Source organism: Mesorhizobium sp. LNHC252B00, assembly GCF_000502955.1.
Taxonomy (GTDB): Bacteria; Pseudomonadota; Alphaproteobacteria; order Rhizobiales; family Rhizobiaceae; genus Mesorhizobium.
Map to the genome: position 1 here is coordinate 165749 of NZ_AYWO01000009.1, position 57671 is coordinate 223419.

The 57671-nt window shown below is 62.8% G+C and carries 54 protein-coding genes and 4 pseudogenes (2 of these 58 running past the window's edge); 24 read left to right on the top strand and 34 right to left on the bottom strand.

The window, feature by feature from the left end; translation table 11 throughout:
• The 3 genes from X744_RS155635 to rpsD form a co-directional block, all read right to left on the bottom strand.
• Positions 1-766, bottom strand: the 5' portion of a protein-coding gene (locus X744_RS155635; protein WP_023759536.1) for an inositol monophosphatase family protein. Its footprint begins 62 nt before the window's first position; 766 of the gene's 828 nt are visible here — the first part of the coding sequence; it begins with the start codon at positions 764-766; the stop codon falls past the left edge of the window.
• Positions 756-1643: a tRNA 2-thiocytidine(32) synthetase TtcA gene (ttcA, locus tag X744_RS155630; RefSeq protein WP_023759537.1), complete on the bottom strand. Its 888-nt coding sequence runs from the start codon at positions 1641-1643 to the stop codon at positions 756-758. The genes X744_RS155635 and ttcA overlap by 11 nt, the downstream gene beginning before the upstream one ends.
• 167 nt (positions 1644-1810) lie before the next feature.
• Positions 1811-2428: a 30S ribosomal protein S4 gene (gene rpsD, locus X744_RS155625; protein ID WP_023759539.1), complete on the bottom strand. Its 618-nt coding sequence runs from the start codon at positions 2426-2428 to the stop codon at positions 1811-1813.
• A 376-nt stretch (positions 2429-2804) separates the two neighbouring features.
• Here rpsD and X744_RS155620 point away from each other — a divergent pair, with 376 nt between their 5' ends.
• Entirely contained in the window at positions 2805-3014 is a 210-nt protein-coding gene (locus X744_RS155620) for a hypothetical protein (protein WP_023759540.1), read from the top strand.
• 132 nt (positions 3015-3146) lie between these two features.
• Here X744_RS155620 and X744_RS155615 read toward each other — a convergent pair whose 3' ends face one another.
• From X744_RS155615 to X744_RS155605, 3 genes are read right to left on the bottom strand one after another with little or no spacing between them, the layout of a single operon-like run.
• A complete protein-coding gene (locus tag X744_RS155615) occupies positions 3147-3335 on the bottom strand; it encodes a DUF3008 family protein (protein WP_023759541.1) in 189 nt (62 codons plus the stop codon).
• A gap of 60 nt (positions 3336-3395) precedes the next feature.
• Complete coding sequence (gene murI, locus X744_RS155610; RefSeq protein WP_023759542.1) at positions 3396-4184, bottom strand: glutamate racemase; 789 nt, start codon at positions 4182-4184, stop codon at positions 3396-3398.
• Entirely contained in the window at positions 4177-5091 is a 915-nt protein-coding gene (locus X744_RS155605; protein WP_023759543.1) for an RNA methyltransferase, read from the bottom strand. Before X744_RS155605 ends, murI begins: the two co-directional genes overlap by 8 nt.
• 604 nt (positions 5092-5695) lie before the next feature.
• Here X744_RS155605 and X744_RS155600 point away from each other — a divergent pair.
• From X744_RS155600 to X744_RS155585, 6 genes and pseudogenes are all read left to right on the top strand, one after another.
• Positions 5696-6673, top strand: coding sequence for a right-handed parallel beta-helix repeat-containing protein (locus X744_RS155600; RefSeq protein ID WP_023759545.1), 978 nt, complete (start codon positions 5696-5698; stop codon positions 6671-6673).
• A 215-nt stretch (positions 6674-6888) separates the two neighbouring features.
• Positions 6889-8100: an NADP-dependent isocitrate dehydrogenase gene (locus X744_RS155595; RefSeq protein WP_023759546.1), complete on the top strand. Its 1212-nt coding sequence runs from the start codon at positions 6889-6891 to the stop codon at positions 8098-8100.
• 25 nt (positions 8101-8125) lie between these two features.
• Positions 8126-8732: pseudogene (locus tag X744_RS01000000169680) on the top strand (glutathione S-transferase family protein).
• Positions 8733-9113: 381 nt separating this feature from the next.
• Positions 9114-10178: pseudogene (locus tag X744_RS0136920) on the top strand (transposase); the annotation flags it as partial.
• 283 nt (positions 10179-10461) lie between these two features.
• On the top strand, positions 10462-10680 hold the full coding sequence (locus tag X744_RS1000000175135) for a hypothetical protein (protein ID WP_245266621.1): 219 nt from the start codon (positions 10462-10464) through the stop codon (positions 10678-10680).
• 142 nt (positions 10681-10822) lie between these two features.
• Positions 10823-11971, top strand: coding sequence for an amidohydrolase (locus X744_RS155585; RefSeq protein ID WP_023759549.1), 1149 nt, complete (start codon positions 10823-10825; stop codon positions 11969-11971).
• Between the two features lie 59 nt (positions 11972-12030).
• Here X744_RS155585 and X744_RS1000000173705 read toward each other — a convergent pair whose 3' ends face one another.
• Positions 12031-12180, bottom strand: a complete 150-nt coding sequence (locus tag X744_RS1000000173705; RefSeq protein WP_023759550.1) for a hypothetical protein — start codon at positions 12178-12180, stop codon at positions 12031-12033.
• Positions 12181-12337: 157 nt separating this feature from the next.
• Here X744_RS1000000173705 and X744_RS155580 point away from each other — a divergent pair, with 157 nt between their 5' ends.
• Positions 12338-12820, top strand: coding sequence for a VOC family protein (locus X744_RS155580; protein ID WP_023759551.1), 483 nt, complete (start codon positions 12338-12340; stop codon positions 12818-12820).
• 20 nt (positions 12821-12840) lie between these two features.
• Here the strand turns inward: X744_RS155580 and X744_RS155575 are convergent, their stop codons facing one another.
• From X744_RS155575 to X744_RS155565, 3 genes are all read right to left on the bottom strand, one after another.
• Positions 12841-13842: an NADP-dependent oxidoreductase gene (locus X744_RS155575; protein WP_023759552.1), complete on the bottom strand. Its 1002-nt coding sequence runs from the start codon at positions 13840-13842 to the stop codon at positions 12841-12843.
• 72 nt (positions 13843-13914) lie between these two features.
• The gene (locus X744_RS155570) at positions 13915-14838 is read right to left on the bottom strand and encodes an alpha/beta hydrolase (protein WP_084025433.1); all 924 of its coding nucleotides are present in this window, start codon (positions 14836-14838) and stop codon (positions 13915-13917) included.
• A 29-nt stretch (positions 14839-14867) separates the two neighbouring features.
• Complete coding sequence (locus tag X744_RS155565; protein WP_023759554.1) at positions 14868-15680, bottom strand: oxidoreductase; 813 nt, start codon at positions 15678-15680, stop codon at positions 14868-14870.
• 103 nt (positions 15681-15783) lie between these two features.
• On the opposite strand from X744_RS155565, the gene X744_RS155560 reads away from it, so the two are divergent.
• A complete protein-coding gene (locus tag X744_RS155560; RefSeq protein WP_023759555.1) occupies positions 15784-16359 on the top strand; it encodes a TetR/AcrR family transcriptional regulator in 576 nt (191 codons plus the stop codon).
• Positions 16360-16452: 93 nt separating this feature from the next.
• Here X744_RS155560 and X744_RS155555 read toward each other — a convergent pair whose 3' ends face one another.
• Positions 16453-16650 (bottom strand): hypothetical protein, encoded by a 198-nt coding sequence (locus X744_RS155555; RefSeq protein WP_023759556.1) that lies wholly within the window; start codon positions 16648-16650, stop codon positions 16453-16455.
• 435 nt (positions 16651-17085) lie between these two features.
• On the bottom strand, positions 17086-17361 hold the full coding sequence (locus X744_RS155550; RefSeq protein ID WP_023759557.1) for a hypothetical protein: 276 nt from the start codon (positions 17359-17361) through the stop codon (positions 17086-17088).
• A gap of 144 nt (positions 17362-17505) precedes the next feature.
• On the opposite strand from X744_RS155550, the gene X744_RS155545 reads away from it, so the two are divergent.
• Positions 17506-19524, top strand: coding sequence for an amidase (locus X744_RS155545; protein WP_023759558.1), 2019 nt, complete (start codon positions 17506-17508; stop codon positions 19522-19524).
• Positions 19525-19784: 260 nt separating this feature from the next.
• Here X744_RS155545 and X744_RS1000000175140 read toward each other — a convergent pair whose 3' ends face one another.
• The 9 genes from X744_RS1000000175140 to X744_RS155505 form a co-directional block, all read right to left on the bottom strand.
• Positions 19785-19931 (bottom strand): hypothetical protein, encoded by a 147-nt coding sequence (locus X744_RS1000000175140; protein ID WP_023759559.1) that lies wholly within the window; start codon positions 19929-19931, stop codon positions 19785-19787.
• A gap of 241 nt (positions 19932-20172) precedes the next feature.
• Positions 20173-21606 carry an aldehyde dehydrogenase family protein gene (locus X744_RS155540; RefSeq protein WP_348626163.1) on the bottom strand — a complete coding sequence of 478 codons (1434 nt, stop codon included), beginning with the start codon at positions 21604-21606 and terminating at the stop codon, positions 20173-20175.
• An 84-nt stretch (positions 21607-21690) separates the two neighbouring features.
• A complete protein-coding gene (locus X744_RS155535) occupies positions 21691-22335 on the bottom strand; it encodes a ThuA domain-containing protein (RefSeq protein WP_023759561.1) in 645 nt (214 codons plus the stop codon).
• Positions 22336-22376: 41 nt separating this feature from the next.
• Positions 22377-23399: an LLM class flavin-dependent oxidoreductase gene (locus X744_RS155530; protein ID WP_023759562.1), complete on the bottom strand. Its 1023-nt coding sequence runs from the start codon at positions 23397-23399 to the stop codon at positions 22377-22379.
• A 69-nt stretch (positions 23400-23468) separates the two neighbouring features.
• Positions 23469-24356, bottom strand: a complete 888-nt coding sequence (locus tag X744_RS155525; protein WP_023759563.1) for an ABC transporter permease — start codon at positions 24354-24356, stop codon at positions 23469-23471.
• The gene (locus tag X744_RS155520) at positions 24353-25312 is read right to left on the bottom strand and encodes an ABC transporter permease (protein WP_023759564.1); all 960 of its coding nucleotides are present in this window, start codon (positions 25310-25312) and stop codon (positions 24353-24355) included. Before X744_RS155520 ends, X744_RS155525 begins: the two co-directional genes overlap by 4 nt.
• 7 nt (positions 25313-25319) lie before the next feature.
• Complete coding sequence (locus X744_RS155515; RefSeq protein WP_023759565.1) at positions 25320-26957, bottom strand: ABC transporter substrate-binding protein; 1638 nt, start codon at positions 26955-26957, stop codon at positions 25320-25322.
• A gap of 34 nt (positions 26958-26991) precedes the next feature.
• The gene (locus X744_RS155510) at positions 26992-27768 is read right to left on the bottom strand and encodes a DUF427 domain-containing protein (RefSeq protein WP_023759566.1); all 777 of its coding nucleotides are present in this window, start codon (positions 27766-27768) and stop codon (positions 26992-26994) included.
• Between the two features lie 14 nt (positions 27769-27782).
• Positions 27783-29141: an LLM class flavin-dependent oxidoreductase gene (locus X744_RS155505; RefSeq protein ID WP_023759567.1), complete on the bottom strand. Its 1359-nt coding sequence runs from the start codon at positions 29139-29141 to the stop codon at positions 27783-27785.
• Between the two features lie 190 nt (positions 29142-29331).
• On the opposite strand from X744_RS155505, the gene X744_RS155500 reads away from it, so the two are divergent.
• The 12 genes and pseudogenes from X744_RS155500 to X744_RS155460 all read left to right on the top strand — a co-directional run bounded on the left by X744_RS155500 (position 29332) and on the right by X744_RS155460 (position 41215).
• Positions 29332-31134, top strand: coding sequence for an ABC transporter ATP-binding protein (locus X744_RS155500; RefSeq protein WP_023759568.1), 1803 nt, complete (start codon positions 29332-29334; stop codon positions 31132-31134).
• A gap of 161 nt (positions 31135-31295) precedes the next feature.
• Positions 31296-31661, top strand: coding sequence for a hypothetical protein (locus tag X744_RS155495; protein ID WP_245266623.1), 366 nt, complete (start codon positions 31296-31298; stop codon positions 31659-31661).
• Between the two features lie 147 nt (positions 31662-31808).
• Positions 31809-33231 (top strand): annotated as a pseudogene (locus X744_RS01000000169690) (multicopper oxidase family protein).
• Between the two features lie 42 nt (positions 33232-33273).
• Positions 33274-33714, top strand: a complete 441-nt coding sequence (locus X744_RS155490; protein ID WP_023759570.1) for a DUF411 domain-containing protein — start codon at positions 33274-33276, stop codon at positions 33712-33714.
• Between the two features lie 96 nt (positions 33715-33810).
• Complete coding sequence (locus tag X744_RS155485; RefSeq protein ID WP_023759571.1) at positions 33811-34338, top strand: TlpA disulfide reductase family protein; 528 nt, start codon at positions 33811-33813, stop codon at positions 34336-34338.
• A 13-nt stretch (positions 34339-34351) separates the two neighbouring features.
• Positions 34352-34588: a hypothetical protein gene (locus X744_RS01000000169695; RefSeq protein WP_245266626.1), complete on the top strand. Its 237-nt coding sequence runs from the start codon at positions 34352-34354 to the stop codon at positions 34586-34588.
• Between the two features lie 97 nt (positions 34589-34685).
• Positions 34686-35399: an SCO family protein gene (locus X744_RS155480; RefSeq protein WP_245266628.1), complete on the top strand. Its 714-nt coding sequence runs from the start codon at positions 34686-34688 to the stop codon at positions 35397-35399.
• A gap of 27 nt (positions 35400-35426) precedes the next feature.
• Positions 35427-36179 (top strand): hypothetical protein, encoded by a 753-nt coding sequence (locus X744_RS155475; protein ID WP_245266629.1) that lies wholly within the window; start codon positions 35427-35429, stop codon positions 36177-36179.
• Between the two features lie 193 nt (positions 36180-36372).
• Positions 36373-36756 carry a hypothetical protein gene (locus X744_RS155470; RefSeq protein WP_245266630.1) on the top strand — a complete coding sequence of 128 codons (384 nt, stop codon included), beginning with the start codon at positions 36373-36375 and terminating at the stop codon, positions 36754-36756.
• A gap of 264 nt (positions 36757-37020) precedes the next feature.
• Positions 37021-38783, top strand: a pseudogene (locus X744_RS01000000169700) (ABC transporter ATP-binding protein).
• A complete protein-coding gene (locus X744_RS155465) occupies positions 38783-40675 on the top strand; it encodes an ABC transporter ATP-binding protein (RefSeq protein ID WP_023759578.1) in 1893 nt (630 codons plus the stop codon). Before X744_RS01000000169700 ends, X744_RS155465 begins: the two are co-directional and overlap by 1 nt.
• Positions 40676-40882: 207 nt before the next feature.
• Positions 40883-41215, top strand: a complete 333-nt coding sequence (locus X744_RS155460) for a hypothetical protein (RefSeq protein ID WP_023759579.1) — start codon at positions 40883-40885, stop codon at positions 41213-41215.
• Between the two features lie 47 nt (positions 41216-41262).
• Here X744_RS155460 and X744_RS155455 read toward each other — a convergent pair whose 3' ends face one another.
• From X744_RS155455 to X744_RS155425, 7 genes are all read right to left on the bottom strand, one after another.
• The gene (locus X744_RS155455) at positions 41263-42045 is read right to left on the bottom strand and encodes an ABC transporter ATP-binding protein (RefSeq protein ID WP_023759580.1); all 783 of its coding nucleotides are present in this window, start codon (positions 42043-42045) and stop codon (positions 41263-41265) included.
• A 10-nt stretch (positions 42046-42055) separates the two neighbouring features.
• Positions 42056-42823 carry an ABC transporter permease gene (locus tag X744_RS155450; RefSeq protein WP_031260273.1) on the bottom strand — a complete coding sequence of 256 codons (768 nt, stop codon included), beginning with the start codon at positions 42821-42823 and terminating at the stop codon, positions 42056-42058.
• A 124-nt stretch (positions 42824-42947) separates the two neighbouring features.
• On the bottom strand, positions 42948-43955 hold the full coding sequence (locus X744_RS155445) for an ABC transporter substrate-binding protein (protein WP_031260274.1): 1008 nt from the start codon (positions 43953-43955) through the stop codon (positions 42948-42950).
• A 295-nt stretch (positions 43956-44250) separates the two neighbouring features.
• Positions 44251-44982 (bottom strand): histidine utilization repressor, encoded by a 732-nt coding sequence (gene hutC, locus X744_RS155440; RefSeq protein WP_023759583.1) that lies wholly within the window; start codon positions 44980-44982, stop codon positions 44251-44253.
• Between the two features lie 31 nt (positions 44983-45013).
• A complete protein-coding gene (locus X744_RS155435; RefSeq protein ID WP_023759584.1) occupies positions 45014-46039 on the bottom strand; it encodes a zinc-binding dehydrogenase in 1026 nt (341 codons plus the stop codon).
• A 15-nt stretch (positions 46040-46054) separates the two neighbouring features.
• Positions 46055-47377 carry a histidinol dehydrogenase gene (gene hisD / locus X744_RS155430; protein WP_023759585.1) on the bottom strand — a complete coding sequence of 441 codons (1323 nt, stop codon included), beginning with the start codon at positions 47375-47377 and terminating at the stop codon, positions 46055-46057.
• Between the two features lie 203 nt (positions 47378-47580).
• On the bottom strand, positions 47581-48354 hold the full coding sequence (locus tag X744_RS155425; protein WP_023759586.1) for a 3-oxoacyl-ACP reductase family protein: 774 nt from the start codon (positions 48352-48354) through the stop codon (positions 47581-47583).
• A 109-nt stretch (positions 48355-48463) separates the two neighbouring features.
• Here X744_RS155425 and X744_RS0136945 point away from each other — a divergent pair, with 109 nt between their 5' ends.
• The gene (locus X744_RS0136945) at positions 48464-48859 is read left to right on the top strand and encodes a hypothetical protein (RefSeq protein ID WP_023759587.1); all 396 of its coding nucleotides are present in this window, start codon (positions 48464-48466) and stop codon (positions 48857-48859) included.
• 150 nt (positions 48860-49009) lie between these two features.
• Here X744_RS0136945 and X744_RS155420 read toward each other — a convergent pair whose 3' ends face one another.
• The 5 genes from X744_RS155420 to X744_RS155400 all read right to left on the bottom strand — a co-directional run bounded on the left by X744_RS155420 (position 49010) and on the right by X744_RS155400 (position 56576).
• On the bottom strand, positions 49010-49267 hold the full coding sequence (locus X744_RS155420; protein WP_023759589.1) for a BrnA antitoxin family protein: 258 nt from the start codon (positions 49265-49267) through the stop codon (positions 49010-49012).
• A 145-nt stretch (positions 49268-49412) separates the two neighbouring features.
• The gene (locus X744_RS155415) at positions 49413-52259 is read right to left on the bottom strand and encodes a nitrate reductase (protein ID WP_023759590.1); all 2847 of its coding nucleotides are present in this window, start codon (positions 52257-52259) and stop codon (positions 49413-49415) included.
• A 3-nt stretch (positions 52260-52262) separates the two neighbouring features.
• Entirely contained in the window at positions 52263-52592 is a 330-nt protein-coding gene (nirD, locus tag X744_RS155410; protein WP_023759591.1) for a nitrite reductase small subunit NirD, read from the bottom strand.
• A gap of 211 nt (positions 52593-52803) precedes the next feature.
• Entirely contained in the window at positions 52804-55254 is a 2451-nt protein-coding gene (gene nirB / locus X744_RS155405) for a nitrite reductase large subunit NirB (RefSeq protein WP_023759592.1), read from the bottom strand.
• Between the two features lie 20 nt (positions 55255-55274).
• Positions 55275-56576 (bottom strand): nitrate/nitrite transporter, encoded by a 1302-nt coding sequence (locus tag X744_RS155400; protein WP_023759593.1) that lies wholly within the window; start codon positions 56574-56576, stop codon positions 55275-55277.
• Positions 56577-56740: 164 nt separating this feature from the next.
• Here X744_RS155400 and X744_RS1000000173710 point away from each other — a divergent pair, with 164 nt between their 5' ends.
• Positions 56741-57079, top strand: coding sequence for a hypothetical protein (locus X744_RS1000000173710; RefSeq protein WP_156938549.1), 339 nt, complete (start codon positions 56741-56743; stop codon positions 57077-57079).
• A gap of 135 nt (positions 57080-57214) precedes the next feature.
• Here the strand turns inward: X744_RS1000000173710 and X744_RS155390 are convergent, their stop codons facing one another.
• Positions 57215-57671: the 3' portion of an ABC transporter ATP-binding protein gene (locus X744_RS155390; protein WP_023759595.1), read on the bottom strand. 341 nt of this gene lie beyond the right edge of the window; 457 of the gene's 798 nt are visible here — the last part of the coding sequence; the start codon falls outside the window, past its right edge; the stop codon is at positions 57215-57217.

Below are 57671 nucleotides of genomic sequence, written 5' to 3' on the forward strand. Positions count from 1 at the left end.
GGCCGCCGCCGAGATGCGAGGGCAGATAGGCGCTGCCGTCGAAGCGCGCGGCATGGCCGCCGGCTTCGGCATGGATCAGCACACCGGCCAGATGGTCCCACGGCATCAGCTTGTTGTAGACCACGAAGTGGGCATGGCCGCTGGCCAGCAGGCGGTATTCGTGCGCCGCGCAGCGATAGGCGAATTGCGACAGGATCTTCGTCTGGTTGCGCGCCAGCCGCGACCGCTCGGGCTCGGACATATACTGCCAGGAGACCGAGCCTGTCATTTCCGAGATCGGCGCAGGTGCCGCGACATGCACCTTCTCGATGCTGCCATGCGCATGCCGGATATGGCTGCCGGCGCCCTTGGCACCGATCAGCCAGTCCTTGCCGACCGGATCGTGGATGATGCCGGCAACGGTCTCGCCCTTGACCACGACCGCCAGCATGACGCCGAACAAGGGCACGCCGGAGGCGAAGTTGAAAGTGCCATCCACCGGGTCGATGACGAACGCCAGATCGGCATCAACGAGGCCATCAAGCAGTGCCGGATTGTCGGAACAGGCCTCCTCGCCGACGACCATCGCCGAGGGGTAACGCTCACGCAGCCGCTCGGTGATGAGCCGCTCGGCATCGACGTCGGCTTCCGTCACCAGGTCGGCGGCCGAGGTCTTCTGGCGGATGTCGCCCTCGCCCAGCCGGCGAAAGCGAGGCATGATTTCGGCTTTCGCGGCGTCGGATAGAAGGCCAGCGAGCCAGTCGATCGCAGTATCGTCAAATGTCATCGGCTTGCCTTGTGCCGACGGTCTCATTGAGCGCCGCGAAATCGAACAGCTTTCTGTCGAGCAAATGCGATGGCCTGCTGTTCGACAGCGCGCGCAGCATCGTGTCCTTGCGGCCGGGCATGCGCTTTTCCACGCCCTCCAGCATGGCCTTCATGGCGTTGCGCTGGAGACCCTCCTGGCTGCCGCAGAGATCGCAGGGAATGATCGGGAATCGCATCGCGGTAGCAAATTTCTCGAGGTCGCCCTCGGCGCAATAGCTCAGCGGCCGCAGCACCATGACGTCGCCGTCGTCGTTGAGCAGCTTTGGCGGCATGGCGGCGAGACGGCCGCCGTGGAACAGGTTCATGAGGAAGGTCTCGAGAATGTCCTCGCGATGGTGGCCGAGCACCAGCGCCGAGCACCCCTCCTCACGCGCTATACGGTAGAGATGGCCGCGCCTGAGCCGCGAACAGAGCGAGCAATAGGTGCTGCCCGCAGGCAGCTTGTCGGTGACGACGGAATAAGTGTCCTGATATTCGATGCGATGCGGGATGGCGTATCTGTCGAGATAATCGGGCAGAATGTGCTTGGGGAAATTCGGTTGGCCCTGGTCGAGATTGCAGGCCAGCAATTCGACCGGCAGCAGCCCGCGCCATTTGAGATCAAGCAGCACGGCGAGCAGCCCGTAGGAATCCTTGCCGCCCGACAGCGCGACCAGCCAGCGTTGGCCGGGCTTCACCATCGAAAAATCCTCGATCGCCTGCCGGGTCAGCCGCAACAGCCGCTTGCGCAGTTTGTTGAACTCGACCGAGGACGGCGCATCGGCAAACAATGGATGGAAGCCGCCCGCGGTGTCGGCTGCTGGTTCAAGCGATTCGGCGTCTGGCAACATGTTCATGGCGTCAGTTCCAAAATCCTGGAGCTACGATCGTTCGGCACTTCGTTGCGCCCGGAATTAGCGGACATGGCCGAGAAAGAAAAGGCAGACAAAGAAAAGGCCGCCTCGACGGCGGCCTTTGAATGGTATCGCAAATGCGTTCGCTCAGCGCGAATGGAATTCGTCGCTTAGCGCGAATAGAATTCGACGACCAGGTTCGGTTCCATCTGCACGGCGAATGGAACGTCCGCCAGGCCGGGGATGCGCGAGAAGGTCGCGACCATCTTGTTGTGATCGGCTTCGATGTAGTCCGGCACGTCGCGCTCGGCGAGACCGACCGCTTCCAGGACGATGACCAGCTGCTTCGACTTTTCGCGGACTTCGACGACGTCGCCCGGCTTGCAGCGGTACGAGCCGATGTTGACGCGCTTGCCGTTGACGTTGACGTGGCCGTGGTTGACGAACTGACGAGCGGCGAAAATGGTCGGCACGAACTTGGCGCGGTAGACGACCGCGTCGAGACGCGACTCGAGCAGGCCGATCAGGTTCTCCGAGGTGTCGCCCTTGCGGCGGTCCGCCTCTTCATAGACCTTGCGGAACTGCTTTTCCGAAACGTCGCCATAGTGACCCTTCAGCTTCTGCTTGGCGCGCAGCTGCAGGCCGAAATCGGAAAGCTTGCCCTTGCGGCGCTGGCCATGCTGGCCGGGGCCGTATTCACGCTTGTTGACCGGGGACTTCGGGCGGCCCCAGATATTTTCGCCAAGACGGCGGTCGATCTTGTACTTCGCGGATTCGCGCTTGCTCATCGCATTCCCTTTTCAAAACAACACACCCGGAACCTCATGGTCCGGGTGAAGGAAACGCGCCCTCCTCTGGCCTCCGTTTTCGAGACCTGACAGGGTTTTCCCACGCAACGCGGCGGAAAACCCACGGGACACGTCAGTTCAAACAAGATAGCAGAATTGAGTTTCCACGCATCTTGCGCACATAAAGAAAACCACCGGGCATTGCGGCCCGGTGTTGGCGCGCTGATTAAACGGAGATTTAACCGGTGTCAAGCTCACTGCTGGCCTTGGGTTTGGCGGCGATATAGCGTCTCTGGGTTGAGTGCGGTGCCGGACGTGGCGGGAGGTTGCGCCAACGGCATTAGGAAGGGACTTGAGCAAAGGAGCCACAATTCGCATGAAGAAGTTCTTCCTTACGCTGACGGGAGCCGCGGTGTTGGCGGGATCCATGGCGGTCATAACGCCGGAGCCGGCAATGGCGCGGCACTGGAGTGGCCACCGGCAGCACGAGGTCTGCCGCATCGTGGTCAAGAAGAAGATTGTCTGGCGGCACGGCCACAAGAGGGTCATCCGTTACAAAGTCAAGCGCTGCTGGGCGCGCTGGTAGGCTCCCGGTTCGGTCTCAGGCGGCCGACATATCGTTTCAAAGCCCGCGGTCTTGGCCGCGGGCTTTTTCATTCCGGCTCATGTTCTTATGGACGAGCTTGTTATCGATGGCGAAACGCGGATGCCCTGATCCCTAATGTTTCGATTTCTTCTCCGGCAGGCTTTTGCGCTTCGTCTCGGCGAATTCCTCAAGTTGCTTCTCGCTCATCGATTCGTACATTCCCTTGGAAGCGCCCTTGAGTTCGCCCTTCTTCATCTCGCCGCGCTTGGCCGACAAAGCGGCGCCAGCGGCTTTCTGCTGGGCTTTCGAGGTGGCTGGCATGGCTGATTCTCCCTTCATTGCCTGAGAGAAAACGCGACAAGCCAGCCAATGTTCCGGATATCAGGCGACCGTCAGGCCAAAGCCCTGCATGAGCCGGCTGGTAGCGAAGTCCACCTTGCCGGAGGTGAAGACTGCAATGTCGGGCTCACCCACCGGCAGCGGTCCGTCGACCGGTGCAAGCAGCGACATGGCGCGGCGGGCGATCGCTTCGGCCGGGTCGATCCAGTCGACCGGCCAGGGTGCGGTCTTGCGCATGCGGTTGGCCAGGAACGGATAGTGCGTGCAGCCGAGCACGACGATGTCGGTGCGGGCGCCATCCTTCTCGACAAAGCATGGTGCGATCTCCTGACGCACGATCTCCTCATCGACGAACCCCTCGCGCATGTAAATCTCGGCCAGCGGGGCGAGCCGGTCCGAGCCGACGAGCCGCACATGGCATTTCTGCGCCCATTTGCCGATCAGGTCGCGCGTGTATTGACGCTTGACCGTGCCGGGCGTCGCCAGCACCGAGACCAGCCCGGAGCGCGTGCGCTCCGCCGCCGGCTTGATCGCCGGCACCGTGCCGACAAAGGGATGGCCCGGGAATTTCGCGCGCAGCGCATCGATCACCAGCGTCGACGCGGTGTTGCAGGGGATGACCGAAATCTCGGGCCGAAATTTTTCCAACAGCGCGCCGAACAGGCCAAGGATATGGGCGTTGAGGGCCGGTTCCTCCCAGGCGCCATAGGGAAACGCGGCGTCATCGGCGACATACACGAAGCGGCGATCGGGCATCAGCACGCGCGCTTCGCGCAGCACGGTGAGCCCGCCGATGCCCGAATCGAACATCAGGATCGGCCGCTCAGTCATTGTCGGAGCCCTTTCCGCCGAATGGCGTTATGTCGTCGTCCTTGACGGTGTCGGCAAGGCTATTGCCTTCCGCCTTGCGGGCACGTGCGGCGGCCGCGGGCAACCGCCTTGGATCGTCGCCCGGGGAACCATCGCCGCGCGGCATCGCCGGCGAAAACCGGTCGAGCGACGAGATGATGCCGCGCAGCACCTTGAGCTCCGGTTCGGCAAATCCGGGGCGCGTCAGTACGGCGCGCAGATTGTCGACCATCTTCGGCTTCTTCGGGGCCGGCCGGAAATAGCCGCGCGCTTCCAAGGCACCTTCGAGATAGGCGAACAGCCCGTGCAGTTCTTCCTTGCTTGCCGGCTTCATATCCGGGCCGGAAAAATTGGTCTTGGTCTCGTCCTCGAGGCCGGACTTCATCCATTCGTAGGACATCAGCAGCGCGGCCTGGGCGATGTTGAGCGAGGAGAAATCGGGATCGACCGGAAAGGTGACGATCTCGTCGGCTAGGCCAACCTCGTCATTGTAGAGGCCGAAGCGCTCGCGTCCGAACAGGATGCCGGTGCGCTGCCCCATTGCGTGACGGGCCCGAAGCATCCTGCCCGCTTCCACCGGACCCCGCACGGATTTGAAGCCGTCTCGCTGCCTGGCCGTGGTGGCAAAAACGAAGTTCAAATCGGCGAGCGCCGAGGCCAGATCGTCGAAGACGGTGACTGCGTCTATGACATGATCGGCGCGGCTGGCCGCCGCGCGTGCCTTCTCGCTCGGCCAGCCGTCACGCGGGTTAACTAGGCGCAGCTCGATCAAGCCGAAATTGGCCATGGCGCGAGCGACCATGCCGATGTTCTCGCCGAGCTGCGGCTCGACGAGGATGATCGCCGGGCCGGTGGTCACGAGGCCGCGCTGAAAGTCCGTTCCTGCCATGTGTTCCAGATGATTGCGCTACGAAGTCTCCGCGTCCTGCCATATCGATACGGCTTTTTGAAGAGCGGTCGGTCGCCCGACTGAGAAATTGCTGTAGCGCGTACCTGCCGCTTCCCTTGGTTGCGTTAAGAAATCCGATGGTCGCACTCTTGATGCACTCGACCGTCGGGCTCGCGAAAGTCGCCACACGTGTCTGGGCAAGCCAGTCGTCGCACGGCGTATGAAAAAATGACGAGACTGGCTCCTCGGTGTTTATAACGGAATAAATCCGATCTCATTTACTGCCTTGTCCCACCAACCCGCATCCCAAATCGCCGACAGATGTACCGTCTCATGCTCGCTGCCGGCATCGACGATGTTTTGCATTCTTAGAAATCATCTACGATCAGGGTGCATATTTGTTTACGATGACGCAGCGCGTCACTGGAAAATTAGATTAGAACACTATAATATCCGACCCGCTTGGGGTTCAATGTGTATCGACGAATGGTATTTGGAAGGCGGAGTGCGCCTTGCATACTCCCGTCATTTTATCTGCGCCCCAGCATTTCGACACGGGTTTCAGCGGCCGACGAGGGCGTTGGCCATAATCTAGGAGGGGCAAATGAAATTGGTACGGTTTTTCCTTTCACTCGCTGTGTTGTTTGTGGCGTCAGTTTTCCTGATCGCGCCAGCTTCCGCGCAGGCGACACGGACGTGGGTTTCCGGTGTTGGTGACGACGCCAATCCTTGCAGCAGAACGGCGCCTTGCAAGACCTTTGCCGGTGCTATCTCGAAGACGGCGACGAGCGGCGAGATCAATTGTCTCGACCCGGGCGGCTTCGGCACGGTCACCATCACCAAATCCATCACCATCGACTGCAAGACGACTGAAGGTGGTGTGCTCTCCTCCCTTGTAAACGGCGTCGTCGTCAACACGCCTGCCGGCTCCGTGGTGCATCTTCGCGGCCTTGATATAGACGGCGCAGGCAACGGCTTGGACGGAGTGCGTATGATTGGCCAAGGCCAACTGCATATTGAGGATTCCAACATAGAGAGGGTAACCAGCAACGGCGTCGAATTTCTCGCCAACGGGAACAGCGAACTCTACATAAGCAACACTCGGATAGCCGAGGCAGGCGCTGAAGGTGTTCTCATCAAAACGTCTGGGGCCATTGGAATTAATGCCATCCTTTCGAAGGTGGAAATTACCAACAGCGGCAGCGGCATTCTTGTCGACGGCACCGGCAACACCCTTGCCATGAACATGACGCTGACCAACAGCCTGGTCAGCGGCAACACCGGCAACGGGGTGACGGTCAAATCCGTCGCCGCGGCATCGTCGGTGCGTGCGACGATTGTCGGCACCACAATCAGCGCCAATGCCGGCGTCGGCGTCAACGCGAACGGTGCCGCGGCCAGCGGCAGCGGAAGCGCCATCGCCTTTCTCGGCGGATCGGCGGTGTTCGGCAATGTCACCGGGGTCAGCAACACCGGTAGCGGCGCTGTCCAGTCGTTCAAGAACAACATGATCTCCGGCAACATAACCGACGGCACGCCGATCACGGCATTCCCGGGCCCGGGCGGGACACCGTTGCAATAAGCCCTGTCGTCTCCGCAGCAGCACGAAACAAAGGCGATGCCGGCTGCCTCTCAAGAGGTGGTGCCGGCATCGCTTTTTTTTCCCGCTTGCTACAGCAGCAGCCTGTGTCTTCGGCTGCCCCGTTTGCACCGCTCGGATCGCTTTGCTATAGGCGAGGTCCCTGTCCCGGCGGGGCCGACCGCAATCAATCAACATTCGAACGAGGCATTTTTTCCATGGCGAAGATCAAGGTGGCGAACCCGGTCGTCGAGCTCGACGGCGACGAGATGACCCGCATCATCTGGCAGTTCATCAAGGACAAGCTGATCCACCCTTATCTCGACCTCAACCTCGAATATTATGACCTCGGCGTCGAGCATCGCGACGCGACCAACGACCAGGTGACTATCGATTCGGCCAACGCCATCAAGAAATACGGCGTCGGCGTGAAGTGCGCGACCATCACCCCCGACGAGCAGCGCGTCGAGGAATTCAAGCTGAAGAAGATGTGGAAGTCGCCGAACGGCACCATCCGCAACATCCTCGGCGGCACGATCTTCCGCGAGCCGATCATCATGAAGAACGTGCCGCGCCTGGTCCCCGGCTGGACCAAGCCGATCATCGTCGGCCGCCACGCCTTCGGCGACCAGTACCGCGCCACCGATTTCCGCTTTCCCGGCAAGGGCAAGCTGACGATCAAGTTCGTCGGCGAGGACGGCAACGTGATCGAGCACGATGTCTACGACGCGCCCGGCGCCGGCGTCGCCATGGCGATGTACAATCTCGACGACTCGATCCGCGAATTCGCCCGCGCCTCGCTGAACTACGGCCTGCTGCGCAACTATCCGGTCTTTCTGTCGACCAAGAACACCATCCTCAAGGCCTATGACGGCCGCTTCAAGGACATTTTCCAGGAAGTCTACGAGGCCGAATTCGAAGCCGAGTTCAAGTCGAAGAAGCTGTGGTACGAGCACCGGCTGATCGACGACATGGTGGCTTCCAGCCTGAAATGGTCGGGCGGCTATGTCTGGGCCTGCAAGAACTATGACGGTGACGTCCAGTCCGACACGGTGGCGCAGGGTTTTGGATCGCTTGGCCTGATGACTTCGGTGCTGATGACGCCAGACGGCAAGACGGTGGAAGCCGAAGCCGCGCACGGCACCGTCACCCGCCACTATCGCCAGCACCAGAAGGGCGAGGAAACCTCGACCAATTCGATCGCCTCGATCTTCGCCTGGACGCGCGGGCTCGCCCACCGCGCCAAGCTCGACGACAATGCAGAGCTGAAACGCTTTGCCGAGACGCTGGAAAGGGTCTGCATCCAGACCGTCGAATCCGGCTTCATGACCAAGGACTTGTCGCTGCTGATCGGCCCCGACCAGCCCTGGCTTTCGACCACCGGCTTCCTCGACAAGATCGACGAGAACCTGCAGAAGGCGATGGCCTGACCTCTCGAGGTTCGGGAGGGCCAGCATGGGCAAGCCCATCGTCTACGGGGCGAATTACAGCGTCTATGTGCGCATTGTCCGCCTCGTGCTCACGGAAAAAGGCATCGACTACGAGCTTGTGCCGGTCGATGTCTTTGCCGTCGAGGGTATTCCCGCCTGGTATTTCGAGCACCACCCGTTCGCCCGCATCCCGGCTTTCGAGCATGATGGGTTTCGGCTGTTCGAGACGAGCGCTATTGCCAGATATATCGACGCTTCAGCCGGCGGGACTCCGCGTCCGCGCAACGATGAACCAGATCCTCGGCATGCTCGACGCTTATGCGTACAGATCCATGGTCTGGGAGGTCGCCGTCGAGCGGCTGGAGAAAGTAGCCCCCGACGAGGCGCTGATCGCTAGCGGGATTTCGCAGGCAAGCAAGGCGCTTCAGACGCTTTCCTCGCTGAACGCGCCAGGGCCGTGGCTGCTGGGCGACCAGCTGACCCTGGCCGATCTGCATGCGGCGCCGATCATCGGTTATTTCGTCAAGGTCACCGAAGGGCAAAGCCTGCTCGCTGAATTTCCGACGATCCAAGCTTGGTGGGAGCGGATTTCAGCGCGGGCGAGCTTTGCCAGAACCGAAAAGACCGAGTGATCTGCGGTTTCGCCGTACTTATGTGGCGCTAGTGCCGTCCCTCACTGCCCTGCCGGGCATTTCTCCCCGTAAACGGAGAAAGTGGCTGGCCGCGATCTCTGCGGCTACCCTTCAACACTGGCAATTAGCGAAATCGTGCGCGAAAGCGCCCTTCTCTCCGTTCACGGCAGGGCTATCGCATATGGATTCTTGCGAAGAAGAACCCCACCCTAACCCTCCCCACAAGGGGGAGGGAACGCTGCCGCGTGCCTTTAATTCTGATAGTGTCCTGAAGGTTCTGCAAAAAGTTTTGGAGAGAGAACGGTCGTCGCGCTGAGGCGAAAGCGGCCATGGCACGCTGGTGACGTTACGATCACCGATTCCCGTGGAAGGGGAAGTGCCATGACCAATCGAGAAGTTAGACTGAGCAGAGGCGAGTTGAAAGCGTTGCTGTTGTCGGATGAGGACGGCTTTCGCCAGGCATTGCAGACTGTCGTGCAGGAGGTTCTTGAAGCCGAGATGACGGAGGCGATCGGGGCCGAGAAAGGGGAGCGGACGGCAGAGCGGACGAGTTACCGGTCCGGCTATTACGAGCGCAAGCTGGTGACGCGGGTCGGGGTGCTGGAGCTTCGCGTTCCGCAGGATCGGGCTGGCCGGTTCTCGACGGAGTTGTTTGAGCGCTACCAGCGCTCGGAGAAGGCATTGGTGTCGGCGCTGGTCGAGATGTACGTGCAGGGCGTCTCGACCCGCAAGGTGAAGGCGGTGACGGAGGAATTGTGCGGCCACTCCTTCTCGGCCTCGACGGTGAGCGAGGCGACGATGCGGCTGGATGAGGCGCTCAAGGCGTTCTTCACGCAGCGGCTCGCGGAAAGCTATCCGTATCTCATTTTGGACGCGCGCTACGAGCGGGCTCGCGAGGCGGGCGTGATCGCCAGCCAGGCNAAGAATCGCGGGCTCGCCGGCGTCGAGTTCGTCGTCTCCGACGACCATCCGGGGCTCAGGGCGGCAATCCGCGAAGTGCTGCCCGAAGCGGTCTGGCAGCGCTGCTACGTGCACTTCCTCAGAAACGCGCTCGACTATGTGCCGCGCAAGGTCGACGACGATTGCCTGATGGAACTCAGATGGTTCTACGACCGGCGCGACCTCGCCGAGGTCAAACGCGACCTGGCGCAGTGGATCGCCAAATGGCAGGCCAAATACCCGAAGCTGGTCAACTGGGTGGAAGACAATATCGAGGAGACGCTGAGCTTCTATCGGCTGCCGCTAGCTCACCACAAGCACATGAAGTCGACGAACATGCTGGAGCGGCTGAACCAGGAGATCAAGCGGCGCACCCTGGTCGTTCGCATCTTCCCCAACCCACGGAGCTGCCTGCGGCTGGTTCGGGCGTTGGCGGTGGAGATCCACGAGAACTGGCTCGAGGCGACCCGCTATCTCAACATGGATCATCTGCGTGAGCACAAGAAGGAGANGTCCGCCGCTCCGCTAAACACGGGAGCTGCGCGGCGGACACGCCGACGTCACAGCTACCGCCACGCCATTTTTGCAGAACTTGACGCACACAACTGCCAAAACGCTTTACTACGGCGGCAGGGCGGGCATGGAGGTCACAATCGTCAAGGCATCCGGCATCGGCTCTTCGCATGCCAGGATACTGACCGGGCACACAAGGCGGAATGCAATCGCCTTCTGCCGCGACTATGTTGGCAAGGTGACCGAGGACTGCATTGCCAAGGAGTTGCAAACGCCTTTGCACCTCGAGATCACCGCTAACTGCCGGACCGGCAAATTCACCACCCTCTATGGTGCGAACATGCGGTTCCAGGGCCGCAACCCCGATGCGGACGCGACGACGGACTATTTGATATCGGACACCGACGACAATGTGGTGCTGGATGGCTCGGGTGCCTCGGGATACGACTACACTCTGGACCAGTTCAAAGCCCTGTGCCCCAATCGCGTGCGCTAGGACCATTCGCGAGGCATTGCGGCGTTGCCTGGCCCGCTAAAGCCTGAAGATTGGAGTGTGGCAGGCACAGCCATTTGTCGATACTCGTCATCGCAGTTTGACGCCTCCGGGCGTGTCGTGAATGCAGCGGAGGCCAAAGAGCATGACCCTTACCAACCGGGACATCGTCGAATTGACCGCGTGGCGGCGCCAGTTGCACCAGCATCCGGAAATCTCGAACGAAGAGGAGAAGACGGCAAAAGAGGTCGTCGACTTCCTCGCCGATACCAGACCGGACAAGGTGCTGACCGGCTTGGGCGGCCACGGCGTCGCGGCCATATACGACAGCGGCAGAGCGGGGCCGACGGTGCTGTTCCGATCGGAGCTCGATGCCTTGCCGATCGAAGAACTTTCGGGCGTACCGCATTCGTCGCGCGTGCCTGGCAAGTCGCATATGTGCGGCCATGACGGACATACCGCGATCCTTGCATCCCTCGGCCGCCAGCTCGGGCGCGAGAGGCCGGCAAGCGGCCGCGTCGTGCTGATGTTCCAGCCGGCGGAAGAAACCGGCAATGGCGCGGCCGGCATCGTCGCCGATCCGCGCTTCGGCGAGATCGCGCCGGATTTCGCCCTCTCGCTGCACAACTTGCCCGGCGTGCCGTTCGGCGAAGTGCGGCTCAAAACCGGCGTGGTCAACTGCGCCTCACGCGGCATGCGCATCGTGCTGGAGGGCAAGACCGCGCATTCGTCGATGCCGGAGACCGGCGTCTCGCCGATGCTGGCGATCAGCCAGCTGATGCCGGCCCTGCCCGCGCTCGGGCGCGGGACCTTCGCCGATGACGACTTCTCCATGATCACCGTTACTCATGCCGCGATGGGCGAAGCCGTGTTCGGCATCGCGCCTGGTCATGCCGAGGTGTGGGCGACACTGCGGACCCGCCGCGACGAGCGTATGGCTGACCTGTGCGCCGCCGCCGAGGCGCTGGTCGCGAAGATTGCCGCCGAGCATCGCCTCGCTGCCCGGTGGGACTATCACGAAATCTTCGTCGCCAGCGTCAACGCGCAGGATGCGGTGGAGCACCTGCAACGCGCGCTCGGCGAAGAGGGCGTCGCGCACAGCGAAGAAGCGCTGCCGATGCGCGCCTCGGAAGATTTCGGCCTGTTCGGCCACAGCGCGTCATCGGCGATGTTCTTCCTCGGCGCAGGCGAGCGGCACCCGGCATTGCACAATCCAGACTATGACTTTCCCGACGAGCTGATCCCGATCGGCTCAAGGATTTTCATGCGCGCGGCACGCAATGTTCTGGGCTGACTCGATGTTGGAACAGCCTGACGCAGATGGACATCCGCAGCTGGCGAACGCAGCGTGCGCTAATGCCGCTTGAAGTACTGGACCTCACGCTCGTGCTTCTCGGCGGCCTCGCGCGATTTGAACGTACCGAGATTTCTGCGCTTGTGGGTTTTTGGATCGACCTTCCGGGAATAGAGTCGGAACTCCCCGGACTTCAGCTTGCGGATCATGGCAACCTCCTGTGCCAATATTGAATTCGTCAGGGCCACGCCGGTTCCGTCGGTCCATGCGGGCTGCGGCAGTGGCGAGAAGCGGTTGGCGACCTATGTCAGAGCGCGGGTGGAACGCGAGGACGGAAATCAGCCTTTAGATCGAAAGGAACACGCAGTGCCAAAGACGCCGAAGAACACGATTTGCCTCTGGTTCGACAAGGACGCCGAGGCTGCGGCTCGTTTCTACGCGGAGACCTTTCCAGACACCAAGGTGGGTGCCGTTCACCGTGCGCCGAGCGATTTTCCGTCCGGCAAGCAGGGCGATGTGCTGACGGTCGAATTCACCGTCGCCGGCATTCCCTGCATCGGACTGAACGGCGGCTCCGCGTTCAAGCAAAGCGAGGCCTTCTCGTTCCAGATCGCCACCGACGATCAGCAGGAAACCGACCGCTACTGGAATGCCATTGTCGGCAATGGCGGCCAGGAGAGTGCGTGCGGCTGGTGCAAGGACAAATGGGGCGTGTCCTGGCAAATCACGCCGCGCACACTGATCGAGGCGATGGCGGCCGGCGGCGACGAAGCCAAGCGCGCGTTCGATGCAATGATGGACATGAAGAAGATAGACGTCGCAGCGATCGACGCGGCCCGGCGCGGCTGAGGCTCTTTCACTGCCGAGTTTTATCTGACCTTGATGACGACCTTGCCCTTGGCACGTCCGCTTTCGACGTAAGCCAGAGCCTCGTTGGTCGCTTCGAAGGGAAATATCCGATCGACAACCGGGCGGATCGCTCCGGATTCGATGAGGGATGCAATCTTGCTCAACTGATCACCCTGCGCCCACATGAAAAGGAACGAGAACTTCACGCCGCGGCGTTTGGCTTTGGTCCGGATATCTCGGCTCAACAGGCGCAGTATCAGCCTCAGCACGGGGTTCAGTCCCTTTTCCCGGGCGAATTCGGGATCCGGCGGACCGGAGATGGAGATCAATTTCCCACCCGGTTTCAGCACATTCAGCGATTTTTCAAGCGTCTTTGCGTCCTGGCTGTTCAAGACGACGTCGTATCCCGACAGAACTTTCTCGAAATCATCTTTCTTGTAGTCGACGACAACGTCGGCCCCGAGCCCCCTGACCAGATCGGCGCTCGCCGCGCTCGCGGTTGTCGCGACGGTCGCGCTAAGATGCTTTGCCAATTGGATGGCGAATGTGCCCACGCCGCCGGAGCCCGCCTGGATGAAGACTTTCTGTCCCTTCCCTAGGTTTGCCCTTTCAATGAGCGCCTGCCAGGCGGTCAACCCCACCAGCGGGACCGAGGCCGCCTCTTCCATGCTGAGATTTTTGGGCTTCAGGCCGACGTCGGCTTCGTCCATGGCGATGAACTCGGCGAATGCACCGATCCGTCCATCGCGCGGCCGTGCATAGACATCGTCGCCAGGTTTGAACTTGCGGACTTTCGATCCCACGCGGACAACCCTACCGGCCACGTCATGGCCCAGGATAAAGGGCCTGCGATAGGGCAGGATGAGCTTGAACTCTCCGGTTCTGACCTTGGAATCGAGGAGGTTCACGGCCGCGGCGTGGACCTCGACCAGGACGTCATTGTCCCCAAGCACCGGCTCCGGCATCTCGGCCAGCCGCAGAATGCCCTTCTTGTTATATTTATCGACGACAAATGCCTTCATGACAGTGACTTTCTGAAGAAGTGTTTGTTGATGTTCCGGGACGAAAAACCGCCCTGAGAGAGGCGTCAGGCATCAAGCATCAAGGAAGGCCAGGGCCTTCAAGACGAAATCGGCGTGGTACTGGAAGACCCCGCCATGTCCCGCATCGGGATAGATCACCAGTTGCGCTCCAGGGATACGCCGGGCGAGATCGTGCGTGTTGCCGGTTGGCACCATCCTGTCGTGATCGCCGTTCGCAACCAAAGCAGGAATTCGGATGGCGCTCAGGTCCTGCGGCGCCTGCAGTCCGTAAGCCTTGATCGCCTTGAGCTGAGCGCGGAACGCGCTCAGCGATACCGGCTTGTCGCGATCGGCGTGGCGCTCCGTCAACCGCTGCAGGAAAGCTTTGGCGGCGCGGCGCCCATTCGCCGTCCTTGTGAAGAAGAGATAGTATTTCGGATCCCGAAGAGTAAGCGCCCCCTTGATCATGTCGACGATCGTCAACGGCGTCACCTTGTCGATGCCTTCGCCACCGGCCGGCCCGGTGCCGGCCAGGATGAGCTTGCGCACAAGCCTGGGCTCGCTCAGCACGATCTCCTGCGCCACGAAGCCGCCGAGCGAAAAGCCGAAGAGATCTACTTCTTCGAGCCCCAGCGCCCGGATAAAGGCGACCGCATCCCGTGCCATCTCGGCAACGCTTGACGGCGTTTTGCCGCCCGAAGCACCGATGCCCCTATTGTCGAAGGCAATCACCCACCGGGTCGCGGCGAGGCCATCGACGATGCGTGGATCGAAGTTGTCCAGTTGAGCAGCGAGATGGTTGAGCAGGATCACCGGTACGCCGGTCCTGGGGCCGAGCTCCCGGTAGACGAACGCCGTGCCGCCGACATCCACCGAACGCGTCGGCGTGTCCTGGAACGACGCCGGTGAGCGGGGCGACTGATTGAACCTATGCGTCGTGCTTGGCACCTCCGTCTTGTGGGGACTGGCCAATTGTGTCGTCGTTGCTAGGCGCATGTGCGTGAGATCCTCTATCTGACTGTTGTTCAGACCGGCAGGCGGAACTGCTTGCGCAGGCTCTTGTCGAATATCCCCGCAGGGGCAAAGCGGCGCAGGAGGCTGACCTGGCGCGCGGCTTTGCCGGCGGTATAGCGCCGTCGCGGATTGGCATCGGTCGCCGCCTTGACGACCACCTGGGCCACCACTTCCGGTCGATCGGCTACAGGCATCACATCGCGAAGGAGCGCTTCGAGCCCGGCTCGTGCCCGATCGTATTCTCTCAACAGGGAATCCGGCGCGATCCCGTTCTGGTCGAAGACGGTGCGGACAAATGCCGGTTCGATAACCGAGACGCGGATATTGAAGGCACGAACCTCGTGGTCGAGCGATTCCGAATAGCCCTCGAGCGCGTGCTTGACCGCCGAATAATAAGCCGAATACGGCGCCGGCACGAGGCCCAGCACCGAGCCGATGTTGATGATGCGTCCCTCGCCGCGCCGCCGCATCGACGGCAATACCGCATTGGTCATGCGGATGACGCCGAACAGATTGACGTCGAACAGGGCCTGCACCTGTGCCACGGAGGATTCCTCGGCGCCTCCGAGCAGACCGACGCCAGCATTGTTGACCAGGAGGTCGATCCGGCCGGTCTGCGCGAGCACCGTTGAGACAAGTGCGGCGACGGCCTCACCGTCGGTCACGTCGCAAATCAGCATGGTTACCCCATCCGGGCCGTTGGCCTTGCGGCGGCTCGTTCCGAAGACGGTGAACCCTGCCCGCACCAGCGCCTCGGCACTGGCGCGGCCGATGCCCGAGGAGGCTCCGGTAACGATCGCGGTTTTTCCGGAATTCATATTCATTTCGTGCTCCAAACTCATGGGGGCTAGCTTTTTTGTGCCCATTGAATTACAGTCATACTATCAGATTATGACCATAATGCAATAGCAGAGAGGAATAGCAGCCATGCGTTACGAAAAGGGCCGGAAAGACGCGTCACGCAGCCGAATCATGGAGGTCGCCGCCGACCGTTTTCGCGGCGACGGCATAGCCGCGTCCGGACTTGCAACCATCATGAGCGACGCCGGGCTGACGAACGGCGCGTTTTATCCCCACTTCCAATCCAAGGCGGAGCTTGTCCGCGAAAGCATCGCGGCGGCCATGGAGCTTCAGGCACAGCAGCTGGCGGAAGCATTGGCCTCGGGTGGTCCGGAGATGGCCATAGAGACGTATCTGTCGGCCGAGCATCGGGACAACCCGGGAAAGGGCTGCGCGTCAGCCGCGCTGCTGCCGGAGCTGGCGCGTCAGCCACCTGAAACGCGCGACGCCTATACCGACCATTTGCTGGCTTTGGTGCGCCAATTGGGTGAGGCACTTCCGCGGGCCAAGGACCCGGAAGGCGTGGCGCTTGCTGTCTTTGCGACGGTCATCGGTGCGCTTCAAATGGCCCGCGCTGTCAAAGGAACCGAATTGTCCGATCGCATCCTCGCGGCAGGGAAAGACGCGGCGCGGACGCTGGTCCAGCCTCACATGGGCATGTAAAGGACATCCTCAAACGGATTGGATGCAACGCGCAAAGCTCCGCACAAGCTCAACCTTGTGCGATCTGCCGAAGTCGCGCAGCCGACGGCGACCCTAAAGGTCGAGAGCGACCGTCATGCCGCGGACTTCGGCCATTTCCAGCAACAGGTCCTGCAGTGTTTCGTCCAGCCCAGCACCGGTCAGCGTCAGAAGCTCCCTGATGCTCTCTCTCATCGATATGACGGCGGCACCTGTCTTCTCGGCGAGCAGCCGTCCGACGGCCGCTCGGATCAGGTCGTCCTGACCAAGCATTGTTTCACCTCCCAACGCCTCCCCCACCGGCAGTTCCGTGAATGGGTCGAAAATCGAGAATGGGCCTGTCGGCTCCTCCAGGATTTCGAAACGCTCCCATCCCAAACCTCCCCTGCACAAAAGCAGCTACCAGCCGATACTCCTAAAAGGTTCACTCCGCGATATCTTTTTCGCGTCTTGGTTGTAGCGAATGCCGGCAAGCTAGTCATGGCGTAGGACTGCACGATCAAAATCCCTGAGCGCTGTTCTAAATGCTGACGCGTCTCAACTTATTGGAAGACATGCGGAAAACGCAGGGATAGGAGCATGCCGTAGCGGTCGGCGAAGCCACTGACCGACCTTGCAGTCGCGATCTGGCGCGGATGACCGATATCGTCGAGCGATAGAGGAAGGCGGCCAGCGTCGAGGCCTAGCCTACTGCCTACTGCCTAGTGCCTACTTCCCGCAGTGATGATCGTTGATCTTGTTCAACGCATTCGCGTCTGGCCCGACGCGATGGTAGGAGCACGCGCCGGCCGCCGTCGTGAACAGCTGCTGATCATAGTAACGCGGGCCGCCGAACAAGATGTCGATGAGATCGCCTTCGGCGGGAACGTAGCGTTCGGAGTGGGCTCGGCGGTCGTAATGCCGGTCGCCAGCGAATGCCGGGGCACAGAGGCTTGAGCCCATTGCCACAGCGAGAGCTAGGATCGCAACGCATTTCGTGGTCATCGGCAACATCCTCCCGGCCATTCCGGAATCATACCATACATCCAAAATCGCCAGCCGGACAAAAGTTCCAACGAAGACCTCGATAGGTCTTGCCGAAGCAGGCCACCTCGCTCATCCATGGCGCGTGGAAATGTGGGACCAGTGATGACCGATGGAAGCCTTCATCTCGTCGAAGCGACGATCGGCCAATTGCGCCGCGCGCTCGACGACGGCACTGTCACCAGCGTCGAACTGGTCGGTGCGTATCTCAGGCGCATCGCGCATTTCGACCGCCACGGCATAACTCTCAACGCCGTCCCGGTGCTCAATCCAGCGATGTTCGAGGAGGCTGCCGCCTCCGACGAGCGGCGGCGCAAAGGTGCCGTGCTCGGGCCGCTCGACGGCATCCCCTACACCGCCAAGGACAGCTACAAGGTATCTGGCCTGACGGTGGCCGCCGGCTCGCCGGCCTTCGAGCATCTCGTCGCCAATGAGGACGCCTTCACCATCGCCCGGCTCAGGGCAGGCGGTGCCGTGCTGATCGGCCTCACCAACATGCCGCCAATGGCCAATGGCGGCATGCAGCGCGGCGTCTATGGCCGTGCCGAAAGCCCCTACAACGCCGACTTCCTTGCTGCGGCCTTCGCGTCGGGCTCATCCAATGGCTCCGGCACGGCGACGGCAGCCAGCTTCTGCGCCTTCGGGCTTGGCGAAGAGACCTGGTCGTCCGGCCGCGCGCCGGCGACCAACAACGCGCTGGTCGCCTACACGCCGTCGCGCGGCATCATTTCGGTGCGCGGCAACTGGCCGCTGGTACCGACTATGGATGTCGTGGTGCCGCACACGCGCAGTGTGCCTGACATGCTCGAACTGCTCGACGTGATCGTCGCCGACGACCCCGTGACCCAAGGCGATTTCTGGCGCGCGCAGCCCTGGATCATCTTGCCGAAAGGCTCCGACGTGCGGCCGCCACGCTATGCCGACCTCGCACTGGCGGGATCGTTGAAAGGCATGCGGCTCGGCGTGCCCAAAATGTATATCGGCCGCGACAGCGAAGCGGACAAGCCGATCGAAACCCGGGCCTCGGTGCTTGCATTGTGGGAGCAGGCGGCGGCCGATCTCACGCGGCTTGGCGCCGAAGTGGTGGAGGTCGATTTTCCGGTTGTCTCCAACTACGAACGCGACCGCCCCGGCTCACGCACTATGGTCGAGCGCTGGCTGGTGCCGCAAGATTTCGCCGAGCGCGAACTCTGGGATCTCTGCATCTGGGGCTGGGACGACTTTTTGCGCGCCAACGCCGATCCCGCCCTGCCCGATCTCGTTTCGGTCGATGGCCCCAAAATCTTCCCGCACCCGCCGGGCACACTGCCCGACCGCTACGAAGGCGGCTTTGACCTGGCCGAGTATGTCGAGCGGGCGCGAGCCGGCGTCACGCCTTTCGCGGAAATTCCAACGCTCGAAGAGGGCCTGAAGGGGCTGGAGACGACGAGACGGATCGATTTCGAGGACTGGCTGGATGCACTGGGCATCGACGCGGTGGTGCTGCCCGCCGCCGCCGATGTCGGCCCGTCCGACGCCGACGTCAACGATGCATCCGCCGCCATTGCCTGGCGCAACGGCACCTGGGTCGCCAACGGCAATCTGGTCTGGCGCCATTTCGGCATCCCGACCGTCACCGTGCCGATGGGAACGATGGCCGATATCGGCATGCCGGTCGGCCTGACCTTCGCCGGCAAGGCTTATGACGACGAGAGACTGCTGTGCATGGCCGGCGATTTTGAGCGCTCCACGCAGCGCCGCACCCGCCCGTCACGCACGCCAGAATTGGTCGACGATGTGTTTGCGGGCCGCCCCGACGCAGGGAGCAGCAAGGCGCCTTCACTCACAATAACGCTCGCCGCCGAGACGCGGCCTTCCGGCGATCAGGACGAGATCGTCGTCACGCTCGACCTGCCTAGTGACGTCCCTGAAACGGCCAGCGTGAAGGTACACGTCAATGGCGAGGCGGTCGCGCTGCGGCGAAGCGGGACACGCTTCAGCGGGCATGCCCTCGTCCCGGCCGCCGAGCATCGGCGGCTACACAGCGTCTGGCGCGGCTCGTATGGGTCGATCGTGACGGCCGTGGTGCTGTTGGAAGATGGGCGTAGCGCCGGCGCTTATGTGGTCACCGGCGGCATCGAATGAGCGGGGAAGAAACTCAGCATCCACGTCAAGTTCCTTCGCGCCCCCCTCTGTCCTGCCGGACATCTCCCCCACGGGTGGGGAGATTGGCAATTTCGATGCCGGCTCTCTCCCCGCTAGGTCGAAGATTGGCAAAGACCGCGGTGACGGCCAATCTCCCCCCTCGTGGGGGAGATGTCCGGCAGGACAGAGGGGGGCGCCATAGAGCACCAGTTTTGCCGCTCTGCGCCGCGTCGCTTCGCTCCTTGCTACGCCCTTGAGACTCAGCGGCTCTCGGCAAAAGCAATATCCCGGCGAATGGCGTCCCGCTTATCCTGTGACAGACCGGCAAGCAGGCCTTCGTCGAGATAGCCTGCCCAAATAAGACCCGCGAAGACATACAAAAGCTGAGAGTAGCGGTAGTCGAACATCCGGTCGATCTCCCGCCGCCGTTCACGCAAATAGTCTCGACCTCCCACATGTCGGCGGCGACTGTCGCGGCGTTGGCTTTGCTCTTGAATTCGGCCATCGTCCTTGCGAGCGCCACCTCAAGTGCCGCGTCGAAGGCGCGGCGTGCGATCTTCTTTTCGGATGACGACCAGCTTTCCCTGGAATCCATGATTTTCTCCGTCTTTCGATCATTCCATCGCAAAACGCCGCCAGACGGCCCTCTCAATCCGTCCTTATCCACACGCCCTTGGTATTAAGATATTCGTCGAGGTGCTCCGCCCCGCCCTCGCGGCCGTAGCCGCTCATCTTGTAGCCGCCGAAGGGCACTGCCGGGTCGATGGCGTGGTAGGTGTTGACCCAGACCGAGCCGGCGCGCAGGCGGTTGGCCAGTTGGTGCGCCTTGCCGAGGTCGCGGGTGAACACGCCGGCGCCCAGCCCATAGGGCGTGTCATTGCCGCGCCGCACCACTTCGTCCAGCGTGTCGAACGGCAGCGCCGAAATGACCGGGCCGAAGATCTCTTCGCGGGCGATGCGCATGTCATCGGTGACGCCGGAAAAGACGCTGGGCGTGATGAAGTTGCCCGCTCCAAGCACACCTTCGGTGATGCGCTTGCCGCCGGTGACCAGCCGCGCGCCTTGCCTTGTGCCATCCTCGATGAATCCAGCGACGCGTTCGAGTTGCTTGGGCGAAATCAGTGGCCCGATCTCGGTCTCGGGGTCGGCGCCGTCGCCGATCCTGAGTTTTTCCGCATAGGCCGAGACCCGCTCGACGAATTCGTCATGGATCGGCCGTTCGACGAACAGCCGTGAGCCGGCGATGCATATCTGGCCGGAATTGGCGAACACCGACATCGCCGCGATCGGCACGGCGCGCTCAAGATCGGCATCGGCGCAGACGATGACCGGCGACTTGCCGCCAAGCTCCAGCGAAACGCGCTTCATGTTGCCGGCCGAGGCGCGCAGGATGTTCTGGCCGGTCACTGTCGAGCCGGTAAAGACGATCTTGTCGACGTCCATATGGGCGGCGAGCGGCGCGCCGGCCTCGGCACCAGTGCCGGTGACGACATTGACGACGCCGGGCGGCACGCCGGCCTCCATCATCAGCGCGCCGATCAGCAGCGGTGTCAGCGGCGCTTCCTCGGAAGGTTTCAGCACGATGGTACAGCCGGTCGCCAGCGCCGGGCCGATCTTCCAGATCGAGGCGGCGGTCGGCGCATTCCACGGAATGATGGCGCCGACGACGCCTACCGGCTCCTTGCGCGTGTACGAGATGATCTCGCCCGGCAGCGAATTTCCGATCGTGTGGCCATGGATCGATGTCGCCATGCCGGCATAGAAGCGCAGCATGCCAAGCACGCGGTTCTTGTTGGCCAGCGTACGCACGATGGGCATGCCCATATCCGTGGTGTCCGAAAGCGCGATCTCCTCCCAATGGCGCTCCATCAGGTCGGCGATCTTGAGCAGCAGCACCTGGCGCTCATAAGGCTTGAACCGGCTCCACGGCCCGTCGAAGGCGCGCCGGGCCGCCGCCACCGCGAGGTCGATATCGCTGGGATCGGAGAGCGGCACGGTGCCGATCACGGCGCCCGTGGCGGGATTGCGCGTCTCGAAGGTCCGGCCGCTGAGCGCGTCGCACCAGGCGCCGTCGATCAGCATCTTGCGGTGCCGGCCATCGATGGGCGTGTGCAGCGGCAAATCTGCCACCGAGACCGTCATGCTCATGTCCTCATTTCCGCTGATCTATCGGGCGGCCCAGATAAGACCCCGCTCGACAATCAAGGCCATTTCCGGGACCGCGAACTCGTCGGCATTGTGTCCCAGAGCGCTGTAAAAAACCTTTCCAGCTCCATAGCGACGTTTCCAAACGACCGGCATGACGACGCCACCTATTCCCGGGAAATGCGCGTCGGTGAAAATGGTCGTCGCGAGCACATCGTTGCTCGGGTCGACATGCATGTAGTACTGCTCCGACCGGTAGGCGAAATCACCGATGCCTGATGTGATCGGGTCATCCGGCCTGGTGATAGCGACCCTATAGTCGATAATGTCGCCGGGATGCGCCACCCACTGGCCACCGGTCATGAACTGATAGTCGGGTTCGTTGCGAAAACTGTCGCCCATCGTGCCGTGAAAGCCGCCGAGCCCGCTGCCTCCGCGAACGGCAAGCGTCAGGTTCTGAAGTTCGGCTTTCTCGATCGTCGACATCGTGATCACCGGCACGATGAGATCGAAAGAGGCAAGCTCCGGATCGGCGAACATCGCGGTGCCCTGGCCGAGCGTGATGTCGAATCCGTTGCGCTCAAGCAGCGAGCTGATGATTTTGCCGCTGCGCTCCGGTGTGTGACCTTCCCAGCCGCCCCAGGCGATCAAAGCCTTCTTCGCCATGGTATATCTCCCTGAAATGATCCGTCTTGAGCGATCCGGTGTCAGCGCCAGCCCAGCGCCGGGGCAACATGGGTCAGGATCGCCTCGATGACATGCGCATTGTAGTCGACGCCGAGCTGGTTCGGAACGGTGAGCAGCAGCGTATCGGCCTCGGCGATCGCCTCGTCCTCAGCCAGTTCCTTGATCAGCACGTCCGGCTCGGCGGCGTAGCTGCGGCCGAAGATCGCCCTGGTGTTCTCCTCGATGAAGCCGATCTGGTCGCGGCTCTCATTGCCGCGTCCGAAATAGGCGCGGTCGCGATCGTCGACCAGCGCGAAGATGCTGCGGCTGACAGAGACGCGCGGTTCACGACTGTGGCCGGCAGCCTTCCAGGCCTCGCGGTAGATGCGGATCTGCTCGGCCTGCTGGACGTGGAACGGCTTGCCGCCCTCGTCGAATTTGAGCGTCGAGCTTTGCAGGTTCATGCCAAGCTTCGCCGCCCATTCCGACGTGGCGTTGGTCGCTGCACCCCACCAGATCCGCTCGCGCAAGCCCTCCGAATGCGGCTCAAGCCGCAGCAGGCCAGGCGGGTTGGGGAACATCGGCCGTGGATTGGGCCGTGCGAACCCCTCGCCGCGCAGAGTGTCGAGGAAGACCTCGGCGTGATGCCGCGCCATGTCGGCGTCGCTTTTGCCTTCCGGCGGCGCGTAGCCGAAATAGCGCCAGCCGTCGATCACCTGTTCCGGCGAGCCGCGGCTGATGCCGAGTTGCAGGCGGCCGCCGGCGATGATGTCGGCCGCGCCCGCATCCTCCGCCATGTAGAGCGGATTCTCGTAGCGCATGTCGATGACGGCGGTGCCGATCTCGATGCGGCTGGTCTTGGCGCCGACAGCCGCCAGCAGCGGGAACGGCGAAGCGAGCTGGCGGGCGAAATGATGCACGCGGAAATACGCTCCGTCCGCGCCAAGCTGCTCGGCCGCGACGGCAAGATCGATGGATTGCAAAAGGGCATCCGATGCCGAGCGCACCTGCGATTGCGACGAGGGCGTCCAGTGCCCAAACGACAGGAAACCGATTTTCTTCATAGCCATGCGATATAAGGATGCGCGGCAGGCTTCAATGCAAAAGAAGTTTTCCAGCGCCCGGATTAGGGCTCACGCATCGCCATTTTCGAAGGCACCGATGCCTTGTGCGATGAGGTTGGTCGCCATCACCAGCGAGACGATTGCCGCGGAATTGAACACGACCACCCACCATTTGCCGCCGGTCAGGAAGCCGTAGCCGTCGGCGACGGCCAGTCCCCAATCGGCCGACGGCGGCTGGATGCCGAGGCCCAGAAAACTCAGCGTCGCGATCGAAAAGAACGCGTAGCCCAGCCGGGTGACAAGTTCGATGAGGATCGTCTCCCTGATGTTGGGCAATATCTCCAGGAACATGATGGCAAGCGCGCCTTCGCCGCCAAGCCGGGCGGCGCTGACATAGTCGCGCTCCTTCTGCTCGCGCACGGCGGCGCGGACGGTGCGCGCCACCAGCGGCGCGTAAGCGATGCCGATCACCAGGATGACGGTCAGGTTCGACGGCCCGATCGCCACCAGCGTCATGGTGACGAGAACGATGAACGGAAAGGCCATCAGCGTATCGAGCAGCCGCGCACCGATGGCATCGGTGAGGTCATCGAAATAGCCGAGCACCAGGCCGATGATGCTGCCGGCCGCAACGCCGGCCAGCGTCGCCAACGGCGCAACCAGCAGGATGTCGCGCGATCCAACCACGATGCGCGACAGCACGTCGCGGCCGAGCTGATCGGTCCCGAACCAATGCAAGGCATCGGGCGGCGTCAGCGTCGCCAGAAAATCCTCGGCATAGGGATCGTAGGGAACGAAGAGATTGCCAAACAGCGCGCAGGCGACCCAGAACAGCAGCAGCAGCGTTCCAATCACGACCGATGGGGGCAGTCCGGAGAAAGCACTGCCGATCCTGCGCACCGCTGGCAAACCAACCACAGCGCGCCGCGACGGCGGAGATTCCGTCAGATCCGTCATGGCGAGGTCCGACGGCGCTGCCGCGGATCGAGCAACGCCAGCACGAGGTCTCCCACTGCCGCCGACAGCACGAAGGTTGCCGCCATCACCAGCACGCCCGCTTCAAGCATCGGAAAATCGCGTGCCTTGGCCGCGTTCAAAACCAGATTGCCAAGCCCCTGGATGCCGAACAACGCCTCGATCACCACCAGCCCGCCAAGCATGTATCCGGTCTGCGTCGCCAGCACCGCGATGGTCGGGGTCAACGCGTTGCGCAGCACGTGCCGAAGGATGATCTCGCGTCGATTCAAACCTTTCAGTACGGCGGTGCGTGTGTAGTCGGCGGCCATCGCCTCGATCACGCCTGCCCGCGTCATCCGGGCAATATAGCCGGCAAGATTGAGCACCAGCGGCAACGCCGGCAGGATCAGATAATAGCCATGCGTCCAGAAGCCCGCGCCATCCGGCGCAACGCCTGAGATCGGGAACCAGTTCAGCCACAGGCCGAAGACGATGAGCAGCATCAGGCCGGACACAAAATCAGGAACGATGCCAAAGGAGACGCCTGCCATCACGATTAGCCGGTCGATGAGGCGGCCGGCGTTGAGTCCGGCAACGACCCCGGCGCCCACGCCGAGTGGAACGAGAAAGATCAGAATAATGGCGGCAAGGGCCGCGGAACGCTTGAGGCTCTCCAGCACGAAGGGCGCCACAGGCCCGCGCATCGACAGTGAGGTGCCGAAGTCACCTGTAACCGCCTTGCTGAACCACAGCCAATACTGGACGACAACCGGCTGGTCGGCACCGAGCTGCTTGTTCAGCTCCGCCACCGCCTGCGCGTCGGCAAACGGCCCGAGCATTACGCGGCCGACATCGCCGGGCAGAACCTGCCCGGCGAAGAACACCAGGACACTGACCAGCCACAGCGTAAGGACGAGTGTGCCCACACGCGCTGACAGAATGCGGCCGGTCAGCATGTCGCGATCATGCCTGGACGAAGGAAACGCGATCGAGCAGCAGATGCGAGATCGCGGTGAAGCGCACGCCCTCGACCTTTGAGCTGACAATCCGGCTGTATTGCGAGAAGTAGCTGATGATCGCCGGCGTCTCGTCGAGCAAGAGGGTCTGGATCTTGCCGGCAACGAGGCGCTGCGCCTGCAGATCACGTGCCTTCGAGTAGTCGAGCAGCAGCGCATCATAGGCCGGGTTGTTGAAATGCGCCGCGTTCCAGGCTCCCGAGCTCTTCAGCGTGGCGTTGAGGAAGATATCGGGAGTGCCGCGATGGCCGTAGTCGGTGATGCCGAGCACCGAATCCAGCCAGGGCGAGCTGCCGAAAGTCGCCGAGCCGTAATAGGCGTCCTGTGGCAGGACATTGAGCTTGACGTCGATGCCGGCCTTTTTGGCGAAGTTCTGGATGATCACCGCGTAATCGGGAATGTCATAGGCGCGTTCGGTGGTCAGCGTCACCTCGAAGCCGTTCGGCACGCCCGCCTCGCCAAGCAGGCGCCTGGCCTCGGCGATGTCCTGCTTGCGCTGCGGCACCGACGGATCGGCCGAGGGGAAGATCGGCGCGAACGGCGTGTCATTGCCGACGATGGCGCGGCCCTTGAGCAGGCCCTTGACCACCGCCTCGCGGTCGATGGTAAGCGCCAGCGCGCGGCGGATGCGCTTGTCGGTGAACGGCGCCTGGTCGGTTCTGAGATGCACCTGGTCGTGCGAGCTTGCCTGCACGCTCAGCAGCTTGAAATTGGGATTGCCCTCGATCGCCAGTTCCAGACGTGTCGTGCTCGGGATGACGTCGAGCTGGCCGGCCTGTAGCGCCAACACCTGCGCCTGCTCGTCGTCGAAGAACTTGATCTCAACCCGGTCGGGCAGCGCCTTGTCGCCCCAGTAATCCTCATTGCGCACGAAGCTGGCGCCCTGCTTGGGACGGAAGGATTCGAGCTTGAACGGGCCGGTGCCGTTGAAAGTCTTCTCGAAATCGCCGGCATAGTCGGCCGGCAGGATGACGGCGTTGTAGACGTCGGAGGAGACATAGAAGGGGAAGTTGCTGTTCGGACCGTCGAGATCGAAAGCGACTGTCTGCTCGTCGACCAGCTTGGCACCACCCTTGGACAGGATGCCCTTGTAGGCCGACAAGGCAGACGAGCCGCTGGCCGGATCGACCAGCCGCTCGAAGCTCGCCACCACGTCTTTGGCGGTGACCGCACGGCCATCGTGGAATTTCACCCCTTTCCGCAATTTGAAGGTCCAGCGGCTGGCCGTCTCGTCGGCTTCCCAGGACAGGGCAAGCTTCGGCTGCAGCCCGTCCTTGGGGTCGTCGAGGATCAGATATTCGCCGACCTGGCTGATCACCCCGATACTGGCCGGATCGGTCACTGAAACCGGATCGATCGCCTTGGTCGGCTGGCCGAGCCCGACACGCACCGTGCCGCCTGCTGCGGCGGCAGCGCGCGCGCCTCCCAGCCCCTGCGAGGCGGCAAAGCCGGTCAGGCCAAGCAAAGCGGCATATTTCAGGAGATCGCGGCGCTTGAGAAAGCCGTCTTGATATTCGTCGACGGCGACATTCCAGATGTCTCCCGACAGATTGCGAAGTGCGTCGATATCCCTGTGTTTGGTCATGTTAAAACCCCTGCTCTGAAATGAAGATTGAAAGCTATGCGACGGGTTCGCCGTCGAGATGGATGCGGTCCACGGCCTGCGGATAGAAGGCGATGAGGCCCTTGATCTTAGGCATCTCCGCGATCGGATCGCGATAGCTCCAGGCGATGTCCGGGCGCACCGTTCCATCGCTCAGCAGACCGGACCAGTAGGAGGCGATGCCCTTGTAGGGACATCGCGTCGTTGTGACGGACGCCGTCAGCCGCTCCAGCCGGATGTCTTCCGCGGGCAGATAGAAGCGGGTCGGCAGATGCGTCTCGAACAGCAGCACCGGACGATGGCTGTCGGCGATCGGTTCGCCGTCGAACCAGACCTGCACATGGCTCGTGCTTTGCAGCACATCGATGCGCGCATAAGGGTCTCGCGCATGGACGAAGACCTCTTCGTCCTCCTCGAACCATTGGTCGACGGCCTTCCAGGTGAAGGCGATGCGGCCGGCGAGCGGTGCCAGGTTCTCATCCGGCGGCGAGATGAAGGCCCACGCTGCGTTGGCACTGCGCCTGTCGCCGCTGTCGATATCCCAATAGGCCGTCTCGCCACCCACTGGATGCGGTTCGCGATGCAGCGAAGGCTTCAGCACCGACGGGTCGACCGCTGACGGCGGGAAGAAATAGATCGGCAGGAAATGGTTGGAGCGCAGCACCAGCACGTTGCGGCTGTCGGCGATGGTGCGGCCACCGAATTTGACCCGCACGCGCTTGGGGCTGTGCAGAACGTTGACGAGCTGCGGAGCGGTCGCTTCACGAGGCTGCAATCTTGGGGCGACGGTCATGATCGTTCTCCCGGTCAGGACACGGCGCGCGCATTGTCGCGCTGCTCGGCGAAGCGGTTGGCGGGCCGCGCCAGGCCGAAGCGGTCGCGCAGCGTTCCCTGCGCGTATTCGCTCGGAAACACGCCGCGCCGTTGCAGCTCGGGCACCACCTGTTCGGCGAAGTTCACCCAGTCCTCCGGCAGCAGCGGGAACATCAGGTTGAAGCCGTCGGCGGCACCGGAAACGAACCAGTCTTCGAGTTGGTCGGCGATCTGTCTTGGCGTGCCCGCGACGGTCGGTACAGAACCGCTGTTGGCGAGCTTGCGGGCAATCTCTCGCAGGCTGAGATTCTGCTTCGCCCACTGCTTGACCCGGTTGAGCGACGTGCGCCCGCCATTGAAGGTGCTTTCGTCCGGCAGCGGCGGCAGCGGCCCGTCCGGCGGATAGACGGAGAGATCGATGCCGCTCCAGCTCGACAGCAGGTCGATGCCGACCTGGTCGGGCAGCAGGGTCTGGAGGTATTCCTGTCTTTCCCGGCCTTCCGCCTCGGAAGGGGCGACGATCGGCAGGATGCCGGGCAAGATTTTGAAGCTCTCCGGCCGCCTGCCGTGGCGGGCGAGACGCTCGTTGATGTCCTGGCGATATTTGATGCCATCCTCCTTGGTGCTGTAGGTGGCGAAGTGCGCATCGGCCTGCGCGGTGGCGAAGTTCTTGCCGTCCTCGGACGATCCGGCCTGGACGATTAGCGGATGGCCCTGCGGCGGCCGTGAGACGTTGAGCGGCCCGCGCACCTTGAAATGCTTGCCCTTGTGATCGATGGGATGGACCTTGTCGGGGTCGGCGAAATAGCCCGACGCCTTGTCGATCAGCAGCGCCTCGTCTTCCCAGCTGTCCCACAGCGCCTTGACGATATCGAGGAATTCGGCCGCGCGCTCATAGCGAAACGCATGCTCGATGTTGCCATCGCAGCCGAAATTGCGCGCCTCCTCATCCATCGCCGAGGTGACGACGTTCCACGATGCCCTGCCCTTGCTTATATGGTCGAGCGAGGCGAACATGCGCGCCACATTGTAGGGCTCGCTGTAGGAACTCGACGCCGTCGTGATCAGGCCGATATGGCTGGTCGCCCCGGCCAGCGCCGACAGCAGCGTCAGCGGTTCGAGGCGGGCATTGGCGTAGTGGGCGACACCGCTCTTGACCGAATCCCAGATCGACACGTGGTCGGCGACGAAGATGGTGTCGATCCTGGCCCGCTCGGCCGCCTGCACGAGATCGCGGTAGAACTCGAAGTCCAGCACCTCGCGGCCCGGCGCCCGCGGATGGCGCCACGACATCCGATGATCGCCCTGCGGGTTGAAGAAAAATGCGCTGAGGATCATGTGGGCTCGAGCCATGCCGGTCTCCTTCCAGATCTGCTCCGAGGGACGTCGCGCTGCTTCGGCAGACGGCGACAATCTCTCTTGAGCCCTGAAAGTTAGATTGCGCTCCGGCTTAATTCGAGTAACTTTATAGAGATAATGCATTGACAAAGTGGAAGCGATTGCCCTCGATCGCGACGCTGGAAGAAAGTGGTTTCAAGCCCCAATGTTCTCCTCGGTTCTGAACGTCGACCAGCTTTCCATCGCCTATGACGGGCGTAATGGGTCGCATCCCGCCGTCAGCGGCGTCTCGCTGCGCATAGCGGGAGGCGAAGCACTCGGCCTTGTCGGCGAGTCCGGATCGGGGAAAAGCTCGGTGGCGCTCGCCATCCTGCGCTATCTGCCGAGGAATGCCCGCGTCGCCGCGTCAGCGCTGGAGTTCCAGGGCCGCGAAATCCGTGACCTCTCCGCCGAGCAGTTGCGCCAGCTTAGGGGGGATCATATCGCCGCCGTCTACCAGCATCCGGGCGCGGCCCTCAACCCAAGCATGACGATCGGCCGCCAGGTCACCGAAACGATCATGCGGCATCGCCCGGTGGGCCATGACGAGGCGCGCGAGCGGGCTTCCGAACTGCTCGGGCGCGTTCGGGTGAGCCATCCGGGGCGGGTGCTGGGGCTCTATCCACACGAACTCTCCGGCGGCATGCAGCAGCGTGCCAACATCGCCATCGCCATTGCGCTCGACCCGTCGCTGCTGGTGCTGGACGAGCCGACGACGGCGCTCGACGCCAGCGTCCAATCCGAGATCATCGCCATCCTCTCCGACCTGCGCAAGGACCACAAAACCAGCATCCTGCTGATCAGCCACGACATCAACATGATCCGCCGCTCCTGCGACCGGGTGGCGGTGATGCAGTCGGGAAAGGTGGTCGAAAGCGGCGCCGCCGGCGATGTCTTCGACAATCCGTCTCACGCCTATACGAAGGCGCTCGTCGCTTCGATCCCGGCGCTCAATTACACCAAACGGAACGGAAGGCTGGCGGAGACGGACGGCCTGCCATCACACCCGGCGGTCCAGAATGAAGCCCCCAGCCCGCCAAAGGAACGCCGGATCGCGATTGCCTGCAAGGGCATCAGCCATGCCTTCGGCAGCCAGCCAGTGTTGCACGGCATCGATCTCGACATCGGCCAGGGCGAGACCTTCGGGCTGATCGGCGAGTCTGGTTCCGGCAAGTCGACCCTGGCACGGATCGTCACCGGCCTGCAGCCGCCCGACGCCGGGTCGGTCGAGCTGCTCGGCAGGACCGTCGCGCCGCGCGTCGAGAGAAGGAACCTTGCCGAACGCCGCGACGTGCAGATGGTCTTCCAGTCGCCGGATCGCACGCTCAACCCGCGCCAGCGGATCGGCAGGATCCTCGGCCGCCCGCTGCGCCGGCTCGCTGGCCTGCGCAGCGGTGAGGTCAAAGCCCGCGTCCGCGACTTGCTGCAATCGGTTCGCCTTGCCGGCGCCACAGCCGAGCAGAAGTCGCGATCACTATCCGGCGGCCAGCGGCAGCGCGCGGCCATCGCGCGGGCCTTCGCCGGCGTGCCGAAAGTCGTCGTGCTCGATGAACCCACCTCCGCCCTCGACGTCTCCGTCCAGGCGACCGTTCTCAACCTGCTCAACGACCTGCAGCGCGACAAGGACACGACCTATCTGTTCATCAGCCACGATCTCAGGGTCGTGCGCTACATGGCCGACAGGATCGGCGTTCTGTACCGCGGCCGCCTCGTCGAAACCGGCTCATCCGACCAGATTTTTCAGGGCCCCAATCACCCCTATACGGCATTGCTTCTGGCGGCAGCGTCCGATGAGGCCGAGCCGAAGCTATCCGCTCCAGCCGACATCGAGGAAGCCCCGAACACCGGATGCTCCTTCGCCCACCGCTGCCCTCTGGTCCTGCCCGATTGCAGAAAGGCCGAACCGCCCGCCAGAGAGACAGCGGCCGGCCATTTCATCGCCTGCTGGCGACACGGCAAGGCTTCGTAAGCGGATTACCGACAGTCCAAAGCCCTCAACAGCATGGTTCTTCCTCAGGCACGATGCGATGCCGGGATTGTCGCAGCATCGGAATCCAGCTTGCAAATGCCATCTTTTGAGGCCAGCCTAGATGCATGATGGCACGCCGGTCGCCAAAACATATGCTTGTCATGCTGCTCGCGGTATTCCTGACCGCCGGGTTCAGCCTGTCTGCCGCTCAGGCGAGCGTCATGTCGGCGAAGATGATGATGACTGGCGGCGGCATGACCATGCCTGTCGGCACCGGCATGGCCAAGATGGCCGACACCGGCATGAATGGCGATTGCAACGCCTGCCTCAAGGGCGCGGCCGACACCGGCAAACCGATGCATTGTCCACCGACCTGCATCGCACCGGTGCTCGCCGTACTCCCTCAAAGCCTCGCCATCGCCGTGGTTCCACCGGTGCAACAACCATCGGCGCCACCGATGCCGTTCCTTCACGGGCGAAGTTCCTTGCCCGACCCATTCCCTCCCAAATCCATCGATCTCGCCTGACGCCGGTTCAGCCATCCCGCGGCTGATTTCCGGCGTTTGATTGCCGCTGGCGCTTTGCGCCGGCAGGCACACAGCAATTCGACGCCGAGAGGCTCGCCGTCGATCGAGATCGCAAAGGGAGTGAGAGTGAGTACCGATTTCCGTCATATGATGTCGCGCCGCAGGTTCGTCCTTGCGGCGACGGGCGTTGCTGCGGCCACCCTGGTGCACCCCGCAACGCCAAGAGCATCCGCCGTCGATGAGCGCCGCATCAGGATCGCGCCAGGCCACGCCAGCTTCACCAGCCCTGGCGATCCGCTTACTCCTGTCTGGGCGTATGACGGGACGGTCCCCGGCCCGATGCTGCGCCTGCGCCAGGGCCGACCCGTTCACATCACGGTCGAGAACGGGCTGGACGAGGAAACCACGGTCCATTGGCATGGCATCCGCCTGCAAAACGCCATGGACGGAGTACCCGGCCTAACGCAGCAGCCGATCAAGCCGGGGACAGTTTTCGTCTATGAATTCACGCCGCCCGACGCCGGCACCTTTTGGTACCATCCGCATGCAAACAGCCTTGTGCAGCTCGGTCGCGGGCTCGCCGGCGCCCTCATTGTCGAGGAGACCGAGCCCGTTGCCGTCGACCGCGACCTCTTGTGGTTGCTGCAGGACTGGCGGCTTGCCGACGACGGGCAGATGGCGCCCGGTTTCGGCAGCGCGATGGACGCGGCGATGTCCGGCCGCGTCGGCAACGTCGTCACCATCAACGGCACGGCGCCGGCCGACCAGAGCGTAAGGGCTGGCGAACATGTCAGGCTGCGGCTGGCCAATGCGTCGCTCGCCCGCATCATGTCGCTGCGCTTCGAAGGCCACCGCCCGGGTCGTCGTCGCGATCGACGGCCAGCCCTGTGATCCGCATGAACCGGAGGACGGCCGCCTTGTTCTGGCACCTGCCATGCGCATCGACGTCGTGATCGATATGCAGGGCGACCCAGGCAAGCGTTACGCAGTGATCGACGATTTCTATGACGGCCTCGCCTATACGCTGACCACGCTTGCCTATGACAGCGCATCGCCACTTCGGACCCATCCTCTCGGTACGCCGCTTGGCCTGCCGCGCAACCCGTTGCAGCAACCCGATCTCGCAAGCGCCGAGCGCCAGGAGATCGTCCTGCAAGGCGGCATGATGGGTGGCGGCAAGCTCGCCGGCGTCGGCGGCATGATGGGCATGGCGACACCCGGCATGAAGGGTGGCGCTGCGTGGGCGATCAACGGCATGTCGATGACCGGTGACGGCCACGCCGGCATGGCGCCGCAGTTCACCCTGCCCCGCGGCGCAACCTGTCATCTCACAATGCGCAACGAAACTGCCTGGTGGCACCCGATGCACATCCACGGCTTCAGCATGCTGGTGCTTGCGCGCAACGGTTCGCCGGTACCGTACCGGCAATGGCAGGACACGGTGCTGCTCGCTCCCAGGGACACGATCGAATGCGCGTTCGTCGCCGACAATCCCGGCGACTGGATGCTGCACTGCCATGTCGCCGACCACCAGATGGCCGGCCTCATGACGGTGTTTCGTGTGACCTGATTTTCTCGTCAAAACAACAATAAGACAACAAGGAGTACTGCAATGAAACTGACTTACTCTCTCGCCGCTTTCGCCGTCGCGATCGCAATGCCGCTGCCGGCTGTCGCGGCGACGATCAACGCGGTGATGTACAAGAACCCGCAATGCAGCTGCTGCGAATCCTATGCCAACTATCTGGAACACAACGGCTTCAAGGTCGACATCAAGCCCGTCAACAATCTGTCCCAGATCAGCAGTGACGCCGGCGTGCCGGCGGACCTCGAAGGCTGCCACACGCTGATGGTCGACGGTTATGTCGTCGACGGGCTGGTGCCGGTCGATATCGTCAAGAAACTATTGACCGAACGGCCCGCCATCACCGGCATCACGCTGGCCGGCATGCCGACCGGTGCCCCCGGCATGGGTGGCGAGAAGGCTGGCCCTTTCATCGTCTACGCCTTCACCAAGGACGGCAAGGCGCCCACGATCTACGCGACGGACTGAAAGGAAAGCGCCATGTCTGGCCGATACGTCGGACTGCCCTGCCCGAACCTGGCTCGCCATGACGTTCCTGCGGCTTGAATCGAGGGAACGGCAGCTATGAAGATGGTCGCTCTCGCTCTCTTCGGCGCACTGCTCGCGGTGCCTGGACCTGCGACGGCCGGCGAGCCGCCGCAGAATTTTGCTGTTCAGGCGAGCCCGCAGCCGCTTCCGGAGATTCAGTTCCAGGACGGCGATGGACAACCCAAAACGCTCGCCGATTTTTCCGGCAAGGTCGTGCTGCTCAACATCTGGGCGACGTGGTGCGCTCCCTGCCGAAAGGAAATGCCGACGCTCGACAGGCTGCAGGCCAAACTCGGCGGGCCGGACTTCGAGGTCGTCGCGCTGTCGATGGATCGCGGCGGTCCGGACAAGGTGAAAAAGTTCTTCGCCGAGATCGGTATCGAGCATCTCGCCCTCAACATCGACACGTCGGCCAAGGCGATGTTCGCGCTCGGCGCCCTCGGCCTTCCCATGACATTGCTGATCGACCGCCGGGGCAAGGAGATCGCCCGCCTGATTGGTCCGGCTGAATGGGATGCTCCCGACATGGTCGATTTTATCCGCAGCCATTTTGCTGCCAACTGAGAAGGAATTCACTGTGACCGCCACAGAACTGATCCGAGCCAAGGAGGCCTCGTTCGGCCGCAATGTCCTCGCCTCGATTCGCTACTATCTCGGCGGCCGGCGTGGCTTCCCCGCATTGGCGGCGGCCGTGATCCTCGCAGGCCTTGCATCCAACTGGAGCTGGCTGGCCGCGGCGGGCGTCACGCCGCTGCTTCTCAGCGCTTTGCCTGCGTCGCAATGTGCGCGCTCGGCCTCTGCATGCACAAGATGACAGGTCGCGCCTGTCCGGCCGAAGACGGTTCCCCCAAAGCTGAAGAGGTCGCCGTTGGTCCGACAACGGTGCCCGCCGATCTGAAAGGCAACAGCTGATGCCAGTCCGTATCCAAGAATGGATGCATTTCCTGCGGTGCCTGATTTCCGTTGCTGCGCTGATTGTGGGCTTCGTCCACGGCGCGCAAGCGCACTCGCTCGAAGAACTCGACGCCATGCTTCAGGGCGACGAAAAGTATTTCCAGCAGATCGACAAACCCGCGCCCGACTTCACGCTGCGTACCGCAGACGGGCACATGGTGCGGCTGGCTGATCTGCGTGGCAAGGTTGTCATCCTCCATTTCATCTACACATCGTGCACGGACGTTTGTCCCTTGCATGCCGAGAAGATCGCCGAGATCCAGAAAATGGTGAACGGCACGCCGATGAAGGACCAGGTCACCTTTGTCAGCATCACCACAGATCCGACGAGAGACACGCCGGACGTGATGCGAAAATACGGACCAACGCATGGGCTCGATCCCGTCAATTGGGCGTTCCTGACCACAACCCAGGACCAGCCGGAGGACGCTACCCGCACGCTGGCGGAAGCTTTTGGCCACAAATTTACCAAAACGGACGACGGCATTCAGGCGCACGGCATCGTCGCGCATGTGATCGACAAGGAGGGCTATTGGCGCGCGAATTTCCATGGCCTGGATTTCGCACCGATCAATCTCGTCACCTTGGTCAATGCGCTGACCAATAGCATCGAGCGGCCGCATCACGAACAGCAAGAGGGCTGGCTGGCGAAATTAAAGAACCTTTTCTGAAGCATCATCCGAAGGAAGGAGAACCCTATGATCTATAATTCAGGGCAATTCGGCGGAGTTTCCGGCAAAATGGCCCGTTCCCTCATGCTGGCCATTGCAACGCAACCGCCAGGTGGCGCCGATCATGGCGGGCTTCATCGTCGGCGACCAGATTTTCCCGGGCGCGACCGATCTTGCGACGATGAAGAGCCTGGTCGAGCAGGCCAGGGCCGCCAAATGAGCCAAATATCGCACGCCAGTCGACGAACGGTTCTGCGCGGCATTTTTGGGGCCGCCGCGATTATGGGCTTCCTCAAGGATACGGATTTGGCAATCGCCGCGGAGGATCCAGCACTGGCGAGCCGCTTCAAAGACCTCAGCGAAAACGGCAACAGCACGTGCTCGGCCAAATTCACGGAATCGATCGCCACCATGCCGAGCACCTCGCTGATCAAGGGCTCGTGCTGCAGCCCGATGGAAATGAAGCGCTATGTCGAGCAGGTGAACGGCTTGGCCAGATACCGGGACATAGCGATGATTCCGAGCGATCCGTACGATATCCCGGCGGGCATCGCGCAGAAGATGATGCCTTACTACGATATGAAACTCACCAGCACCGAACAGCCGACCTACGACTATGCGATGGCAAATTCCGAAGAAAAGGGACCATGCTGTTGCCAATGCTGGCGCTGGAAAGTGTATGGCGGACTGGCGAAATACCTGATCCACGAGCACGGTTTTAACGGCAAGCAGATCGTCGATGTATGGAACCTCTCCGACGGCTGCGGCGGGGCAATGTAAAATTGCCGTGGCGTGCTGGCTTGCCGTAACCGGAAGCGCGGAGTTTCTATCGCCGTGCTGGGCTTGGGCACTTCCTCGCATACAAGTACATTCGTTTATGCTAATATATCCTAGTCATGCACAATCGTTCGTGACTAACCAATGGGAGGACGCGATGAAAACCATGAATCGCAGGTCTGCAATTGCTCTCGGTATGACGGCCGCCGCGGCGACGCCTTTTTTTGCCCTGACGGCGTCCGCGAAGGTCAAGAAATACGGCCCGAAAGAAGGCAAGGAGATTGCGCCCGGTGTCAGACTGGTTGAGGTCGGCACCGGCAACTCCGACATTCCCGCCTACAAGAGCATCGCCATTGTCGACATAGTCTTTCAGCCCGGAGCACACGCCCCTCAAACCGTGATGGACAACGACATGGTCTGCACGATCACTTCCGGCGCGTTCACCATCAAGAAGGCAGACAAGGAATTCAAGCTCAAGACAGGTGACATGTACACCTGCTCCAAGGGCAAGACCGACGAGGCGACGAATACAAGCAAGGAGGTCGGTGTGCATCGTCTCGCCGTCCTGATACCTGCCTAGCAACTGGAACTCCGGCCGGACGGTTGGTTGCATCTCGTCCGGCCATCTCTTGCCTAACTGCGGCTGCCGGCCTCGTGGCCGATGGCCGCTACGAGCCGGTCCCGGCAATGCACCGGATCACTCGCGGCATGTTGCTTCAGGCACAGTGCGCCGACGGCATTGGCTCTTGAACGGTGGAGCCGGACCCGCGTACCATCGCGCCATCTGAATTGAGTCTGCTTTATTAGTCCGGGCTAACGTCCGGATTGGTCTGGATATTTTCCTTTGAACACGCAAGCAATCGGCGGCGCGCCGGAGCGCGGCAGATCGTTTGCCCATGTGGCGGAAGCCTCCTGGGGCAAGGGCCTCAGCACCTTGCTCCGTATCGTGCGCATGACGCTGCGCCATCCCTGGCAGGTCTCCATCACCATCGTCTCGACCTTCATTGCCGCGACGCTGCAGCTGTTCATTCCGCGCCTGCTGGGACGCGCCATCGACCAGGCGCAGGGCGTCATGACCACGGGTGCCGGTGCCGCGGCAGAGCAGGCGCTGTGGAACACGGCGCTGACACTGCTCGTCGTCAGCATCCTGCGCGGTCTCTTCACCATGGCGCAGAACTACTATGGCGAGGCCGTCGGCCACCGCACCGGCTATGAGCTGCGCCTGGCATTCTATGAGAAGATCCAGCGATTGAGCTTCTCCTTCCACGACAGGGTCCACACCGGAGATCTGATCACGCTCGGCCTGCTCGATCTCGACGGCGTGCGCATGTTCTTTTCCACCGGCATCCTGCGCGTCGTGCTGCTCGGCGTGCTGATCGGCGTCGNCTGCGCAGCACCTGGCTGACGCTGCAGGAGCGCCTCTCGGTGCTGAGCCGGGTGATGGACGAGAATCTCGGCGGCATCCGTGTCGTGCGCGCCTTCGCGGCGCAGCGGCACGAGCTCGAAAAATTCGACCGCGCCAAGCTGTCGGCATTGGAGCTTGCCAATCAGCGCGTCGACATCCGCGTCGCCAACACCAGCGCCATGAACTTCTCCTTCTTGGCAGCCATGGGCCTGGTGCTCTGGTTCGGCGGCCAGAAGGTGATCGCGGGCCAGATCAGCGTCGGCACGCTGGCCCAGTTCCTCACCTTCATGACCATCCTGCAGATGCCGGTTCGCCAGCTCGGCCTGATGGTCAACTCGTTCGCGCGAGCCTCGACGTGCGGCACCCGTCTGTTCGAACTGCTCGACGCTGAGCTCGACATCGAGGACGCGCCTGGCGCCAGGGACCTCGTCGTCACCGACGGCGTGTTGCGCTTCGACAATGTTGGCTTCCGCTACGAGGGCGCGGGCGGACGGCCGACGCTGTCGGGCATCTCCTTCGAGGCCCGGTCCGGTGAAACCGTCGGCATTGTCGGCCCGCCTGGCAGCGGCAAGTCGACCATCGCGCACCTGATCCCGCGTTTCTATGACGTCACTTCAGGTTCAATCACCATCGACGGCCAGGATATCCGTGAGGTGGCGCTGCAGTCGCTGCGCAAGGCCGTCGGCGTCGTGCAGCAGGATGCGTTCCTGTTCACCACCTCGATCGAGAACAACATCGCCTACGGCAATCCCTGGGCGCGCGAGACCCGCATCGGGCAGGCCGCCGAATACGCCCAGCTGCACAACTACATCATCGGACTTCCCGCGGGCTACACCACGGTGGTCGGCGAACGCGGCGCGTCGCTTTCCGGCGGCCAGCGGCAGCGCCTGACCATCGCCCGCAGCCTTATGCTGCGGCCGTCCGTGCTGGTCTTCGACGATTCCACCGCGGCCATAGACGCCGGTACCGAGCAGCGGATCCGGGCGGCGATGAAGCGCTTCGCCAGGGATCGCGTCACGCTCATCATCTCGCACCGGCTGAGCTCGCTGATGCATGCCGACCAGATCCTGTTCGTCGAGGGCGGCCGGGTCGTCGAACGCGGCACGCATGAGCAATTGCTGGCGCTCGGTGGACGCTATCGCGCGCTCTACGACCTGCAGCTGCGGCCGGACGACGATCGGCCCTTGGCGGGAGCCGCGTGATGTCGACGCAGGCCGACGACGATAAGGAAGACACCAGCGGCCGGCCGACAAAGGCCGTCGTCGGCTCGCATCGCGACGAGGAAGAGGTTTTCGGCAAAGCGTACGATCCGCGCATCATCAGGCGTATCTGGAGCTTCGTGAGACCCTACCAGAGCCGGATTTTCCTCTCGGTCGCCGCGGTGCTGGTGTTCACCCTGACGCAATTGGCGATCCCGCTTGTCATCCGCTACGCCATCGACCACGGCATGACGGCGGGCAGGCTCGACCGGTCGGTGATGATCGCCGCGACCGGCGCGTTCACGCTGGTCATCCTCATCAACTATGCCGCCAGCTACGTGCAGGAAAGCGTCGTCGGCAAGGTCGCCGAGAACGTGCTGTCCGACCTGCGCCGTGCCATGTTCAGCCATCTGCAGCGTGTCTCGCTGAGCTTCATGGACAAGACCGAGGTCGGCCGGCTGATGTCGCGCCTGCAGGGCGACGTCAACTCGATGCAGGAATTCCTCGAGACGTCTGTTATGTCGGTCGGCGACATCGTGCTGTTGTTCGGCATTGTCAGCGTGCTTTTGTGGCTCGATTTCCGGCTCGGCCTGCTGACGCTGTCGACCATGCCGGTGCTGTTCGTCGTGCGCCTGTTCTGGCTGCCGCGCGCCAAGGTCGCCTTCATGGCCGCGCACGAAACCAACTCGATCGCCAACGGCGCGCTGGCCGAAGGCATTCATGGCGTACGCACGGTGCAGAGCCTCGAGCGCCAGCACGTCAATTTCGACCTTTACGACGAGAAGGTGCTGGCCAATCTCAATACCCATCTGCGCTCGGCGAAATATGCGCAGGTGATGGTGCCGATCGTCGACACGCTGACCGGCATCGCCATGGCGACGGTCATCGTCGTCGGTGGTTCGATGGTGCTCTCGCACAGCCTCGATATCGGCGTCATGGTGGCGTTCCTGTTCTACATCCAGCGCTTCTTCGACCCGATCCGCTCGCTGACCATGCAGTACAGCGTCATGCAGCGCGCCATGGCTTCGGGCCAGCGCATCTCCGAAGTGCTCGATGTCCCCGTCGACGTCAGTGACAGGCAAGGCGCCGTCGCCCTGACGCGCTACATGGACGGCTCGGTCGAATTCAGGAACGTCACCTTCGGCTATAGGCCGAACCAGCCAGTGCTGAAGAACATCTCCTTTCGCGTCAATCCGGGCGAGACCGTGGCCCTTGTCGGCCCGACCGGGTCGGGCAAGTCAAGCTCGATGGCGCTGGTGCACCGGTTCTACGATGTCTGGTCGGGTCAGGTCCTGGTCGGCGGCCACGATGTGCGTGACCTGACGCAGGATTCGCTCGGCGATCAGGTGGCGATGGTGCTGCAGGAGCCGTTCCTGTTCTCAGGTTCGGTGCTGGAAAACATCCGCTATCACAAGACGGGTGCCAGCCGCGAGGAAGTGGTGCGTGCCGCGAAGGCTGTCGGCGCGCACGATTTCATCGAGAACCTGCCCGATGGCTACGACACCGAGCTCGAGCAGCGCGGCGGCAATCTCTCGCTCGGCCAGCGCCAGCTGATCAGTTTTGCGCGCGCGCTGGTGGCGGATGCGAAGATCCTGGTGCTCGACGAAGCCACGGCCAGCATCGATTCCTACACCGAGATGCTGATCCAGAAGGCGCTGGTCAAACTGCTGGAAGGCCGCACAGGGCTGGTCATCGCCCATCGGCTCGCCACCATCCGCGGCGCCGACCGCATCATCGTCTTGCAGAACGGCGAGATCGTCGAAAGCGGCAACCACGAACAGCTGATGGCAGGAAAGGGCCTCTACGCCCGCCTTTACAACATGAATTACGCCTCGTTCGATGACATTTCTGGGGAAGAAATGGCAATGGACGCGGCGCTCGGCAAAGCGACCTGAGTGCGGCCGGCAAGGTTCGACCCGACAGATCGCCTGCTGCCCGTGCGTTTTCTGAGAAGGCTTATGTGCGAGATCGCCTGAGGCAAGCGGCGATTGCGCAATATGGCCGTTGTCCAAAGATCGCTTGTCCCGATTTTGTGAAGGAACGTGTGGGTGCAGAATCCGTTTCCGTCCCGTGCATGTCTCGCATGAACAGGAGGCATCCTCATGAAACGGCAGATGATGCTCACCGGTGCCATTGTCTTGGCGGCCGCGAGCGCGATCTCTTTTAGCACTGTCGCCGATGCCGCGGTCGTCAGGCACCATTTTGTCCGCCATGTCGCGACACATCGCGGCGGCGAGCATCGGCACGTGGTTCACCGGGAATATCTACGGACTGACATGTGGGTTGGCGGCGGTTGGACGGGCGACAACTCGGCCGGTGACAATGCCCGAATGGACAGCTACTACAATGGTTACGGCAGCTACCATGGGTATGTCGGCGACTTTTGCGGAACCGTCGCGTGGACGCTCGGTCTATGCGGTCCCCACGGCCCCTGATTCCTGACTGATATGTGGGGCCAACGAATTGTTTGACCGCCCGGATGCTACGCCATTTCGGGACGTCTTGACGCCTCGCGAATGGCCTTGTGGACGCCGCGCTGCAAATCCATGAATGCCGGGCTTTCCATCACCTCTTCACGGCGCGGACGCTCGATGTCGACGTTGAACGTCTGCGTGATGCGCCCCGGACCGATCCCCATGACCACGATCCGGTCCGACAGATAGACGGCCTCCTCGACGTCATGAGTGACAAACAGGACGGTCAACCTGTGTTCCTCCCAGATCTGCGTCAGCAGCTCCTGCATCTGGTGCCGGGTCAAGGCATCGAGCGCGCCGAAGGGCTCGTCCATCAACAGCATCTTGGGCCGATAGGAAAGCGCACGGGCGATGGCAACGCGCTGCTTCATGCCGCCCGAGAGTTCGGCCGGATAGCGGTCGGCGCTGTCCGACAGCTTGACGAGCTCGAGATGCTCGAGCGCGATGCTACGGCAGGTCGAACGGTCGTAGCCGGCGGCCTTGAGGGCGAACTCGATGTTCTGCCGCGCCGTCAGCCAGGGAAGCAGCGTGTAGGACTGGAAGACGACGCCGCGATCGAGCCCCGGCTGCAGGATCGGCGCGCCATCGATGCTGAGATCGCCGGCGTCGAAATCCTGCAATCCGGCGACAATCGACAGCAGCGTGCTCTTGCCGCAGCCCGATATGCCGACCAGGGAGACGAACTCGTTGTCGGCAAGATCGAGGTTGATGTCGCGCAGCACTTCCTTGCGCCGCTCGCCCATGCCGAAGCTCTTGTTGAGACCGGCGATCCGCAATTTGGGGGGGGTCATCGGCGGCACCTCATTGCGAGCGGCCCTCCTGCTTGAACAGCACCTTTTCCAACGCCTTCATGACCTGGTCGGTGATCAGGCCGAGCAGGCCCAAGAGCAGGATATAGCCGATGATGGTGTTGGTCTGGAAATAGCGCTGCGACACGGTGATGCGATAGCCAAGCCCGGATGTCGCCGCGACGAGTTCGGCGAGCACCAGCCAGGTCCACGCCCAGCCCAGGCTGATGCGCAGCGTATCCCAGATACCCGGCAGGGCGCTGGGGACGACGATGCGCGTCAGGATCTTGCGATCCGGCAGGCCGAGCGTGCGCCCAAGGCCGATGAAATCGGCGGGAACCCGTTTGACGTTGTCCATGATCATCAGCACCTGCTGGAAGAAGGTGCCGATGAAGATGATCAGGAATTTCTGCGTATCGCCGGTACCCGCCCACAGGATGGAGAGCGGCACGAAGGCGACGACCGGCATGTAACGGATGAAGTCCACCAGGGGTTCGATGGCCGCTTCCCAGGAGCGGAAACTGCCGATCAGAACGCCGATCGGTATCGACAGTGCCGAGGCGATGAGGAAGCCGATGGAAATGCGGTACATCGAGGCTTTGAGGTCCAGCCACAACGTGCCGTCAGCCGCGAGCTTGGCGATCTGCGTCGCGACGCTGCCCGGCGATGGCAGGAAGATCGGCTTCACCCACCCCAGTCCGGTCGCCGTCCACCAGGCAAGGCCAAGCCCGACAAAGACAGCCACCGCGATCGTCAGGAAACGCGATCTGGCGATGGGCACGCCGATCCCGGAGGATCGGCGGTGCCTCGCCGGTTTCGTGATGGGGCCTGGCGCGGAATGCGCCGGGCCTGTTTCCGCCGGTCGCTCCGCCGACATTTGCGTCACCACAGCGATCCGGCCTTGGTCATTCCGCCGCCTTGACGAAAGACGGGTCGATCATCTGTTCCGGCGTCACATCGGCCTGCAGCAGCTTGGCGTTCTTGGCAGCGGCTTCGACATCGGCGAAGGTCTTCGTGCTGAAGTCGCCGGTGAGCGCCGTCTTGTTTTCGGCAAGCGAGTAATAGCGCACGCCGTCAAAGGCGGTGTTGAGGTCCTTGACGTCCGAACCGACGGCCTTGGCAATGATGGCGCGGCCGCCTGATGTATCGGCTTTGTAGTCCTTGAGCGCCGCGTCCCAGCTCTTGATCATGGCCAGCACCTGGCCGGGCCGCGACTTGATCACCTCGTCGCGCACCACCAGCACGTCGCTGATCAGGCCGGGATCCTCGCCGGCGGTGAACAGCAGCTTGACTTCCTTGTTCTGCGCCATAGCGACAGTGAGGTACGGTTCGTAGGTCACCGCGACCGGCACCTGGCCGGCGATCAAGGCGCCGCCTGCGTCGGATGCCGGCATCGGCACGGGCTTCACGTCGTCGATCGACATGCCGTTCTTGGCGAGCGCGTATTTGAGCAGGATGTCGCTCGTCGTGCCTTCCTCGAAGGCGACTTCCTTGCCCTTGAGGTCCTTGATGGAAGTGATGTCCTTGCCGGCGATCATGGCATCGGCGGTCATGCTGACATCGAGCAGCAGCACGATCTTCACCGGCAGGCCGGCCGCAACCATGCCCATCGCCGTGTGCGTGGCGATGTTGGCGGCGTCGAGCTGGCCGCTTGCAAGCGCCGCGTTGATGTCCTTGTCCTCGGCGAAATTAACGATCTGTACGTCGGTCAAACCATTTGCCTTGAACAGCGCCTTGGCCTCGGCGACATGCCACTGGCCATAGCCAAGCCAGGGCTCGATGCCGATCTTGAACGCTCCCGCCTCGGGTGTGGTGGGAATGGCCGCATCGGCCGCATGGGCTGCCGGGGCGGCGGCGAGCCCGATGGCGGCGGCCATCACGAGCGCGCGAAATTGTCCTGTTAGGTTACGCATCATCTTTGTTCCCCTTGATGATCAGACCGCTTTTCTTACCCAGGCGTCCGGTCTGTTGAGACTGCGGGTTTCTGCTCTTGCGGCACTGTGCCTCGGCGTCTTACCTGCCACTTCATGGTGAAGTGCGACGATATTTCAGCGTCAGCAGGAGCGGATGTCAAGGCTAAAATACATACATGCATATACAAGTTGGAAGGGACTCAATTTCCACTTTGATCGGGTGCATCTCCCTGCCCTTAATACATGCAGATACGTTGGCAACGAAACCTCTCCGTCTTGCGTCGCAGCGTTGCCGTCAGCTGTTTTTGGAAGGGGAATAGCGGCTGCCGAGCGAGTAGCGGCTGCCGGCATAAGTCAGCCTGCTGATCGTTGCCACCACCGCGCCCGTCCATGTCCGGCGGTGCAGGAAAAGGCAGCAGGCGCCGACATCGATGCCCAGATGCCGCGCCGTCTCGGCATCAGCCGGTATCGCCGAGATGATATGCTCGACCTCGGTCACCGGGGTTTTCTGCATCAGGTAGTCATAGGTCGCCGTCTTCGAAAAATCCTGCTTGTCGTAGTCGGGTATCAGAGTCGGATTGACGAAGCGCTCTTCCAACTGCACCGGCAGATCGTTCTCGAAATTGACGACAACGGAATGATGGATCGAGACACGTTTTGGAAATTCGAACGACAGCGCCAACTCCTTTGTCGGCATGATCGTTTCGAGCACGAGGACTTCGGAGCGATGCCTGTTGCCGCGCTTGACGATTTCCGCCGCGATATTGTTGATCTCGATCAGCGCGGATTGCGGCCGCGGTGGCGCAATGAAAGTTCCCACACCTTGCAGCCGGGTCAGAAATCCCGCCGCGGTCAGTTCGCGCAAGGCGCGGTGCACCGTCATCCGCGATACGCCGAGCGACGCCACCAACTCATTCTCGGACGGCAGCTTGCGATCCTTGCTCCACTTGCCGGTTCCGATATTCGTCAGAATATAGTCCTTCACCTTCTCGTAGAGAGGGCTGGCCGTATCGGGCAAAGTGATCATTTCAAAGTCCTTTCCGGCGATTGATCGGAAATCACAACGGCTCGACAGGTTGCCGCATGCGAATGATTGTTTTCAAGCCGTCGCTGCGCCCCGCCAACAGCCGCTCGTAGGTGGCGGGAATCTCATCCAGGCCGATCTCTTGATCGATCAGGGCCAGCAGCGGTTCGCTGAGTTCACCCAGCATCCGGACGGCCTCGGGCAGCTCGTCGGCAAAGGCGTGGCATCCCAGCAACCCGATTTCGCGTTCGACCAGGATGTTGGGGTCGATGTCGAGCCTGCCATGGAAGATGCCGATCATCGCAACCGTGCCGCCGGGATCGAGAACGCCGAGCAACTGGTTAAGTGCCGTAACGCTGCCTGTCGCTTCGACGGCCGCGAGCAACGGGGCATTGGCGGTGGCGATGGCAACGGCATCCCGGTTCAGGTCGACGATCGTTGCCCCGGTCACCCGCGCCACCCGGGCGCAACGGGCCAGGTTGCGGTCGGCGACCAGCACGGTACCAGCGAAGGTGCGTGACAGCAGCAGCGCGGCGAGACCGCCGATGGGTCCACAGCCGACGACCAGCACGGAACCTGCCGTTTTCGGCAGCCGCCGCACCGCGTGCAGCGCCACCGCCAGCGGCTCGGCCATCGCCGCTACCCGCTCGTCAAGTGCGGCATCGATGACATGCAGCAGCCGTGCGGGCAGCACCGCCTGTTCTGCAAATCCGCCGTCGCAGATCTCGCCCACGAAGCCCAGATCAGTGCAGAGATGCCACCTCCCGGCGCGACATTGCGCGCAATCTCCGCACCAGAAGCGGGAATCGGCAATCACCCTGTCGCCGACGGCGACCGTATCGACGCCCTCGCCAATGGCGATCACCGTGCCGGTCAGCTCATGGCCGGCCGTCGAAGGCGACCGGCTTATCCATTGGCCGGTGCGGAAATTGTGCAGGTCCGAACCGCAAATGCCGGCGGCATCGACCCTCAGCTTCACCCAGCCCGCATCCGGCGTGCCCGGCGCGGCGATGTCCTCGACGCGCAGGTCGCCGGGTCCATAAAGTCGTGCGGCCTTCATCGCGATCGTTTCCGCTCAGCCGGCGAGATAGCGGTCGCGGATCTCCGACACCGCGTTCTCATGCGAGCTGAAGCCCTCGTAGCGGGCGAGCCTGCGCGCATGCAGCGCGAGTTCAGGATAGGCCGCCGAGGTCACATAGCCGACCGACGAGCGCTTGACGAAATCCGTCACCGAAAGTGGCCCATAGGTTCGCGCCCAGCGGCTGGTCGGCAGTACGGCATTGGGTCCGAGGACGAAGTTGGCAAGGGTCACCGGCGTGTGCGGTCCCATGAGAATTTCGGCTGCCTCGGTGATGCGTCCCAGATGCGCGAACGGCTCCTTCGACAGGATCTCGAGATGTTCGGGCGCATAGTCGTTGATGAAGCGGTAGCTGTCTTCCAGCGACGCGGTCAGCACGATGCCGCCGCGCTTTCCCGTCAGCACTGCGCGCGAGAACTCAACACGCTGTTCAGTCATCCGCGACCAGTGATCCGGAAGTGCAGCGAGTGCTGCTTCGGCGACCTTGCGGCTGTGCGTCACCAGATAGGCCGAGGAATCCGGCCCGTGCTCGGCTTCGATGAGAAGATCAAGCGCGGCAAGGCCGCCGTCGACGCTGTCATCGGCAAAGATGATCGCTTCCGACGGGCCGGCTGGAAGACCCGTATTGATGACGGAGGACAACACGCTCTTGGCCGCCACCACCCACGGGCTGCCGGGACCGACGATCTTGAGTGCGGGCTTCACTGTCTCGGTGCCGTAAGCGACGGCGGCGACGGCTTGCGCGCCGCCGCATTTGTAGACGGTCCCGACGCCGGCAAGGCGCGCGGCGACCAGCGTTGCAGCGTCCACCGAACCATCCGATGTCGGCGGCGTCACGATGGCGATCTGCGGCACGCCGGCAATCACCGCCGGTACCGATGTCATCATCGTCACCGACGGGAAGGCGCCCTTGCCGCGCGGCACGTAAAGCGCAACGGAAGCGATCGGCGTGTATCTGTCGCCGGCATAGGCGCCCGGCCGGACTTCCTTGAGCCACATTGTTTCCGGCTTCTGCTCCTCATGGAAATGCCGGATGTTGTCGATGCCGAACTGGATGCTCTCCACGACATCTTTTTCGACCTTGTCGAACGCCGCGTCGAACTCACTCTCCGACACCTGCAGTTCACCCTCGGCGACATTGGCCTTGTCGAGTTCCCTGGCAAACCGGATCAAGGCGGCGTCGCCTTCGTCCTTGACGGCCCGGATGATCGGCCGGACCTTCTCGACGAAGACCGTCAGATCGGTCTCGGCGCGCTTCAGCAGACTGGCGCGCTGGTCGGCATCGATGGATGACAAATCGTGGAAGCTGATGTCGGACATGGCAGCTGGTTCTCCTGGGACTTTTCGAACGCAATGACGGCTGGTCGGCCATCTTTCGGCGGGCCGACGGGTCGACCCGGGACGAGGATCAAAACCATCGCGAGGCTTCGCTCGGACAAAAAGTATATACATGTATGTATGATGGTCGCCAGCAATTTTTCCACCGTCCTTCCGGTCGAAACTGCCGAGGCAAACCGCTCCCATCAGATCGAGGCGAGAAAGCCGCCATCGACCGGGATGGACTGGCCGGTGATGTAGGCCGCGGCATCCGAAGCGAGGAAGACGGCGATGCCGTGCAGATCGCGGAGATCGCCGAAACGGCGCTGCGGAATCTTGGCCAGCATCGACTGCTGCCATGCTTCGCTGCTGTAAAACACGTCGGTCATCGCCGTCCTGAAATAGCCCGGCGCAATGGCGTTGACCCGGATGCCAAGCTCCGCCCACTCCACTGCAAGCGCCCGTGTCATGCCGAGCAAGCCCGACTTGGACGAGCCGTACGGCACCGCCGTGGGGATTCCGACTTCCGATGTCAGCGAACACAAATTGATGATGGCACCCGACCGGCCGGCGTCCCGCATCTGCCGTGCGGCGGCCTGGGCACAGAAGAACGCTCCCTTCAGATTTGTATCGACGATCCTGTCCCACAGCGCCTCATCGACATCGAGCGAGGGCCGCACCTCCTCCATCCCGGCATTGTTGACGAGAATATCGAGACCGCCAAGCAGGCCGGCGGCCTCGGCGGTTGCTGCCCGGCACCGCTCGACATCGGTGACGTCAAGCGCGATGGCGTGCGCCACCCCGCCGGCCGCGCGGATGGCTGTCGTCGTCGCCTCAAGCGAAGCCAGGCCGCGGGCCGTGACCGCGACGTCGGCGCCGGCTGCGCTCAGCGCCTCGGCGATGCTGCGCCCGATGCCACGGCTTGCGCCGGTGACAAGCGCCTTCCTGCCGGAGAGATCGAAGAGAGAAGCATTGCGCATGTGATCCTCCTTGCTGTGCCGGCTTCGGTTTCGAGGCTATCATATCATATTGCATATACAAGCATATACAAAGTACTTCAGCTGCGCTGCTGATGGCATCATTCGCCGCATGAGCACCCTTGTCATCAATGTCGACGGCACATTTTATTTGGCCTCGAACCGGACGCAGGTCTTAACTTTCGCGGCGTGGGTTTTTACATCCCTTGGCGTCTGCAAACCATTGACGCTTGAGGAGGCTCCTTTGCAGCAGCAACCAGACTCTGTCGCCGCCCGCCGATTGGGCATTCTCATCGAGCAGTATGTGGAAGCGCGCAAAAAGCGCTACGACTATGTGTCGACCGAACACGCCTATCGGGCCATCCGGCAGGTCCTCAAACCCGCCATTCCCGATCGCGAACTCGACGACATGGTCGCCTCGCATGCCGTCAAGAAGGGCTTGGCAGTCGTTTTCGACCGCCAGACCAAAGCGTCCGCCGATGATATTCCTCCGGGGATCCGGTCTTAGATCAACGCATGCCTGCCGGCCGCGTCAGGCCGCCGACCAATAAGCGCCGGCATCCGCGCCCGGTTTGTCGAATACAGGACGGTTGTCCTGTTTTGCCATGCCGCGCAGAAAATCGCCAACCATGCCGTGACCTTTGCGAAGCAATGGGCTCTACTCGTCTTCCGAACCGCCCGCAGTCGGCTTGCCTTCTATCACCTGCCGCAAGGCATCGTTGATGCGATCCTGCCAGCCGGGTCCATCCTCCTGGAAATAATCCAGAACGGCTCGGTCGATCCGGATCGAAACAAGCTCCCTGACACCTGGAGCGGCCGAGGGCTCACGAACCGGAGCAGCCGGCTTCTTCACCGGCTTGAAGGCGGCCTCGGCGGCCGTCATCGGATTTGTCGGTCGGCGCGGGGAATTAGCCATTGGGTGACCCTGACTGAAGATGATTCGTGCCCGGTGCTGCACGCTTGCGCCATCTTAGCCCAACCGGCGCCGTCGCGCAGGTCCTTTTGGTTTCGAGCGGCCGGCAACGGTCGGGCGCACTCTTCGCGGCCCGCTCTGGCGTTCGTCACTCGGCTGCCTGAAGAATTTGTGCGTCGACGATAACCCTGATTTCGGCGCGGCAGGAGCCGCAATTCGTTCCGGCATGCAGCGCCGCGCCGATTGCCGCGACGCTGCCGCAACCCTGACGCACCGCTTCCGCGATCTGGTTGGCGCCGACGCCGAAACAAGAGCAGACGATGGCGCCGCGGTCGGCGTCGATCCCGCCGGGCCGCCCGGCCACGATCGCCAGCCTGCCGCGCCGGTCGACATAATCGGCACTCAACTGTTCCGCCGCCCAACCACGCGAAACGGCAACCGGACCGGGCGCGACGAACAAGGCCCCGGACAATTGATCGCCGTCGAAGGCAGCGATGCGATGCTGGCCGGCGTCGCGGTCATGATAGGCGAGGATTTCGGCGCCCGGTGACGTGCCGAACAAGGAGCCGGCGAAGCCGGACCAGTCGATGTCGTCATCGCCAAAGGCAAGCTCGACCCGCCAGCCGCCTTTGCATTTGGCCACGGCCCAGTAGGCCGCTATGTCGAGTTCCGGCCTCCGCCGCGTCACCGCGAAGCCGAAGGCTTTCGCTGCGAATTTCTCGATACGGGCAGCCACGTGTTTCAGCGCCGGCTGGCCGGAAATCGGGTCGGTCAGCGGCGCGGTCAGCGCATCGAGCCGGCCCTTTGCCGCAAACTGAGCGGTCCAGTGCATCGGTGCAAACAGGCTGCCCTGGCGCTGGCGTGCGGTCACAAGCGCGCGCACCAGCACGTCGCCGCGCGGGCTGGAAACGCGCGCGATGTCGGCGTCGCCGATGCCGTAAAGCGCGGCATCCGCCGGGTGGATTTCGACGAAGGGCTCGGCGATGTGCTGGGAAAGCCGCGGGCTTTTCCCCGTCCGCGTCATGGTGTGCCAATGGTCGCGGATACGGCCGGTGTTGAGGATCAGCGGATAGTCCGGGCTGGTGCGGATTTCTGTAGTGGGGCGGATGGCAATGAAGCGCGCCTTGCGGTCGGGTGTGTAGAAATTGCCGTTGGCGAAGAAGCGGGTATGTTCGCCTTCTGGTTTAAGTCCAGCCTGAGCGCCCCCCTCTGGCCTGCCGGCCATCTCCCCCTCAAGGGGAGAGATTGGCAGCTTCGGCGCTTCGCTCAGTTCTGCGACGCTGGAGATTGGTGAAAGCCCGTATGACAGCCGATCTCCCCCCTTTAGGGGGAGATGGCCGACAGGCCAGAGGGGGGTGCCTTGCCTCGGCGCCGGCCACTGGAACGGCTCAAGCGCCTCATACCCCTCCGCATCAACCCCGGCATAAGCGCCAATATCGAAATCCCGCGCGCCATCGTTCTCGAACCCCGACAGCGCGGAATGCTCGGCAAACACCTCCGCCGGCGTGGCATGGGAAAACGCCTCGCCAAAACCCATCCGCTTGCCCACCTCGGCAACAATCCGCCAGTCCGGCAGCACTTCTCCGGGCAGGTCCAAAAAAGTACGCTGGCGCGAGATGCGGCGCTCGGAATTGGTGACTGTGCCGTCCTTCTCACCCCAGGCGGCGGCGGGCAGCCGCACATGGGCGTGGCGCACGGTGTCGGTCTGGGCCAACACGTCCGACACCACGACGAACGGGCACGCCTTGATCGCCGCCTCGACGGCGTCGGCATCCGGCATCGAATCGACCGGGTTGGTGGCCATGATCCACAGCGCCTTGATGCGCCCGTCGGCCACCGCCTCGAACATCTCGACCGCCTTCAGGCCGGTTTTTTCGGCAACAGTCGGCGCGTTCCAGAAGCGCTGCACGCGGTCACGATGTTCCGGGTTTTCGACTTCCATATGGGCGGCCAGCATGTTGGCCATGCCGCCGACCTCGCGGCCGCCCATGGCGTTGGGTTGGCCGGTCACCGAAAACGGCCCTGCCCCCGGCTTGCCGATGCGGCCGGTGGCAAGATGGCAGTTGATGATGGCGTTGACCTTGTCGGTGCCCGAGGATGACTGGTTCACCCCCTGGCTGTAGACGGTCACCGTTTTCGCGGTCGCCGAAAACAGGCTGTAGAACCGGCCAAGCTCATCCTCGCTCAGGCCCGTGGCGGCGGCAACGCCGGCCAGGTCGAGCGCCGACGCCGCGAAAAGCGCCTGCCCGAAGCCGGTCGTGTGCGTCGTGATATAGGCGCGGTCGAGCGCATTGTGCTGGCCGAGATAGGCCAGCAAGCCGGTGAACAGGGCAACGTCGCCGTCCGGCGCGATCGCCAGGTGCATGTCGGCGATGTCAGCGGTCATCGTGCGACGCGGATCGACCAGCACGATCTTCATCTCCGGCCGCTTTTCCCGGGCCGCCGCGATGCGCTGGTAGAGCACGGGATGGCACCAGGCGAGGTTGGAGCCGACCAGCACGATGAGGTCGGCAAGCTCCAGATCCTCGTAGGTTCCCGGCACCGTATCGGCGCCGAAGGCACGGCGATGGCCGGCGACTGAGGAGGCCATGCACAGGCGCGAATTGGTGTCGATGTTGGCCGAGCCGATAAAACCTTTCATCAGCTTGTTTGCGACGTAATAGTCTTCGGTCAGAAGCTGGCCGGAGACATAGAAGGCAACCGAATCCGGGCCGTGCTCGGCGATGGTTTGCGAGAAGGTCGAGGCGACCAGGTCGAGCGCCTCGTCCCAGCCGGCGCGGCGGCCGTGGATCTCCGGATGGAGCAGCCTGCCGTCAAGGTCGACGGTCTCGGCCAGTGCCGAACCCTTGGAGCAGAGCCGGCCGAAATTGGCCGGATGGTTGGGGTCGCCGCGGACGGACACTTGCCCGTCCGCGGCGACCTTCGCCAGCACGCCGCAGCCCACCCCGCAATAGGGGCAGGTGGTCCTCACCTCGCGCGCTTCTTCAATTTCCATGTGTCAGGCCGCGCGGCTCGCCAGCGCTTCCAGCGCGATGAACAGATGCTCGCCTTCGACCCGTACCGGAATGGTCCGCACCGCGCCCTCGTCAGCGCCGAGCGCCTTGCCCGTCTCCAGCGAAATCACCCAATTGTGCAAGGGACAGGTCACGGCCGTGCCATGCACGATGCCCTGGCTGAGCGGTCCGCCCTTGTGCGGGCAATGGTCGTCGATGGCGTAGACCTGATCGTCGGCGGTGCGAAAGACAGCGATTTTCCCCTCAGGCGTGGCGACGCAGCGGGCGCCGCGGCGCGGAATGTCGGAGATGGAGCCTATCGATACCCAGTTCATTGAGCTGCCTTTGCTTGATGTGAATGCGCCAAGGCACCCCCCTCTGTCCTGCAGGACATCTCCCCCTCAAGTGGGGAGATTGGCAGCGTTGATTTTGTCGCCCATCTTGCAGCGTTGGAGATTGGCGGAACCTTTGATGAAGGATGATCTCCCCCCTTGAGGGGGAGATGGCCGGCAGGCCAGAGGGGGGCGGCTCCCGCAGACATCTCCATCACTCCGCCGCCTGCGCAAAGCCGACCCAGGCCATCGGCCGGAATTCGTGCTTGTCCTTGCCGGACACGCGTTCCGACCATGGATCGACCTGGGCGAATTTCTGGCTGAAGACGAAGCGGTCGTAATAGGCCTTGCGCTTCTCCCCATCGTCCATGATCTGGCGCTTGATCTCGGGGATGCCGACGCGCTTGGCCCATTTGTAGATGCGCTCGAGATAGCGGCCCTGCTCGCGGTACATCTGCGTCAGCGCAACGATATGCTCCAGCGCCTCGTCCTCGGTCTTGACCAGTCCGAGCACTTCGGTGCCCTTGATGTCGAGGCCGGCAGCCCCGGCAAAATGGATCTCGTAGCCACTGTCGACGCAGATGACGCCGACATCCTTGCAGGTCGCCTCGGCGCAGTTGCGCGGACAGCCCGACACCGCCATCTTGACCTTGGCCGGGGTCCACGAGCCCCACATGAATTTTTCGATGCGGACGCCAAACCCAGTCGAATCCTGCGTGCCGAAGCGGCACCAGTCGGAGCCGACACAGGTCTTCACGGTGCGCAGGCCCTTGGCGTAGGCATGACCGGAGACGAAGCCGGCCTGGCCGAGATCCGCCCACACGGCCGGCAGATCCTCCTTGCGGATGCCGAGCATGTCGATGCGTTGGCCGCCGGTGACCTTGACCATCGGGATCTCGAACTTGTCCACGACGTCGGCAATGGCGCGCAGTTCGGCGGCGTTTGTGACACCCCCCCACATGCGCGGTACCACCGAATAGGTGCCGTCCTTCTGGATGTTGGCGTGGACGCGCTCGTTGATGAAGCGTGACTGGTAGTCGTCGGCATAGTCGTCCGGCCAGTCGCAGACGAGATAATAGTTGAGCGCCGGCCGGCATTTGGCGCAGCCGCAAGAGGTCGTCCATTCCAATTCCTGCATGACCGCCGGAATGGTCTTCAGGCTCTTGGCCTTGATCAGCCGGCGCACCTCGTCATGGCCGAGCGTCGTGCAGCCGCACATCGGCTGCACCGCCGCCGGATTGTATTTGTCGCCGATGGTCAGCACCATCAGCTTCTCGACCAGCCCGGTGCAGGAGCCGCACGAGGCCGATGCCTTGGTGTGCGCGCGCACGTCGTCGAGCGAGGTCAGGCCCTTGGCCGTGATCGCGCCCGTGATCTTTCCCTTGCAAACGCCGTTGCAGCCGCAGATTTCCGCATCATCCGGCAAGGCTGCAACGGCCGCCATAGGGTCCAGCGGGGCACCCCCCTGGTAGGACTGGCCGAAGATGAGCGTATCGCGCATCTCTGAAATATCGGTCTGCTTCTTTTTCAGATCGTTGAACCAGGCGCCGTCGGCCGTCTCGCCATAGAGTACGGTGCCGATGATACGGTCGTCCTTGAGCACCAGACGCTTGTAGACGCCGGCGGAGGCATCGCGCAGCACGATCTCCTGGCGGTCATCGCCCTCGGCGAAATCGCCGAGCGAGAACAATTCGATGCCGGTGACCTTGAGCTTGGTCGGCGTGTCCGAATGGATGAAAGCCGCGGCCTCGTCGCCGGCGAGCTGGCTGGCTGTCACGCGCGCCATTTCGTAGAGCGGCGCGACCAGCCCATAAACCTGACCGTTGACCTCGGCGCATTCGCCGAGCGCGTAAATATCGGGGTCGTTGCTGCGCATGCCCGCATCGACGACGATGCCGCGATTGACGGCGATGCCGGCTTCCTTGGCGATTGCGGCGTTCGGTCGGATGCCAACCGCCATGACCACCAGCGTCGCCGGAATGATGGTGCCGTCGGCAAGTTCCACCTGCTCGACTTTGCCGTTTCCGGTGATCGCCTGGGTGTTGGCCTTGGTGATGACCTTGATGCCTCGCTGCTCGACTGCGCGCTGCAAGAGGTAGCCGGCAGCCGGATCGAGCTGACGCTCCATCAATGTCGGCATGACATGCAGCACGGTGACGTCCATGCCTTGCGCATTCAGCCCGGCTGCCGCCTCCAGGCCGAGCAGGCCGCCGCCGATGACCACGGCCTTGGCCCGCGACTGGGCGGCAAGCATCATCGCCCGGACGTCATCCAGATCGCGATAGGTCAGCACGCCCGGCAGATTGTGGCCGGGCACCGGGATGATGAACGGCACCGAGCCGGTGGCGATGACGAGCTTGTCGTAGGGCTCGGTAACGCCATGATCGGACGTGATGGTCTTGGCCTCCCGGTCGATGGCAACGATCTTGTGGCCCTTGTAGAGGGTGATGTTGTTGGCGATGTACCAGCCATCGCCGTGGATGATGATTTCCTCATAGGCCTTTTCACCGGAGAGAACCGGCGACAGCATGATGCGGTCGTAATTGACGCGCGGCTCGGCGTTGAAGATGGTGACCTGGTAGCGGCCCGGAGCCTTTTCCAGGAGATGCTCAAGCATGCGCCCAGGGGCCATGCCGTTGCCGATGATGACGAGTTTTTCGGTCATATTCCTGATCCGCTCCGGTCTCACTCAGCCGCGTATGAAAGGGCTGGGGCTTCGGCAGATGCCGCACGCTCCATCCGCCGAATACTGAACTGCATCCAGGCAAAGCAAGCGACGACGATGACAAAGAGCAGCATGAAGCAGCTCGACCAGACGCCCGTGAGGTCGTTGAGCGCGCCGAAGGCAATCGGCAGGACGAAACCGCCGAGCCCGCCGATCATGCCGACAACGCCGCCGACTGCGCCAACGCTGCCTGGATAGTAGGCCGGTATGTGCTTGTAGACGGCAGCCTTGCCGAGGCTCATGAAGAAGCCGAGCACGCTTGCGACGGCTATGAAAGCCAGCGGCCCGATGGCGAAGTGGAAGGCGATCGGCCCGGTAATGCCGTGCACGATATAATCCGTGGGCGGCAGCGACAGGATCAACGCGGCGACGGACGACACCGCGAAGGTCCAATAGAGCACGGTGCGAGCGCCGATCCGATCGGAAAGCACGCCGCCATAGGCGCGGAAGACACTCGCCGGGATCGAATAGGCTGCGCCGATCATGCCGGCGGTCGCGATGCCGAAGCCGTAGACGCCGATCAAGTAGCGCGGCAACCACAGCGACAGTGCCACGAACCCGCCAAAGGCGAAGAAGTAGTAGAAGGCGAAGCGCCAGACCTGCACGTTCTTCAGCGGCGCGAATTCCTCCCAGAACTTTCTCGCCGGTGCCGCCTTGCCGGCGCGGCGCTCACGTATGACCGGGTCGTCGCCCGTCGTGAACCAGAAAACGACGGCCATGACGACCAGCGCGGCCGCCCAGATCAGCGCGACCGACTGCCATCCCCAGGACAGAAACACGAACGGCGCCAGGAACTTGGTGACCGCGGCCCCGACATTACCGACACCGAAAATGCCGAGCGCCGTACCTTGCTTGCCGGCAGGGAAGAAGCGCGAAACATAGGCGACACCGACGGCGAAGGAGCCGCCGGCCAGCCCGACGCCGAGCGCGGCGATCAGCATTTGCACATAGGTGTGCGCAAAAGCCAGCAGGAAGGTCGCGACCGCCGCAGCAAGCATGGTCGCGGTGTAGACCAGCCGCCCGCCAAAGCGGTCCGTCCAGATGCCGAGCAGCATGCGTACGAGCGAGCCGGTGAGAATTGGTGTGCCGACGAGCAGGCCGAACTCCGTCTCGTTCAGCCCAAGCTCCGTCTTTATGCGGATGCCGATGATTGAAAAGATCGTCCACACCGCGAAGCAGACGGTGAAGGCGATGGTGGACATCATGAGCGCCTGCCGGGAAGCATTGTCCTGGCTCGGCGCGGCTGGGAGATTTGCGGTCATTATCAGGCTCCGGTTTGCGGCGTGGGAGGCACCGCCCTTGTCTGTTCGTTCACGGCTGTCAGCGGCGCGGCATCGGCGAACTGGTTGAAACCGACCTCTGCGCGGTCACACTAAGGCCCTTGCCGTCAGTCTTGGCGCCTGCGGGAAAGAGGAGGAGCGCAGCGGTGAACAGCGCCGCCGTCAGCGCGCTGCTGGCCAGAAAATCGCGGCGCGCGAAGTCCGCGAGGGAAGCGCCAGTTCCGATCCGTTTCGTCATCATCGTCTCCGGTTGGGCGCCGCTTGTGACCAGCGCCGTCGATCGCGTGTTCGGTCAAAACAAAAAAGCTGCCGGCCAGGCCGCCGCGTCCGTTTATCCGGGATCGCGTATTGGCCTGAGCAGCAGCTTTGCTTGTGGCGCCCGCCATTGGACGCCGTGTCACTTGGCCCTTGCGGACCTACATTCTGATAAGCAGGAAGCGTGCCAATTCGACAGCGCTCTGAATTATCGAATGAAATCAATGTGAACCGCAGCCGCACGACTTTTGACCAAGCCCGGCAGCGGATCAAAGATTAGTCAGAATGCCTTGCACAGCAGCATAATATTTGTGCAATGCGGTATGCTGCCCATTGCCGGTGCAGATTGTTTTTCGGTCACGGCCTTACTCCGCTGCTTCGACGAAGCGGTGGCGTTCGTAGAGGAACTTCAGCACCGCCTCGCGGCAGCGCAGGAAGGTGCGGTCGGAAGAGAGTTCGACGCGGCGGCGCGGCCTGGCCAGCGGCACGGCAAGCACCTCTCCAATGGTCGCCGCCGGGCCGTTGGTCATCATGACGATGCGGTCGGAGAGCAGCACCGCCTCGTCGACATCATGGGTGATCATGATCGTCGTCGAGCCGAGCCTGGAATGGATGTCCATCACCGCGTCCTGCAGATGGGCGCGCGTGAGCGCATCCAGTGCGCCGAACGGCTCGTCGAGCAGCAGGATCTTCGGCTCCATGGCCAGCGCCCGGGCAATGCCGACGCGCTGCTTCATGCCGCCGGAGATTTCCGCCGGGCGCTTGTCCTTGGCATGCGCCATCTGCACGAGATCGAGATTGCGCATGATCCAGTCATGCCGC

Coding starts and splice junctions, on each gene's coding strand:
- ttcA (WP_023759537.1), bottom strand. CDS start 1,643: ATGAACATGTTGCCAGACGCCGAATCGCTTGAACCAGCAGCCGACACC.
- rpsD (WP_023759539.1), bottom strand. CDS start 2,428: ATGAGCAAGCGCGAATCCGCGAAGTACAAGATCGACCGCCGTCTTGGC.
- X744_RS155620 (WP_023759540.1), top strand. CDS start 2,805: ATGAAGAAGTTCTTCCTTACGCTGACGGGAGCCGCGGTGTTGGCGGGA.
- X744_RS155615 (WP_023759541.1), bottom strand. CDS start 3,335: ATGCCAGCCACCTCGAAAGCCCAGCAGAAAGCCGCTGGCGCCGCTTTG.
- murI (WP_023759542.1), bottom strand. CDS start 4,184: ATGACTGAGCGGCCGATCCTGATGTTCGATTCGGGCATCGGCGGGCTC.
- X744_RS155605 (WP_023759543.1), bottom strand. CDS start 5,091: ATGGCAGGAACGGACTTTCAGCGCGGCCTCGTGACCACCGGCCCGGCG.
- X744_RS155600 (WP_023759545.1), top strand. CDS start 5,696: ATGAAATTGGTACGGTTTTTCCTTTCACTCGCTGTGTTGTTTGTGGCG.
- X744_RS155595 (WP_023759546.1), top strand. CDS start 6,889: ATGGCGAAGATCAAGGTGGCGAACCCGGTCGTCGAGCTCGACGGCGAC.
- X744_RS155585 (WP_023759549.1), top strand. CDS start 10,823: ATGACCCTTACCAACCGGGACATCGTCGAATTGACCGCGTGGCGGCGC.
- X744_RS1000000173705 (WP_023759550.1), bottom strand. CDS start 12,180: ATGATCCGCAAGCTGAAGTCCGGGGAGTTCCGACTCTATTCCCGGAAG.
- X744_RS155575 (WP_023759552.1), bottom strand. CDS start 13,842: ATGAAGGCATTTGTCGTCGATAAATATAACAAGAAGGGCATTCTGCGG.
- X744_RS155570 (WP_084025433.1), bottom strand. CDS start 14,838: ATGCGCCTAGCAACGACGACACAATTGGCCAGTCCCCACAAGACGGAG.
- X744_RS155565 (WP_023759554.1), bottom strand. CDS start 15,680: ATGAATATGAATTCCGGAAAAACCGCGATCGTTACCGGAGCCTCCTCG.
- X744_RS155560 (WP_023759555.1), top strand. CDS start 15,784: ATGCGTTACGAAAAGGGCCGGAAAGACGCGTCACGCAGCCGAATCATG.
- X744_RS155555 (WP_023759556.1), bottom strand. CDS start 16,650: ATGCTTGGTCAGGACGACCTGATCCGAGCGGCCGTCGGACGGCTGCTC.
- X744_RS155550 (WP_023759557.1), bottom strand. CDS start 17,361: ATGACCACGAAATGCGTTGCGATCCTAGCTCTCGCTGTGGCAATGGGC.
- X744_RS155545 (WP_023759558.1), top strand. CDS start 17,506: ATGACCGATGGAAGCCTTCATCTCGTCGAAGCGACGATCGGCCAATTG.
- X744_RS1000000175140 (WP_023759559.1), bottom strand. CDS start 19,931: ATGTTCGACTACCGCTACTCTCAGCTTTTGTATGTCTTCGCGGGTCTT.
- X744_RS155540 (WP_348626163.1), bottom strand. CDS start 21,606: ATGCTGATCGACGGCGCCTGGTGCGACGCGCTCAGCGGCCGGACCTTC.
- X744_RS155535 (WP_023759561.1), bottom strand. CDS start 22,335: ATGGCGAAGAAGGCTTTGATCGCCTGGGGCGGCTGGGAAGGTCACACA.
- X744_RS155530 (WP_023759562.1), bottom strand. CDS start 23,399: ATGAAGAAAATCGGTTTCCTGTCGTTTGGGCACTGGACGCCCTCGTCG.
- X744_RS155525 (WP_023759563.1), bottom strand. CDS start 24,356: ATGACGGATCTGACGGAATCTCCGCCGTCGCGGCGCGCTGTGGTTGGT.
- X744_RS155520 (WP_023759564.1), bottom strand. CDS start 25,312: ATGCTGACCGGCCGCATTCTGTCAGCGCGTGTGGGCACACTCGTCCTT.
- X744_RS155515 (WP_023759565.1), bottom strand. CDS start 26,957: ATGACCAAACACAGGGATATCGACGCACTTCGCAATCTGTCGGGAGAC.
- X744_RS155510 (WP_023759566.1), bottom strand. CDS start 27,768: ATGACCGTCGCCCCAAGATTGCAGCCTCGTGAAGCGACCGCTCCGCAG.
- X744_RS155505 (WP_023759567.1), bottom strand. CDS start 29,141: ATGGCTCGAGCCCACATGATCCTCAGCGCATTTTTCTTCAACCCGCAG.
- X744_RS155500 (WP_023759568.1), top strand. CDS start 29,332: ATGTTCTCCTCGGTTCTGAACGTCGACCAGCTTTCCATCGCCTATGAC.
- X744_RS155495 (WP_245266623.1), top strand. CDS start 31,296: ATGCTGCTCGCGGTATTCCTGACCGCCGGGTTCAGCCTGTCTGCCGCT.
- X744_RS155490 (WP_023759570.1), top strand. CDS start 33,274: ATGAAACTGACTTACTCTCTCGCCGCTTTCGCCGTCGCGATCGCAATG.
- X744_RS155485 (WP_023759571.1), top strand. CDS start 33,811: ATGAAGATGGTCGCTCTCGCTCTCTTCGGCGCACTGCTCGCGGTGCCT.
- X744_RS155480 (WP_245266628.1), top strand. CDS start 34,686: ATGCCAGTCCGTATCCAAGAATGGATGCATTTCCTGCGGTGCCTGATT.
- X744_RS155475 (WP_245266629.1), top strand. CDS start 35,427: ATGATCTATAATTCAGGGCAATTCGGCGGAGTTTCCGGCAAAATGGCC.
- X744_RS155470 (WP_245266630.1), top strand. CDS start 36,373: ATGACGGCCGCCGCGGCGACGCCTTTTTTTGCCCTGACGGCGTCCGCG.
- X744_RS155465 (WP_023759578.1), top strand. CDS start 38,783: ATGTCGACGCAGGCCGACGACGATAAGGAAGACACCAGCGGCCGGCCG.
- X744_RS155460 (WP_023759579.1), top strand. CDS start 40,883: ATGAAACGGCAGATGATGCTCACCGGTGCCATTGTCTTGGCGGCCGCG.
- X744_RS155455 (WP_023759580.1), bottom strand. CDS start 42,045: ATGACCCCCCCCAAATTGCGGATCGCCGGTCTCAACAAGAGCTTCGGC.
- X744_RS155445 (WP_031260274.1), bottom strand. CDS start 43,955: ATGCGTAACCTAACAGGACAATTTCGCGCGCTCGTGATGGCCGCCGCC.
- hutC (WP_023759583.1), bottom strand. CDS start 44,982: ATGATCACTTTGCCCGATACGGCCAGCCCTCTCTACGAGAAGGTGAAG.
- X744_RS155435 (WP_023759584.1), bottom strand. CDS start 46,039: ATGAAGGCCGCACGACTTTATGGACCCGGCGACCTGCGCGTCGAGGAC.
- hisD (WP_023759585.1), bottom strand. CDS start 47,377: ATGTCCGACATCAGCTTCCACGATTTGTCATCCATCGATGCCGACCAG.
- X744_RS155425 (WP_023759586.1), bottom strand. CDS start 48,354: ATGCGCAATGCTTCTCTCTTCGATCTCTCCGGCAGGAAGGCGCTTGTC.
- X744_RS0136945 (WP_023759587.1), top strand. CDS start 48,464: ATGAGCACCCTTGTCATCAATGTCGACGGCACATTTTATTTGGCCTCG.
- X744_RS155420 (WP_023759589.1), bottom strand. CDS start 49,267: ATGGCTAATTCCCCGCGCCGACCGACAAATCCGATGACGGCCGCCGAG.
- X744_RS155415 (WP_023759590.1), bottom strand. CDS start 52,259: ATGGAAATTGAAGAAGCGCGCGAGGTGAGGACCACCTGCCCCTATTGC.
- nirD (WP_023759591.1), bottom strand. CDS start 52,592: ATGAACTGGGTATCGATAGGCTCCATCTCCGACATTCCGCGCCGCGGC.
- nirB (WP_023759592.1), bottom strand. CDS start 55,254: ATGACCGAAAAACTCGTCATCATCGGCAACGGCATGGCCCCTGGGCGC.
- X744_RS155400 (WP_023759593.1), bottom strand. CDS start 56,576: ATGACCGCAAATCTCCCAGCCGCGCCGAGCCAGGACAATGCTTCCCGG.